The sequence below is a fragment of the Polynucleobacter cosmopolitanus genome (genome assembly GCF_002224225.1).
GTDB classification, from domain to species: domain Bacteria; phylum Pseudomonadota; class Gammaproteobacteria; order Burkholderiales; family Burkholderiaceae; genus Polynucleobacter; species Polynucleobacter cosmopolitanus.
This window is the reverse complement of record NZ_NJGG01000003.1, coordinates 1-57,671: the sequence shown is the minus strand read 5'-3', so window position 1 is coordinate 57,671 and position 57,671 is coordinate 1. Positions and strand designations below refer to the sequence as shown.

The following is a 57,671-nucleotide window of genomic DNA, read 5'->3' as shown; positions in this document are numbered from 1 at the left end:
TTAATCAATGATTTAGCAGTACTGTCAGCTTGCTGCAACATCGCTAAAAGGACATGTTCAGACTCAATGTATTGGTTATCAGCGCTCAAGGCCAAGCTTTGGGCTTCGCCCAGGGCTTCTTGAAATTTACTGGTTAATTTATCTAGTCTCATGGATATCTCCCATTATTTATGTTCAGTATGTGGGTACATAAGCCTAAATTTCAAGTGATTTAGATCAAATAAATTGCTGGCTTTATCATAGGGGGATGTCATGGTGTTTATATCTCTTGGAATGTTCTGATGGAAGCTACTACGCTGGCATCACCAATGACCTGGAGAACCGTATCAACGCTCATAACAATGGCACAGGCGCCAAGTACACCCGCGGTAGAAGTCCCGTCAAATTGATCGCCCAGCAGGCATTTGAAAACCGCTCTGAGGCTTCTAAGGCTGAAAGCCAGATCAAAAAACTCCCTAAAAACCTCAAACCAGGATTTTTTGCGTGAGTAACGAGCACCTAAAAGACATCCAGGAAAAAATCCAAGAGTTTTACCAAGCTGTTCAAGCAAATTGGCCAGGCTTTAAGACTCGCGTGGGCCAAGAACAAATGTTTGCGCATATTGCTCAAACCTTGAGCCAAGCAAAAAGTCTTAAAGACGTCCGAGATGGCGACAATATATTGGTGGTTGAAGGTAAAACAGGTGTGGGTAAAACGCTTGGGTACCTCATTCCAGCTATTGTGTTCAGCAAGTTACTCAACAAGCGCGTGATCATCAGCACCGGCACTGTTGCACTCCAAGAGCAGTTGATGCAAAAAGATTTGCCTAATTTGGCAGATTTATCACCGATCTCGTTTGAATATGCCCTGGCCAAAGGTCGCAGTCGTTATGTGTGCAATATCCGTTTGGAACAAGTCAGCGGTAAAACCAAACAAACAGCGCTTTTTGAAGATGCCAACTGGGACGCCCCCCCTAAAGAACAAGATAAAGATAGTTTTGCAGATGCGCTACTTAGCTTGAATGATGGTTCATGGAATGGTGACAAAGATACTGCACCTCCAGAAATCACCGATAGCATGTGGCCCAGAATTGCTGCAGAAAGAAGCTCATGCTTGGGCAGGCACTGCCAACGCTTCAACGTCTGCCCCTATTTCAATGCCAGACGCGACCTTGTCAAAGCAGACGTGATCATCGCCAATCATGATTTGGTGATTTCAACGATTGCCTCGGGCTCAAAGATTCTTCCTGATCCATCAGAAACCCTTTATATCTTTGATGAAGCCCACAATCTTCCTCAAGTTGGTATCAAGCATTTTGCTTCATCCGTCGGCTTGATTGCCAGCACCAGGTGGCTAGAAAAGATCATGGCAGCAGTTTTGCGTGCCGATGCGCTGCTGCCAGACTCTTCAGGAAAAACAGTGGATGAGGTTCACGCTCATGTTGAAGATTTGATCATGCATACCAAGCAAATGATCAATTCATTGAGATTGGCTAACTTTGTGACTCATGAGCAAGTCATCCACCGCTTTAAAAATGGCGAACTAAGTCCTGAGTTCTCCAGTTATGCTGAAACCATTGGGCCACTGGCAATCGCTCTGAACAATCGAATCAGTAAAATTTTGCAACAACTCAACGATCAAAGAAATAACAGTATCGATAAAGATTCATTCAGCCCTGCGATTTTAGAAATTGGTAGCTATCAATCAAAAACTGAAAACCTATCAAACACCTGGCATCTCATGCAAGCTGATGCCAACCCGCCAATTGCCAAATGGGTGGAATGGCAGGACTTAGGATCTACCTTTGACTTCAAGCTTCACGCCTCCCCTATCAGCGCTGCTCAAAATTTAGCTCAGACACTGTGGTCTACCAGTTCTGCAGCAGTCTTGACCTCTGCAACGCTCAGAACCATGGGTGATTTTCAATACTTCTTAGGACAAACTGGTTTGAACTGGTTCCCAAAGACAAATACGCTTGAAGCCGAATCACCCTTTAATTACGAGGAGCAAGGCACTTTCATTGTTCCAGAAATGATTAACTGCCCCAGTGCGAACGCCCAAGGACATACAGATGAACTTTCTGATGAAATCCCAAAGCAGCTAAAGGATTTGAAGCATGGCGCCTTGGTTTTGTTCACATCAAAAAAGCAAATGAAACAGGTTCACGAGGACTTGCCTGATGATTTTTTACAAGATGTCTTGATGCAAGGAGATATGCCTCGCAATAAATTAATCAGCCAGCATGAATCACGCATCCAGGATGGTCATCGCAGTATTTTGTTTGGCATGCAAAGTTTTGGTGAAGGCTTAGATCTTCCTGGGAAATTATGTGAAACTGTCTTGATCACCAAATTACCGTTTGCACCACCTGATTCACCGGTTGAAGAAGCCAAATCAGAATGGCTTGAAAAGAATCAAGGCAATCCTTTTTATGAAATCAGCGTGCCTGCCGTGGCTTTGAAGTTACAACAATGGGTGGGCCGTGGCATCAGAACAGAAACAGATCATGCCACCATCATCGTTTTAGATAAAAGACTAAAAACAAAACCGTATGGCAAAAAGATTCTGGCAGGCTTGCCGCCATTCAAACGTTTGATTTAGTTTGTTTGAGTTTTTAGAAGAATTGCTATTACTGCCACTTCTTCAGAGCTTCATCATCGCTCAGGCGTGCATCCACCCAGCGAGCTCCTTCAGGGGTATCTTCTTTTTTCCAGAATGGCGCCAAGGTTTTAAGGTAGTCCATGACATATTCACAAGCGGCAAAAGCTTCACCACGATGAGCACTGGTCACAGCCGTTAAAACGATTTGATCTTCAATGTTCAAAGGACCCACTCTGTGAATGATCAAAACGTCAAAAATATCCCAACGAGCTTTGGCTTTTTCAATGATTTCTTCAAGAGACTTTTCAGTCATGCCTGGGTAGTGCTCTAAAGTCATCGCAGCTACTTCGGAACCATCATTGCGATCTCGGACCGTACCTACAAATGAAGCTACCGCACCAACGCGAGCATCACCAGCTCTTAATTGCTTGATCTCTTGTGAGAGATCAAAATCTTCAGTTTGAATACGAACTGGCATGTTTATCCGCCCGTCACTGGAGGGAAGAAAGCCACTTCAGCCTGATCAACCAAAGCTGTATCACCTTCCACCATTTGGTGATTCAAAGCCATGCGCACAGCCTTACCCTCTGCCAATGCTTCAGACCATGATGCGCCTCTGCTCATCAAATGATGGCGCAACTCCGTCAAGGTTTTCACTGAGGCGGGAACATCGAACTGCTCTTGTGATGTTTTCAGGGTCTCACGCAAAGAGGCGAAGAATTTAATCGTTATTTTCATGTTGATAGCTTAAATCATTCCTGAAAAAGACATGTACTTCACCATATCGCCAGGTTTGATGGCTTGAAGTGGCGGGTTGTCGACCAAACCATCCGCCCATGAAGCGCTGGTTAAAACACCTGAGCTTTGATTGGGGAATAAATCTAAGCCACCCTGGGCATTGATGCGGACACGCAAAAATTCATTGCGGCGATCAGGCTTTGACCAATCAAAATCTGCACGCATCATGATCACAGGAGCATTTGCATGAGCTCTTCCCTGCAGCTTACTAATGAAGGGACGAACAAATAATAAAAATGTGACAAAACTAGACACCGGATTACCGGGCAATCCCATGAACCAAGTTTCTAAATGATCAGCACCCTGCTTTTTAACAGCTCCAAATGCCAATGGTTTGCCTGGCTTGATGGCAATTTGCCACATATCTAGACGACCTTCAGCAGTCACAGCTGGCTTGATGTGATCTTCTTCACCCACTGACACACCACCAGAGGTGATGATCAAATCATGGTCTTTACTGGCGCGACGCAAAGCATCTCTGGTAGCTTCCAAAGTATCAGGCACGATGCCCAAGTCAGTAGCTTCACAACCGAGTGAACGTATGCATGCCAAGAGAGTGTCTCTGTTGGAGTTGTAAATAGCGCCAGGTTTTAGTGGCTGACCTGGCAAAGTTAATTCATCGCCAGTGAAAAAAGCAGCCACTTTGATCTTTTTGATGACTGGCAACTGATCATATCCAGCAGAGGCCGCAACGCCTAACTCTTGAGCTCTGAGATAAGTTCCCTTGCTCAAAGCCACGCCACCCGCTTTTAAATCTTCACCTTGCAAGCGGATCCATTGACCTTGCTTAGGTACTTCTTGAATAGTGACTTGATCACCGTTGACCACACAATCTTCCTGCATCACCACGGCATCTGCGCCAGGAGGAATCGTAGCCCCCGTGAAAATTCTGGCAATCGTGCCAGACTTGAGCTCTGTACCAACATGCCCAGCAGGAATGCGTTGAGAAACCACAAAACTTTGTCCGGTTGTTTGAATATCAGCCACACGAACGGCATAACCATCCATCTGGGTATTGTTCATCGGGGGAACATCCACTTGGCTTAGGATATCCCTGGCCAAGATTCTGCCCAAAGCATCTTGAGTATTGACCACTTCAACTTCTGCACTCGACTTTGCTTGAGCCAAGAGGTGCTCAAGGGCCTCGGCAGCAGTTTTCATGGGGGGTTTGTTCATGGCTTGCGACATGGGCTTAGTCTAATGGTTTTAGGCTTATTTTGCTAAAACACCAGCGATTGAAAGGACTTGCTGTGCCACTTCCTCAATATTATTCAAATCAAGCACAGGGATGTCTCTGGTTAAATCTGGCTTGTTAACAGCATCGATACCACCCGGGTATGCAATCGCTTGAATAAAGTTATCTTGATTGGCTTTCACTGAATTAACTGCGCACTCATCGTGCTCATGACGCCATAATTCAATTTTAGGAATTCTTGCATCCTTGAAGCCTTCAACGATGACCAAGTCACAAGGAGACAACTTACACAACTGCTCTTCCATGGTTGGCTCGGCAGATTGTCTTAGCTCATGCATCAATACCCAACGTTGATCAGACACCATCAGAACTTCGGATGCGCCGGATTCGCGATGACGATAAGAGTCCTTACCTGGTTTATCAATATCAAAGTGATGATGCGTGTGCTTGATGACTGAAACCTTGTAGGCTCGCTCTGTCAAAAATGCGATCAACTGCTCGATCAAGGTTGTTTTGCCAGTCCCAGAGTAAGCAACAAATCCAACCACCGGCCAAGGGCTCTTGACCATCTGTTCAGAATTTTGTTGAATCTGATTTTGGCTCATTAATCACAAACCCGTGTGGGCGGCAACAAAATCTTTCACTTGATGAACATCTGCTGGCATATCAACAACACGCTGTGGCTTATCTTCTATACCAATGAATGATGCTGGGCGATCAGGCGTACGACCAATCGCTTCTTCGATTGTTTCAGCAAACTTGATCGGCAATGCCGTTTCTAAAACCAACATAGGAACATTGCTTTGTAGATTTTCACGAGCAACTTTGACGCCATCAGCCGTGTGCGTATCAATTAAGACCTTGTACTTGGCATGAACATCTCTGATCGTATCTAGACGATTGAGGTGTGTGCTCTTGCCGGAAACAAAGCCATATTGAGCAATATTTTTATACGCAGGGTCTTGCGACAAATCAAAACCACCTTTGGTCTCAACATCCTTGAACATCTGGGCAGTTTTTCCGGCATCGCGCCCCATCAAGTCATAGATGAAGCGCTCAAAATTACTTGCCTTAGAAATATCCATTGATGGGCTGGTGGTATGGAAAGTCTCAGCTGATTTACGAGCTCTGTAAACACCTGTTTTAAAGAATTCATCTAAAACATCATTCTCATTAGTAGCCACAACCAACTTTTCAATTGGCAATCCCATCATGCGGGCAATATGGCCTGCACAAACGTTACCGAAGTTACCTGAAGGAACGCAGAATGAAACCTTCTCAGCACTGTTTTTGGTGGCCAATAAATAGCCTTGGAAGTAATAAACAACCTGAGCCACCACTCGAGCCCAGTTAATTGAATTAACAGTGCCGATTTTTTGACGAGCTTTGAATTCGTGATCATTGCTGACCGCTTTGACAATGTCTTGAGCATCATCAAAAACACCATCAATCGCAATGTTGTAAATATTTTCGTCCTGCAAGGAATACATCTGAGCCACCTGAAATGAGCTCATCTTGCCTTTTGGTGAGAGCATGAAAACTCGCACACCCTTTTTACCGCGCATCGCATACTCAGCTGCACTGCCGGTGTCGCCTGAAGTGGCACCTAAGATGTTGAGTTCTTGACCTTGTTTATTCAAGGTGTACTCAAACAAGTTACCTAAAAGCTGCATAGCCATGTCTTTGAATGCCAATGTTGGACCATTCGACAAACTCAATAAACCCAAGCGAGTACCATGCTCATCACCTAACCAATGGATTGGTGTGATGTCCTTTGCCAAATCATCAGTACGACCATTGCAATAAACCTCAGCCGTGTAAGTCTTTCTAACCAATGCCCTGAGGTCCTCTTTAGGAATGTCATCGCAATATAGGCTTAAAACTTCAAAAGCTAAATCAGCGTATGACAATCCTCGCCAAGCATCTAGTTGAGCTGGCGTGACCTGAGGATATTTAACAGGCAAATACAAACCTCCATCAGCAGCCAAGCCACCTAGAAGGATTTCTGAAAACGTTTGATGGGCGTTATGACCACGGGTTGAAATGTAGTGCATTGCGTAATTAAATTAACTTAAGTTTTCTAAACGAATTTTTGTGACTGAACCTTCAACAGTTTTCAAGGCCTCAACCTTGGCAATGGCTGCCAAAATATTTTTCTCTTTGGTTTCATGCGTCAACATGATGAGATCGGTTTGGTTTTCACCATCGCCTGCTTCACGTTGCAACATGGCATCAATTGAAATACTGTTGTCCGCCAAAATACGAGTGATGTCAGCCAAGACTCCTGTTACGTCTGCAACACGCAAGCGCAAGTAGTAGCTCGTTGTAATTTCACCCATCGGCATGATGGTCGTATTGACCATCGAACCAGGTTGGAATGCCAAATGCGGTACGCGATGCTCAGGGTCCGCTGTTTGCAAACGGGCCACATCAACTAAATCTGCAATCACAGCAGAAGCCGTTGGCTCTGCGCCCGCACCCTTACCGTAGTAGAGCGTTGTTCCTACAGCATCACCCATCACCTGAACGGCGTTCATGGCGCCTTCAACGTTTGCAATCAAACGTTTTGTTGGAATCAAGGTTGGATGAACACGCAACTCAATGCCATCTTTGGTTTTTTTGGTGATACCCAATAGCTTGATGCGATAACCTAATTGCTCAGCATATTTAATATCTATTGCTGAGAGTTTGGTAATACCTTCTACGTGAGCCTTATCAAATTGCACCGGAATACCAAACGCAATCGCACTCATGATGGTGGCTTTATGGGCAGCATCAACGCCCTCAATATCAAATGTTGGATCAGCTTCTGCATAACCTAAACGTTGAGCTTCTTTTAGAACAACATCAAAGTCCAAGCCTTTATCGCGCATCTCAGACAAAATAAAATTGGTGGTGCCATTGATGATGCCGGCAATCCATTCAATACGGTTGGCAGTTAAACCTTCACGCAAAGCTTTGATGATTGGAATGCCACCGGCAACAGCAGCTTCAAAGTTAACCGTCACACCCTTGGCTTGAGCAGCAGCAAAAATCTCATTGCCATGCACAGCTAATAGTGCTTTATTGGCTGTCACCACGTGCTTGCCATTATTGATTGCAGCCAACACCAATTCTTTAGCAATACCATAGCCGCCGATCAATTCAACGACCACGTCAATTTCCGGGTCATTCACTACCTGCTTAGCATCGCTCACAACCTTGGCGCGGCCTTTGACTAACTCTTCAGCGCGCTTAGTATCAAGGTCAGCAACCGTGTGGATCTTGATGCCACGACCAGCACGGCGGGTGATTTCTTCTTGATTGCGATCAAGCACACTGAACACACCGCCACCAACAGTACCGATGCCTAGAAGGCCAACTTGAATAGGTTTCATAACTAAAAACTCTTACTTAATTAAAGGTGAAAATAAAATTTACTGCTGCTCATTTGTTACTGCAGATACCTGCAAGAAACTGGCTTACTTTTTGCCGTACTTTTGGCGATAACGCTCCAAGAACTTAGCAAGCCTTGCAATTGCCTCACGCAAGACATCCTCATGCGGCAAGAAAACGATTCTGAAATGATCTGGCTTTGGCCAATTAAAGCCACTACCCTGCACCAATAAAACCTTCTCTTCACGCAATAAAGTTGCGATGAAGTCTTGATCATTCTCGATTGGATACATCTCAGGATCTAACTTAGGAAACAGATACAAAGCTGCTTTAGGCTTCACGCAAGTCACACCTGGTATTTTTGTGACCAACTCCCAAGCAAGATCTCGTTGGCGGCGCAAACGTCCACCCTCTGCCACCAAGTCATCAATACTTTGATATCCACCTAAAGCAGTTTGAATGGCATTTTGACCAGGTACGTTAGCGCACAAGCGCATGGATGAAAGCATGTTCAAGCCTTCAATGTAATCTTTGGCGCCGCTTTTATCGCCTGATACCACCATCCAGCCAGAGCGATAGCCGCAGGCACGGTAATTTTTGGACAAGCCATTGAATGTCACAGTCACAACATCGGTTGATAAAGCACCAATCGATGTGTGCTTTTCGCCATCGAATAAAGTTTTGTCGTAAATCTCATCAGCAAAAATGATCAAGCCATGTTCACGAGCCAAAGCAATGATCTCTTTAAGAACGTCATCACCATACAAAGCACCGGTTGGATTATTAGGGTTGATCACCACAATCGCTTTGGTCTTAGAAGTGATTTTTGCTTTGATGTCAGCAATGTCTGGAGACCAATCTTGAGCCTCATCACACAAGTAGTGCTTGGGTGTTCCACCTGAAAGACTGACTGCTGCTGTCCAAAGAGGATAGTCAGGCGCTGGCACCAAAACTTCATCGCCAACATTTAACAAAGCATTCATGGCCAAGACGATTAATTCTGAAACGCCATTGCCTGTATAAATATCATCCAGGGTCACGCCTTGAATGCCTTTTTCTTGGCAGTAATGCATGATGGCTTTACGGGCCGAAAAAATTCCCTTGGAATCTGAGTAAGCAGCCGAATTGGGTAGATTACGAATCATGTCCAACTGAATCTCTTCAGGAGGGTCAAAGCCAAAAACACCCACATTACCAATATTCAACTTGATAATTTTCTGGCCTTCTTCCTCCATCTGTTGAGCGAGCTCAAGAACGGGTCCACGTATGTCGTAGCAAACGTTATTTAATTTGGAGGATTTTTTAATTTCTTTCACAATAATCACTTAGAGACTAATAGGAATACTATAAAGTCTTAATTTATCTATAATTTTGTAATTATGACAGAGCCTGAGGCGATTTAACGTGAAACTACAACCGGATAAGCAGCCCTCTCTGAACACAGTTTCAGCCTACGGCTCCGATTACATCGAAATCAACGCTCAGCGCTATACAAATTCTTTGCTTTTATCGCCCGAAAGCCCCGTGATTGAATGGTCTTGCACCCGTTTTGAAGACATCAAAATCGAGGATTTTGAACAAATTGCCAAACTTGACCCTGCAGTGGTCATTTTCGGCAGCGGCCAGCGGATCAGATTCCCTCAACCAGCCCTCATTGCCCCCTTGATTGCACGCAATATTGGCCTAGAGACCATGGATTTACAGGCTGCCTGTCGAACTTATAACGTCCTCATGGCAGAGGGCCGGAAAGTTGTAGCAGCCTTATTGATTGAAAAGTGAGTAAAAAAATCGACTTTTCAAATAAGTCTGATATAAATATGTTTAAAAGCAGCATTGATAATAAAACTGGAGACGTAATGAGCGTAGCACTTGGCAAACCAATCCCCTACTTTGAGATTCCAGCAACCAGTGGTCTGGTTTTCACTCCGACAGCATGTCAGGGTCGCAAAGTAGTCATGTATTTCTACCCAAAAGATTCAACCCCTGGTTGTACTGTTGAATCAATGGAGTTCAGAGATGCGATTGATGATTTCACAAAAGCCAATACCTTGATTGTGGGCATATCAAGAGATAACCTCAAATCACACGAGAACTTCAAGAGAAAGATTGAACTACCTTTTGAGTTGCTTGCCGACACCGAAGAAACCCTTTGCCAAATGTTCGGCGTTATGAAAATGAAGAACATGTACGGCAAGCAAGTTCGCGGCATTGAACGCAGCACATTCTTGATCGATGAAGAAGGCGTTTTGCGTCACGAATGGCGAGGATTGAAGATTCCTGGGCACGTTCAAGATGTTTTAAAAGCTGCCATCGATTTATGATTGCAATGTCACACAAACTAGGATAAGTTATCACCTAGATGCACAAAATTACATTTACCTTATCGACCGCCCAACCACCAGGTAGGCGGTTTTTTCTTTTTTAGGAGACCTCCGGAATGCCTCTGCCACCAATCCCCACACAAGCAGCAGATAAAGTAAACATCAGCCGTCAACCAAAAGCAGAGTTAAAGAAACGTCCAAAAAGAATTGAAATTGAAGAAGTAGATGAAGTAACCGAGTTAGTCGAGAGCTCAGTCAACCTAGATTTGGATACAGATGACTCTCAATCATTGGCAGACATTGCCATTGAAAAAATGCGTGCCCCGAGTAAATCCAGCAAGAAATCTTCACCTCCAGCGGTCAAGAATTCAACACGAGTCAGAAAAATACCTGATGACGGCATCATTCGCCTGTTTGTTCTTGATACAAACGTGTTGATGCATGATCCTTCAGCCCTGTTCCGCTTCGAAGAGCACGACGTTTATCTGCCAATGATGACGCTTGAAGAGTTGGATAATCACAAAAAAGGCATGAGTGAAGTTGCTCGCAATGCCCGAACTGTGAGCCGCTCGCTTGATCAGCTGGTTGCCAATACCAGCGGTGTTTTAGAGGAAGGTATTCCTCTGAATAAGTTAGGTAATAAAGATGCCACCGGCAGTTTGTACTTTCAAATCGAACTCAACAGTATCACCCTGCCCGATGGTCTGCCAACAGGCAAAGCTGACAACATGATTCTGGGCGTTGTTAGAGAGCTTCAACAAAGCCGCAAAGACCGACAAGTGGTGTTGGTATCAAAAGATATCAACATGCGCATCAAGGCCCGCGCTTTAGGTTTGCCTGCAGAAGATTACTTCAACGACCAAGTTCTTGAAGACCGTGACTTGATGTACGCAGGAATACTTCAGTTGCCAGTGGATTTTTGGCCAAAGCATGGCAAAGACATGGAAAGCTGGAGCGATGCAAAGTCAGGCACGATGTTTTATCGAGTCACTGGTCCAACGGTTGCTCACATGATGGTCAATCAGTTTGTTTACCAAGAAAACTCTGATGGTGGCACTCCCTTTTATGCGCAAGTCAGAGAAGTACAAGGACGAACTGCATTACTGCAAACCTTGCGAGATTTTTCTCATCAAAAGAACAATGTGTGGAGCATCACAGCACGCAATCGCGAACAGAACTTTGCGATGAACTTGCTCATGAACCCTGATATTGATTTTGTTACTTTGTTGGGCCAGGCTGGCACAGGTAAAACATTATTGGCCTTGGCAGCAGCTCTTGAGCAGGTTTTGGATAGCAAGCGCTACAACGAAATCATCATCACCCGTGCCACGGTCCCGGTTGGCGAAGACATTGGATTCTTGCCAGGCACTGAAGAAGAAAAAATGCAGCCATGGATGGGTGCTTTTGATGACAACTTAGAAGTGCTTCATCGCAATGAAGATGGTGCTGGCGAATGGGGCCGTGCTGCAACGCAAGAATTGATCCGCTCCAGAATCAAAGTGAAGAGCATGAACTTCATGCGTGGCCGCACCTTTGTGAGCAAGTTTTTGATCATTGATGAAGCGCAAAATTTAACCCCAAAACAAATGAAGACCTTGGTGACTCGTGCAGGCCCAGGAACAAAAATCGTTTGCTTGGGTAACATCGCTCAGATTGATACCCCTTACCTTACAGAAGGCTCATCAGGCCTGACTTATGTGGTTGATCGTTTCAAAGGTTGGCGTCACAGCGGTCACGTGACCTTGGCCCGCGGAGAGCGTTCACGTCTTGCGGATCATGCAGCAGACGCTCTTTAATCAAGCATGGCTCAAGAAGGCGAGGAAGTTCTCGCCTTCTTTTTCATTGCGCTTTGAACAAAGTAAAAGAAGTTTATTGATATTTGCTAGCTGCAGTATTTTGACTGCGTGCGCCAGCTTGCCGAGATTTTCATCACTGCCTGATTTTGACAAGGAAGTCAGTGCTGGCCTTGAAGATATTTCAATTGCTGCAATTGGCTTGGTTGGCGTCCCTTATCGCTATGGTGGCAACACCCCTAAAAGTGGTTTTGATTGCAGTGGCTTGATTGGCTATGTTTATAAGAATGCTGCCAACAAACAAATGCCGCGCACCACGGATGAAATCGGCAAAATTGGTCAGTCCCTGGGTAATCAAACCCCTGCTCCAGGCGACTTGGTATTTTTTAATACCCAAGGTGGTCCACATTCACATGTTGGTATTTATGTGGGTAAAGGACGTTTTGTGCATGCCCCTTCAAAAGGTGGCACGGTGCGCTTAGAAAAAATCACATCGTCTTATTGGTCCAGCAGATACACTGAGGCAAGACGAGTTGTACAAAGATAATTAGAAGGGTTCGTATCCGCCAGAGGACTGGCCTTGACCCAATGCCAAGTTATCAAACTTGGTAAATTGACCCTGCCAGCTGAGCTTCACGGTGCCAATCGGACCATTACGCTGCTTGGCGCAAATGATCTCGGCAATACCCTTGTCCGTTGTTGTATCAGCGTGATAGACCTCATCACGATAAATGAACAAAATCACATCAGCATCTTGCTCAATAGCTCCAGATTCACGCAAATCAGACATGATTGGGCGTTTGTTTGGACGTTGCTCTAAGCCACGATTTAACTGAGATAAAGCAATCACTGGGCATTGCAACTCTTTGGCCAATGATTTTAAAGATCTGGATATTTCTGAAATTTCCGTGGCCCGGTTTTCAGAGCTACTACCACCACTGTTACCACTCATCAGCTGAAGGTAATCAACCACAATCAAACCTAAAGTACCGCACTTGCGTGCAATACGTCTGGCTCGGGCACGAAGCTCAAGACTGCTCAATGCGCCAGTCTCATCAATCATGATGCTGGCTTCATTCAAACGAGAAATAGCCTCAGTGATCTTAGGCCACTCATCTTCAGATAACTTACCAGTTCTCATGCGCGATTGGTCGATGCGCCCTACAGAGCCCAGAATACGGGAGGCTAATTGTGAGGCGCCCATCTCCATAGAGAAAATCAATACAGGAAGACCTTCTTTGAGGGCAACGTTCTCAGCAATGTTGACCGCAAAACTGGTTTTACCCATCGATGGACGACCCGCCACAATGATCAAATCACCCTTTTGCAGGCCGCTGGTTTGGCGATCTAAATCCACGAAGCTGGTTGCCACACCTGTGACATCCGTTGAACCTTGACGGTGATAAAGCTCATCAATGCGGCTCACCACTTCAGTCAACAATGGGGCAATTTCAAAATAATCTGTTTTGCCGCGATTACCCTCTTCGCCAATCGCCAAGATTCTAGATTCTGCTTCATCTAAGATGGTTCTGACTGAACGACCTTCAGGAGTGAATGCAGTACCAGCGATTTGGTCTGAAGTTTGAATCAAGCGACGCAGAACGCTGCGGTCACGCACGATTTCAGCATAGCCACGAATATTTGATGCGCTGGGCGTAGATTGAGCCAATGCATTGAGGTAATCAATGCCAATGGACTCACCACCACCTTGAGTTTTCATGGCCTCAGCAACCGTGATCACATCTGCTGGCATACCTTCACTGGCCAACTTGCCAATGACGCGATAAATCAAACCATGATCAGGACGATAGAAATCTTTTTCTGTGAGGATGTCCCCCACCCGATCCCAGGCGGAGTTGTCCAAAAGCAAACCGCCGAGTACCGATTGCTCGGCCTCGACGGAATGCGGAGGTACTTTTAAAGCTTGTACAGCTAAATCAACCATGAACTGATGATATCAGAGAGATATCAAACAATTAAAGATGAATTAAGCTTGCTCGCCAATCACTTGGACAGTAATTTCAACAACTACGTCTGTGTGAACAGCAACTGATAACGGATGGTCACCAACAATCTTCAATGGGCCTGTAGGCATACGAACTGAAGCTTTCTCAATCGTGAAACCTTTGGCTTTCAAAGCGTCAGCAACGTCATGATTTGTTACTGAACCAAACAAACGGCCATCAACACCAGCTTTTTGTCTGATTTCAAGAACAAGACCACCCAACTTAGCGCCAACAGCTTGAGCAGCAGCCAATTTCTCAGCAGCTAGCTTCTCTAATTCAGCGCGCTTCGTTTCAAACTCAGCAATCGCTGCAGCTGTAGCACGGCGAGCCATGCGTTGTGGGATTAAAAAGTTACGTGCGAAACCATCTTTAACGCGAACAACGTCGCCCAAGTTACCGAGGTTAGCTACTTTTTCTAGGAGAATAATTTGCATAGTGACTCCTGATTATTTCTTATGTTGGTCAGTGAAAGGCATCAAGGCTAAAAAACGAGCGCGCTTGATGGCTGTCTCTAATTGGCGCTGATACAAAGCTTTTGTACCAGTCAAACGAGCAGGAGTGATCTTGCCGTTTTCACCGATGAAGTCACGTAGTGTGTCTACATCTTTGTAATCAATTTGGTCAACGTTTGCAGCTGTGAAGCGGCAAAAACGCTTACGTTTAAATAATGGGTTTTGTGCTGGACGCTTGTTCTTGCGGTCATCACCTTTTTTTACAAATGCCATGATGTTTCCTTTTTACAATTCAATATGCGTGATATGAAAGACGAGTCGCTGACTGCGCAGGCTTTTATGAGCTAAAAATCCCTCAAATCTAGCCAACCTCCCCAACTCCATCTGATCCAGTTTTTGTTGCACTGTTCCGATGGCCATCGCTTCAAGACTCATTTTGATTAACCTTGCATGTCCTGCTTCTTGAACTTCGCCACTATGTTCTAGTAGGCATTCAATCACAGGGACTCCAGCAGGGGTATATCGAAGAGCTTCCCGAGCGACAAGGGCGGCTGTTAGGATGAAATGATTCAACCCAAACCCGCTCAGTGCCTATTAGGCAGCAGGCGCCTCCGTTGCTTGAAGAGCTTTACGAGCTTCTTCACGTTCAACTTGCTTCATCATGATAGAAGGCTCTGTTTCAGCTTTCTTTGTCTTGATAACCAAGTGACGCAATACAGCATCGTTGAACTTAAAGCCGTGCTCTAGTTCATCAAGAGTCGTTTGACCGCACTCGATGTTCATGCAAACGTAGTGAGCTTTAGCAAGTTTGTCGATCATGTAAGCCATCTGACGACGACCCCAATCTTCAACGCGGTGAACTTTGCCACCTTGAGTTGTAATAGTACTTGTGTACTTTTCAACCATGGCAGGTACTTGCTCGCTTTGGTCCGGATGGACGATAAAAACGATTTCGTAATGACGCATTAATTACTCCTTATGGATAAAAGTCACCTGGGCGTCTCAACTACCTCTGTTTAGATAATTGACCAGTGTGACAAGGTAAAAAAACTACAGCCTTAGATTGTAGCAAAAATACTCTGCCAATCGTCAGTTTTACGGGAATTTGCCTCTAAAAGTGCCAACTGGAGGGCAATTCTGGACTTGGCAGGATTCAAATCCCTGGCAGATAGCCAATTCCAGGCCGTATCAGGCTCTGGAATCTCAGAAAATACGGCGCCAGCTCCCACCCTTGAGGACCTGATGACTGCTACATCGTTCAAAGCTGCCTGGATCAATTGATCGGCCAGGACTTTGTTCACGCTGCCCTGCCCAGTTCCTGCAACCACAATGCCTTGCACCCCTTGAGCAACCAGCATATCGACCAACCTACCTGATGCACCCGCATGACTGGTCACAATCTCCACCCAAGGCCATGATGCTTGGGCAGGTAACTGAAGGTCTGCTTGCCTTTTATGAATAGGGCCATCTAATTCACGGGCATTGACCACCAAGGCATCCAGGGCATGGGTGTGCTGCTTGGATAGATCTCTTGCCAAGCAAGGTTTTCCTGCCATCACAGCCAAAATTCCGAATTGTTGAAGTAGACGTGCCTCTTTGGCCAAGTACAAGGCTGACTTTAAGTTGGTTTGACCATCGGAATGATCCGCATTAGCCGGCAACATGGCGCCAGTTAGTACCACCGCTTTTTTATAGTGACTGGCCAATTTACCCAAGGTGGCATGCAAGAAAACACCCGTTTCTTCCATGGTATCGGTGCCATGAGTGATCACAATCCCAGACACCTCATCATTCTCTAGACCAGCCTTGACGGCCCAACCAAGCTTGACTAATAGGTCCTCGGTCATATTTCGACTGTCGATGTTGGCTACCTGAACTGTGCGTACCTCACCAAATTCAAGGCTTTCTTGAACTTTCTCCAAAAGCCCTTCGACTGGTAGCTGGCCAGCCACATAATTGAGAGGTTTTTGAGCATCCATGGCCAAACCTGCAATGGTTCCACCCGTGCCCAAAAGTAATAAATATTGCGTACTCATAAAAAACATTATCAATGGGTATTGCAAGTTATGAAATCACTGTATAGAATCACAGCATGGATGCAATTACAGCAAAACCCAAGTTAACAGCCCGCCAAGAGGAAATCCTTGGCTTGATCACTGATGCCATATCTAAAAGTGGTCTTCCACCCACACGCGCTGAAATTGCGACCCGATTGGGCTTTGCCTCAGCAAATGCGGCTGAAGAGCATTTACGTGCCCTTGCTCGCAAGGGATACGTTGAGTTAACACCAGGCACATCGCGCGGTATCAAACTACCCAAGCAAATGAATTTGCCACTGGCAGCTTTACAACAACTTACTTTGCCTTTGATTGGTCGAGTGGCTGCTGGCTCCCCTATTTTGGCAGTTGAACATATTCAAAAACAAATTCCTTGCGATCCATCATTGTTTGATAAAGGTGCGGATTATCTTTTACAAGTTCGTGGCATGAGTATGCGCGACGCAGGTATTTTAGATGGCGACTATTTGGCTGTTAAGAAAACCACTGAAGCCAGAAATGGTGAAGTGGTTGTAGCTCGTCTTGATGATGAAGTGACCGTGAAGCGTTGGTCACAAACCAAAGGTCCTCATGGAATCAAAATTGAATTGATTGCTGAGAATCCTGACTTTGAAAACATCATCGTTGACCCACGTCGTCACGAAATCACGATTGAAGGTCTTGCGGTTGGTTTGATCAGACCCGGTGGTCTTTGATCAAATCTTGAAACTATTTATTAAGAACTAATTAAATAATTTTCAATAAATAGACGGCTCACCCTCAGGTCTATTCTTAAAGCGCTTGTGTATCCAGTAGTACTCTGGGATTCTTGGCTTTATCACTTCTTCAAAATATTGGCTCATGCGAATCGTATCCGCGACAGGATCGTCTGTCGGAAAATTTGGCCAAGGCTTGCCGACATGACAGTCATAACCTGATTGATCTGAGCGCAAAGTCGTGAAGATTGGACAGACTTCAGCGCCTGCTAACTTGGCCATTTTGGAGACTGACAAAACTGTGTTGGTTGGTACACCAAAGAATGGCACAAACTCAGAATCTCTTCTACCTAAATCCATGTCTGGAGACAAACACACAAAGGTGCCTTTGCGTGCCTCACGGATCAACTCACGACCATGACTCTCTCTGAGTAACATCTTGGCACCAAAACGTTCACGCCATTTCTTTATGCGTGGCTCAAAGTAATCATTTTTCATAAAGACGTACAAAGTGATACCGGGTGCCGCTTTGATTTTTTTTAGGTGCATCGTGATGGCAATCAAACCAGCTTCAATGCCTGCCATGTGCATACTGACATACAAACGTGGCTTGCCATCGTTCATATCCACTTCGGGATAAACAGTCACAAATTCATTAATTGATTCAGCGCTGCCCAACCAAAGACGGCCACGTTCAGCAAAACTTCTTCCTAATAAACGCCAATGCTGCTTCGCCAAGACATCTCTTTCTTCTTGAGACAACTTTGGAAAGCAAGCTTTAAGATTAGCATTCACAATCTTGACGCGTGACTTTGAGAACAATGGCGCAATAGAACCTAAGGCATGACCAATCGCTACGGTCCAACGATATGGGATGATCGTTAAGAACCATAAAAAGCCGTGGGCTAAGATGTTAAAAAATGTTTTCACAAAGAGATTTTCTCACGAACACAAAGCTATTCCGCGTTTAATACCCTCACAATTTAGTCACCATCATTTTTGTTGATTTGTCATTTACTTATAAATAACATAAATTATTACCTTAGCAACAAAGGAGACCCTATGATCGACACCCTAAAACTCAAAGAGACTTTTGAAGCCAATGGCTTTAACAACGCTCAGGCCTGTAGTCTCAGCCATGCAATGAATGATTTAACAAAAGACAAACGAGACTTAGCTACTAAAGATGAGTTACATCAGGTTCGTAATGAATTAAAGATGGACATTAAAGAAGTGCGCGATGAAATCAAAGATGTTCGCGAAGAAATCAAAGACTTACGTCATCACATTACAAATTTATGGACAGGCTTAAGTGATTTACGAAAAGAGTTGACTCAAGATATGGCAACACTTGAGAGTCGAATAATTCATAAATTAAGCTACAGATCAATTGTGAGCCAAATATCAATTGCAACAGTTGTTATTACCTTAATGGTTTACTTCCATCAGAATCCATAAGAACAAAGGCCTCTTCAGTATTGAAGAGGCCTTTTTGATTTTGGGGTGGCTGATGGGGCTCGAACCCACGACAACAGGAATCACAATCCTGGACTCTACCAACTGAGCTACAGCCACCGTAGAGAAATAAGATTATAACCTGTCCTGATCGTCATGTTCAACATACATTCTGAGCTCTCTATTAGCATCCTCAAAAAAGGCGCGAATATCTTGCTCCGTCTTGACTGCCCCCAATAAACGATAGTCCGACAACTTCCTGCGCCATTGCTTTGAACCACCCTTACCGTGAGCCAAGCCCAGAATATGTCTGGTAATGGCCGCCATATGGAAGACTTGCTGGGTGGCTTCACAATGCTTGAGCCAGCGAGTACATTGGACGATTAATTCTTCAGTGATCCGATTCCATTGATCCACTCCAAAGAAGTGACCAAAAGCCTGCCCCTCGGTGGATAACATTTCATCCCAGTCCAACATGATCCCAGGGGTGTGATATGCCGCCCGACCAATCATGAATCCATCAAAATCATTCCAATAGCGCGCAATATCTCCATTATTTTCTAAGCCGCCATTCAGCAAAACATTTAAATCAGGAAAGTGCTTTTGCGCATCTAGACGCAATTGTTTGGCGATCTCGTAACGCAAAGGTGGAACGGTCCGATTCTCCTTTGGAGAAAGGCCTTTCAAAATAGCATTGCGGGCATGGATGGTCACTTGACTAGCCCCTGCCTGGGCTACTTTACAAATGAAATCCAAAGTGAATTGATAGTCCGCTTGATTATCTTGAACGTTCATCTCATTCAAGCCAATGCGGTGCTTCACCGTGATGGGCATATCAACAGCATCGACCATGGCCTTCACACAATCTGCCACCAAGTCTGGCTCAGCCATCAAGCAAGCGCCAAATGATCCTCGTTGAACTCTTTCAGAAGGACAGCCACAGTTCAAATCAACTTCATCGTAGCCCCACTGCTGAGCTAACTTTGCTGAAGTTGCCAAGTCTTGTGGCTCACTGCCCCCCAGCTGCAAAACAACTGGGTGTTGCACTTCATCAAAATCAAGGTGTCTTGGAACATCGCCATGGATTAAAGCACCGGTTGTCACCATTTCGCTATAAAGAACAGCTTGTTTGGTGAGACTGCGATGAAATGTTCGGCACTGACGATCAGTCCAATCCATCATTGGGGCAACGGCCAAGCGTTTGGTGTTATTCAACATGATGAGATTTTATAGAGAAAGTACAAACGAGCTCTGAAACTCATGTTCCAACTGAGTCACAGGATCCTTAAAACTCAGTTGTTTAGCTAAAAGCTGCAAAGGCTCTGAGAAGTCTTTACCCATTATTGCTTGTGTCATGATGTTCGGATAAATTTTATCGTATTTGATCGGCATCCCTAAAGCATTCATATGAACCCTTAATTGATGTTTCTTACCAGTACCAAGCTCGAGCTGATATCTGGCCCATGGCTTGCTCACTTCCAATAATTGAATCACCGTGTCTGAATTAGGTTCTCCAGAAACTTCTTGCATCTGAATAAAAATATCAGACTCTTCAATTCTGCTCACACGCTCGATTGGAAACTGATCCTTTAGATGTTCTTGATAAGGTGCAATCGCTTCATATGTCTTTTTAATTTGACGCTCTCTGAATAAAACTTGATAGAGATTACGATCCTGCGCCTTTTTTGAGAATGCTACCAAACCAGCAGTCTCACGATCGATTCTATGTATCGGAGTTAAGTCTTTAATACCTGTTTTATTTTTTAGGCGAACGAGCAGTGTTTCTTGTAAGTAATGCCCTGCTGGAGTAACGGGCAAGAAATGAGGTTTATCAGCAATGAGTAAATGTTCATCTTCATAAACAATTAACTCCTGAAACGGAATCGATTCCTCTACCTCAATACTTCGGTAGTAGTAGATGAATGTATTGGTTCGACACTGATCGCTCGCAGATTGAGGGATGCCCTCCTCGTCTAGAACGAGGCCTTGATCCATTCTCTTAAGCCATTCCTCTTTTGGTATTTGAGGGAATTTTTCAACTAAAAAATCAATTAAATAGGCATAGGCTTTTTCAGTATTTTTAATAAATACTTTACTAGGGCCAACGCCGTTTTTAATGTCCATGATAGATGGTATTTTTTGCTATTTCAGAAACCATAAAGCCGCAACTTGATGGTTGCGGCTTTATCGATTTTATTAACTATTGTTAATTAAACGCCAGAAGGACGACTTGCCTTCTTGCGCTCATTCTCTTTCAAATAACGTTTACGAATACGGATGCTCTTTGGTGTGACCTCAACCAATTCATCTTCAGCGATGAATTCAACCGCATATTCCAAAGACATCTGAATAGAAGGCACGAGGCGAACAGCTTCATCAGTGCCTGAGGCACGTACGTTGGTTAATTGCTTACCTTTGATCGGGTTAACAACCAAGTCATTGTCACGACTGTGGATGCCAATAACCATGCCTTCATAAAGCGCATCACCAGGAACCACGAACATGCGTCCGCGATCTTGAAGCTTCCATAGAGCGTAAGCAACAGCTTCACCATCGTCTTGAGAAATCAACACGCCATTGTGACGCTCGCCAACCATGCCTTCTTTCATTGGGCCGTATGTATCAAATGTGTGACTCATCAAACCAGTACCGCGAGTCATCGTCAAGAAGTCGCCTTGGAAACCAATCAAGCCACGCGCAGGAATTCTGTACTCAAGACGTGTTCGACCTTTACCGTCTGAAACCATATCCTGGAGTTCACCTTTACGCTTACCTAACTCTTCCATCACGCCACCTTGGGTGGTGTCTTCAACGTCCACTGTTAAGTTTTCAAACGGCTCCATCTTGACGCCATTTTCTTCATGGAAAACCACACGAGGACGAGAAACTGCAAGCTCGTAACCTTCACGACGCATGTTTTCAATCAAAATAGTTAAATGCAATTCACCACGGCCTGAAACTTCAAACACGGTGTCATCATCTGTATCACTCACACGCAAAGCCATGTTTGACTTTAGCTCGCGCTGCAAACGATCACGAATCTGACGGCTGGTAATGAATTTACCTTCACGTCCAGCCAATGGGCTGGTGTTAACCATGAAGTTCATGGTCAAAGTTGGCTCATCCACCTTCAACATCGGCAATGGGTCAACTTTGTCTGGTGCGCACACTGTTGTACCAATCGCTAAATCTTCGATACCGTTGATCAAAACGATATCGCCTGAAGCAGCCTGATCAACCTGAACACGCTCAAGACCTTGGAATTTAAGCACTTGGTTAACGCGACCATTGAATGGCGTACCATCTGGACCGTTTTGGCAAACAACTGCTTGACCGGCTTTTACTGTACCGCGGCTGATACGACCTACACCAATTTTGCCAACATAGCTGTTGTAATCAATTGATGAAATCTGGAATTGCAAAGGACCATCTGGATCTTCGTCACGAATCGGTACATATTTCAAGACTGTTTCAAACAAAGGCGCCATGGTTCCTTCGCGCACTTCAGGTGTCAAACCTGCGTAACCAGCCAAACCTGATGCGTAAACAACTGGGAAATCTAACTGCTCTTCAGTCGCACCCAATTTATCAAATAGTTCAAACGTTGCATTCACAACATAGTCAATACGCGCACCTGGACGGTCTACTTTATTAACCACCACGATTGGCTTCAAGCCAAGTGCCAAAGCTTTCTTTGTCACGAAACGTGTTTGCGGCATTGGGCCTTCAACAGCATCAACCAATAGCAACACACCATCAACCATCGATAGAACGCGCTCAACTTCACCACCGAAGTCCGCGTGTCCTGGAGTGTCAACGATGTTGATATGAGTACCTTCATATTCAACCGCACAGTTTTTAGACAAGATCGTGATACCACGTTCTTTTTCAATGTCGTTAGAGTCCATGACGCGCTCTGTAAGCGCTTGGTTCTCACGGAATGTGCCTGATTGACGAAGTAGTTGATCCACCAAGGTTGTTTTACCGTGGTCAACGTGGGCAATGATGGCGATGTTTCTTAAGGCGCGAATATTACTCATGGTTCTGCTTTCACTTTTTTCAATTGGTTAAATTCGTTACTGCTGCTGCTTGGGCAATCAAACGACGTGGATGCAATACACCCTTGCGCCAGTCTGCGGTACCCATAAAATTACAAGATTCAATCGTGCCGCGATAAATCCTCATTAACTCTTCATTACTACCCGCTTTACTGACTGGGACTCTTTGCCCAAGACGCAAGCGATCTGCCTCTTCATTTGTAAGCCCCAATGAGTTGAGGTCTTGTACGAGAGCATCTACTGGCAGTAAATACTCAGGCTTGATATTTTTTTCTTGATGATTATTTTTGACAGTCTCTAAACTAACGCCATGACCCAAACTCAAATGACCCACCTTCTCGCGGCGCAAGCCAATCAAATGAGCACCAGCACCTAAAAAATCACCAATGTCTTCAGCCAAGGTTCGGACATACGTTCCTTTGCTGCATGAAACTTCTAATTGAGCCACTGGCCATGACACATCGATCCATTTCAATAAATGAATCGTGATCATTCTTGCTTCTCGCTCCAATGTCTCACCAGCGCGGGCATATTCATACAAAGGCTTACCATCACGCTTCAAAGCAGAGTACATCGGCGGAATCTGTGCAATCTCACCTGTGAACTTCAACACTACTTCAGCTAATTTTTCTTGTAAAAGATATGCATCGGTCACATCAAAATTAGCTTCTTTAACTTCAATCACTTCACCCTCTGCATCACCTGTAGAGGTTTTTTCACCAAATTTGATAGTTGCTAAATAAGTTTTATCTGCATCCAATAAATCTTGTGAATATTTTGTTGCCTCGCCCAAACACACGGGCAATAAACCAGTGGCCATAGGATCCAAAGTACCTGTGTGCCCAGCCTTATCCGCATCAAATGCGCGCTTGACAATCGTGACAGCAGTTTGTGAGCTGATTCCTTCTGGCTTATCCAGAAGAACCACCCCATGAATACCTTGGGGCATGATTAAGCCTTATCGTCGCGCAGCGCTTGATCTATTAAACGTGACATTTCAACCCCACGAGCCACAGATTCATCATGATGAAAATGCAAAGTCGGGACTGTGTGAATGTGCAAACGTTTAAACAGCAATGAATGTAAATATCCGGCTTTTTCACGCAAAGCAGCCAAAGCATTCTCCGGCTCAGCTCCAAGAACTGTGAAGAAGATTTTTGCGTGTGCCATGTCAGTTGTTAGTTCAACTGCCTGCAAGGTGATCAAGCCAACTTTCGGATCACGAATCTCGCGCGGAATGAGCTCGGCCAAATCCCTTTGGATTTGGTCGGCCACTCTTTGATTGCGATGATTTTTTACTGGCATGTTATTTATTTAAAGCTATTAAAGTGTTCTTGCCACTTCTGTAACTTCAAATATCTCCAGTTGATCGCCCTCATGGATGTCGTTGTGATTTTTGAGAGATAGACCGCACTCAAAACCACCCTTCACCTCTTTGACGTCATCTTTGAAGCGTTTCAATGAATCTAATTCGCCAGTCCAAACTACCACGTTGTTTCGCAACAAACGTGCGCGTGATGATCGCTTGACAATACCTTCAAGAACCATACAACCTGCAACAGAACCAACTTTAGATACTTGGATCACTTGACGGATTTCAACCAAGCCAGTGATTTCTTCTTTCTTCTCTGGCGTTAACATACCGCTCATAGCAGCTTTCACTTCATCAACAGCATCGTAGATGATGTTGTAGTAACGAATATCTACGCCATTGGCTTCAGCCAACTTGCGTGCCAATGCATCTGCACGAGAATTAAATCCAATCACAACCGCTTTAGAAGCCACGGCTAAGTTGATATCAGTTTCAGTAATGCCACCAACCGCAGCGTGAACAATCACCACTTTGACTTCGGCAGTTGAAAGCTTTTGCAATGACTGTGACAAAGCTTCTTGAGAACCTTGAACGTCTGCTTTGATGATGATTGGCAAGTTCTTAGCCTCAACACTGCCTTCACCCATGTTTTCAAACATGCTTTCAAGTTTCACAGCTTGCTGTTTTGCTAACTTCACATCACGGAACTTACCTTGACGGAACAAAGCAATTTCACGAGCTTTGCGCTCATCAGCAACAGCGATCACTTCTTCGCCAGCTGCAGGAACTTCTGATAGACCTTGAATTTCCACTGGGATTGATGGGCCTGCTTCATTACAAGGCTTACCGTTTTCATCCAACATGGCGCGAACGCGCCCAAAAGATGAGCCCGCCAAAATCATATCGCCACGACGCAAAGTACCTGATTGAACCAAGATGGTTGCAACTGGTCCCTTACCTTTATCAAGGCGAGCTTCAATCACCAGACCTTTAGCTGCAGCCTCTTTCGGAGCCTTAAGTTCAAGCACCTCAGCTTGCAATAAAACGTTTTCTAAAAGCTCATCAATGCCTGCGCCAGTTTTAGCTGACACATGAATGAATGGTGAATCACCACCATACTCTTCAGGCACGACGCTTTCAGCAACCAATTCTTGTTTCACACGATCAGGATTGGCATCTGGCTTATCAATTTTGTTGATTGCAACAACCAATGGAACACCCGCAGCCTTGGCATGGGCAATCGCTTCTTTGGTTTGCGGCATCACGCCGTCATCTGCAGCCACCACCAAAATAACAATATCTGTCGCTTGAGCACCACGGGCACGCATCGCCGTAAAGGCTTCGTGACCCGGCGTGTCCAAGAATGTGATCATGCCACGTGGAGTTTCTACGTGATAAGCACCAATGTGCTGGGTGATACCGCCCGCTTCGCCTGATGCAACTTTGGCACGGCGAATAGAATCCAATAAAGATGTTTTGCCGTGGTCGACGTGACCCATCACAGTGACCACTGGTGGTCTTGTGATCAACTCAGCATCATGCGCTTCGGTTGATAGATCTGTGTCTGGCTCATCTAACTTAGCAGCAAAAGCTTTATGGCCCATTTCTTCAACGATGATCATCGCTGTGTCTTGGTCTAAAACTTGGTTGATTGTGACCATCTGACCCATGCCCATCAGCAACTTGATCACTTCTGCAGCTTTTACTGACATCTTGTGAGCCAATTCTGAAACAGTGATTGTTTCTGGAATATGAACATCCCTCACAACTGGTTCAGTTGGTGCCACGAAGTTAGTTGGAACATCAGAGGCTTGCTGTTGATTTTTTCTTCTGCCACCACCCGTGCGCCAGTTACCTGATCCACCGGTTGTATCGCCACGAGTTTTTAGTCCGCCAGCGCGCTTCTTACCATCCTCATTCCAAGTCGATGATGACTCGGTTGATTTAATGGTCTTTGCACCCGGCTTAACTTTATCTTTCTTTTTATCATCAGCACCTTCAGCCTTGACTGGCTTATGAAGCGTGCCCTTCTTTTCTTCTTCAGGCGGCTTAGCTGCTTTGAGAACCCTGGCAGGTGCATTCATCATGTCACGGATCGCTAAAGCTTCAGCTTCAGCTTTGGCACGACGCACACGAATGCTTTCCAATTCGTCATCACGAACTTTGGCAGCTGCAGTGGCCGCTACCTTTTCTTTTTCTTCGCTTTCAGCCTTGGCTTTATCTTCTTCAGCGCTTGCTTTTTCTTTTTTATCACCTTTTGCTGCTTTTGTTTTTGCGGCAGCTTTTTCTGATTCTTCGCGAGCTTTGCGATCCATCTCCGCTTGCATGTCAGCTTCTTGGCGAGCTAATAACTCAGCTTGGCGTTTGGCTTCTGCTTCACGTTTTGCTAACTCAGCATCATCCAAAATACCGGCAGGTGCAACTTCCGCTGACACTGTTACTGGCTTCTCAACCACTGGAGCTGGCTCATCTTTAGCAGACTCATCACGCTTGACTAATACACGCTTCTTACGAACCTCAACTTGCACTGTGCGAGTTTTACCAGCAGAGTCTGCCTGGCGAATCTCAGTGGTTTCACGCTTGGTTAAAGTGATTTTTTTGCGTGCAGCAGTATCCGAACCATGAGCCACTTGTAAATGCTCAAGTAATTTCGTTTTATCTTTTTCAGTCAGCTTATCTTCTGCTGCTGTTTTATTAATTCCGGCAGCCTGAAGCTGCTCCAGCAATGCTGCTGGAGTGCGCTTCAGTTCTTTTGCCAAATCTTCTACGGTCGTGGTCGCCATGCGAACCCCTTATGAATCAGTTAAACCAGTGTGCACGAGCTTTCATAATGAGAGCTTTTGCGTCTTCTTCGTTGATGCCAGTCATTTCAACTAACTCATCAACAGCCAATTCCGCTAGGTCATCACGGGTATGGACATTACCTTCTGCCAATTTGGCAACAAGATTCGTAGTCATACCTTCTAAGCTACGTAGATCTTGCGATACCTCTTCAACACGCTCTTCTTTTGCCAACTCCATCGTTAACAACGAGTCACGTGCGCGAGTACGCAATTCATTCACCGTATCTTCATCAAATGCATCAATTTCTAGCATTTCTGACAAAGGCACGTATGCAACTTCTTCCAAACTATTGAAGCCTTCTTCAATCAAAATGTCCGCAACCTCTTGGTCCACATCCAACTTCTCCATGAACAAGGCGCGTACTTTTTCTGATTCTTCTTCAGTCTTTTGAGCAGACTCCTCAGGAGTCATGATGTTGATGTGCCATCCAGTTAACTCACTGGCCAAACGCACGTTTTGACCACTGCGGCCAATGGCGATCGCCAAGTTTTCTTCATCAACCACCACATCCATCGCATGCTTCTCTTCGTCCACCATGATTGATTGAACTTGAGCAGGTGCTAAGGCACCGATCACAAATTGCGCTGGATCTTCAGACCACAAAACAATATCAACTGCTTCGCCAGCAACTTCATTACGAACCGCTGTCACACGTGTGCCACGCACACCAACGCAAGTACCAATTGGGTCAATGCGCTTATCGTGTGCAACCACAGCAATCTTTGCACGGATACCAGGATCACGAGCGGCGCCCTTGATCTCCAATAAACCTTGTTCCATTTCAGGAACTTCATTCTCAAACAATTTGATCAAGAAATCTGGGGCTGTTCTTGAGAGTTCAATCTGTGGGCCACGGGCTTCACGATCAACTTTCAAAATGAAACCACGCACGCGATCGCCGCTGCGTAAATTTTCTTTTGGAATCATTTGGTCACGACGCAATAAAGCTTCAACGCGACCAGATTCAATGATCAAACCATTTTTATCAGCACGTTTCACAGTGCCAGTCATGACGTTTTCGCCACGTTCTAAATAGTCATTCAAAATTTGCTCACGCTCAGCATCACGAATACGCTGCAAGATCACTTGCTTAGCTGTTTGTGCGCCAATACGTCCAAAAGCAACAGACTCAACTTGCTCTTCAATGAAATCACCGATTTCAATGTCAGCAATTTGTTCTTTTGCTTCAAATGAAAGAATCTCTTTGTCTGGCTCTTGCAGACCTGCTTCATCAGGCACAACCAACCAACGACGATATGTTTCATATTCGCCAGTGTTGCGATCAATGGCAACGCGAATATCCACATCTTCATCGTAACGTTTTTTACTTGCAGAGGCCAAGGCCATCTCAAGTGCTTCGAATACGATATCTCGTTCAACGTTTTTCTCGCGTGCTAAAGCGTCAGCTAGCATGAGGACTTCACGACTCATGATTTTCTTCCTTTGAAATCAACTACGGGAACCAACCGAGTTTTTTCAACCTCGGCCAGAGTAAATTCAAACATTGCCTCGCTGCCATCTGTGTTTTTGATTAACAGACCCAACTTGGCATCAATAGAATCAGCGTCACCACTGATCAAGCCCTGCAAAACACCTACATAATTCTTTCGGCCAGCATGGGCAACGCGTAATTTAACGTTTGCTTCCAAACCCATGAATCGGATATGGTCAGCAACTGTTTTTACAGGTCGATCCAAGCCTGGCGAAGAAACTTCCAATCGATCGTAGTTAACGTTATCTACAGGCAAGCTGTAATTCAGATGACGACTCACTTTTTCACAATCAGTAATATCGATTGGGCGTTCATAATCAATATTTTCAATCGTGACGCGCAACAAGCCACGACCCTCTCGCTCAATATCAACGAGTAGGTAACCTAGGCTCTTCAGAGCATCAGCAATCAAAACTTGTTCGTTCGCCATCGACTATTACGTTTTCTTTCACCAAAAAAAAATGGGCATATAGCCCATATTCCTAAACAAAAAGAACATGCCCGACCTACGTTGAACGCAACTTTAGCCGGAACTACTAAACAGTTGAATTATATAAGAACTTGCCAGCCCTGCCAAGGGATATCCCCTAGCTTTACTGACAATTTAGCTCGGTTTTGAGAACTTTTTACCAAATTTACCCCCAGGTTTGCCACCTGGAGAACGATTTTGACCCTGTCCTGAGCGAGAACCACCCTGACTCGGGCCTTTTTTACCGAATTTTTGACCTGAACGGGGTTTATCAGCACCACTGCCAAATGCACTGCCATGGTGCACACCAGCTTGACTATCCTCGTCACGACGCTGCCCAAAACCTCCTGAGCGACCACCTTGACCGGGCTTGCCTTGGCCAGGTTTACCACCTTGACCCGGTTTACCTCTTCCACCACCATTGCTGCTGCCCTTATATTTGCCGCCACGATCATCTGCATGACCTTGAGCAAAACGATTGGTGTTGGACGCTTGTCTTAAGGCATCCTTAGAACCCCAGTAAGAAACTGAGGTCTGCATTGGATCAGGTTGACCACCACTGTGTTCACGCGGAGCGCGGTTACCACCTTCGCGTGGATCACGGCGTGATTTCTCACCCATACCCTGAGGAACTTTCAAGCCAGCCATCTTCATGAGCTGCACAATTTGATCTGATGGGACTTCTTCCCAGCGACCGCGACGCAATCTTGGTGGCAAAACAAATAAGCCATAACGTGTTCGAATCAAACGAGACACAATGTGGCCAACTGCCTCAAACATGCGGCGGACTTCACGGTTGCGACCTTCTGTCAAAGCAACGTGGTACCAACGGTTAGCACCCTCTCCGCCACCACTGACCAAGCGCAAGAATTTAGCAACACCATCATCTAAATTAATACCTGTTTTTAAGAGCTTTTCTTGCTCAGGCTCTAAGTCACCCAAAATACGTGCCGCGTATTCACGCTCAACGCCATAGCGCGGGTGCATCAAGCGATTCGCTAATTCACCAGATGTGGTGAATAACAACAAACCTTCAGTATTGAAGTCCAAACGACCGACTGCAATCCAGCGACCTTGTTTGGCTTTTGGCAAGCGATCAAACACAGTTGGACGACCTTCAGGATCTGACTGACTGACAATCTCACCGGCCGGCTTGTGATAAAGAATCACGCGCGGTGGTTTTGTTTGAATCTTGCGATGAACCATCTTGCCATTGATTTTGACTTGATCAGTTGGTCCAACACGTTGGCCAATGTGCGCCGGCATACTGTTCACAGAAACTCGACCCTGAATGATCAGGTCTTCCATGTCACGGCGAGAGCCCATGCCAGCATCAGCTAATACTTTGTGTAACTTAACGGTGTCTTCGTCGAAACCTTCTTCATCGACATCATCAAGATCGGACCAAACTTCATCACGCAAGCTCAATGGCAGTTCGTCAACGCTAGAAAACTGCAAACCTGGCATTGCATCTTCTTCAGCTTGAGCTTCTTTTGTTTCTGATTCAGATGAATGAGACTCAGTTTCCAACTCAGCCAATGTCTGAGCAACCATGTCATGAGTTACTTCAGTTTCAACTTCCGGGGTGTCCAATGTTGCATCAAATTCTCCAGAAACCACCGATGCGAACAAAGCTTGGCTTTCTTCACTGACTGGACTGGCTTTGGCTTCTTGATGACGTGATGGGTGATTTGTTCTATCACCTCGCTCACCGTTATTACCTTTGTTTCTAGGGCCTCTGGCAAATTTATCACCACGATCACCTCTTGGAGGGCGCGGCCCGCGAGGAGGCCTTGCTGCTGACTCACCCTCACTTACAGGCTCTTCACCCGAACTTGCTTGAGTCACTTGATTTTCTCCTGCAGGCTGATCACCAGCAGATGCATTTTCATCACGTGGACGTCTGCCACGACCCTTGTTGTAGGGGCTGCGACTGGTTCTTTTTGGTCGAGTCTCGCTATTTTCACCAGCCTCTTGCCCATCCATCTTGGCGGGCTGTTCAGATTCAAATTCAGGACTAGTCATTAGTTTTTTCGTTATTAGTTTGCTCATCAGTAGCATCTGTTTCAGCATCAACTGACGGAGCAGATGTATCAGCCACGTCGGTCACGTCTGAGAAATCTTCAGGAGCAGCTATAGGTTCACCTTCAAACTCCATGACTCGCTGAGCCACAGATTCAGCTTGAGCTGAAGCATCATCGAGCATTGGTAATTCTTGCAAAGTGGTCAAACTTAAATCATTTAAAAATTGGCGCGTTGTGGCGTAAAGACCAGGACGTCCAACCGTGTCTTTATGGCCTACTACTTCAATCCAACCGCGATCCTCTAACTGTTTCACCACATTAGAGCTCACAGTCACACCACGAATCTCTTCAATCTCACCCCTCGTCACTGGTTGACGATAAGCGATGATGGCCAAAGTTTCCATCACAGCTCTTGAGTACTTTGGTGGCTTCTCAGGTGTCAAGCGATCCAAATACTCGCGCATCGATAAACGACTTTGAAAACGCCAGCCGGTTGCAAGCTCTAAAAGCTCCATGCCCTTGTCTGACCAATCTGCCTGAATCTGAGATAAAGCCTCACTCAACTCTTCTACAGAAAGTTCTTCTAGAAACAAACGACGCAAATCGTTCATTGTCATGGGTTCATCTGCACATAAGAGTGCAGTTTCAAGCACCAGCTTGAGCTGTTCAGGAGTCATAAATTTAAAAAGGGAATCTGTTTATATTTGGGTTAAGGATGTCTGGCTAAGAGATACCAGAAATCACATCATTATTATTTAACCAACTAGAATAGTATTGTAATTCAAACTTCAGCCAATGCAAAAACCGCCTTTGAGAAGTGCATCAGGCAAGGTGAAGGCCCTATAAAGACCAAACAGTCCTGTAAATATCATTAAGCCTGCAGCTATATAACGCATCCAAGCCTGATGACCCCAAGCTGCCAAGCGCGCTGAAAACCCAGTGATCAGCAAAAGGTTGGGCAATGTCCCTAATCCAAAGGCCAGCATTAATAAGCCTCCTGAGATACCATCCCCGGATAAAAAAGCCAAAGGCAAGATGCTATAAATCAACCCACAGGGGATCAAACCCCATACCAGACCCACCAAAAAGTGTGGTTTTTGACCTGATTGTTGAAGTGATTTGGATAGTTTTGACCATAAGGCAGCGGTTTTTGTGTTGAGCCAAACCTCCCACGAAGAGGTTTTAGACTTATTTTTAGTCAAGATAAGATAGCCCTGGAATAAAAAAATCAGTGCTGCAACCGCAAATAATGACCTTTGAACTGGCATCCAACCTTGCTGCCAAAGTGGAAAACCCAAAGTTCCCGCCAAAATACCCAATAAAACATAACTTGTTATTCTGCCTATATGAGTCAAAAACTGCTCATAGATGAGTTGTTTTCTGGAAATAAAACGCAAAGTGGAAATATTTGCCCCTGCTGTAGGATTTTGCTTGGCACGCTCTAAGCCAGCAGCAATGCCTCCACACATCAGAGCGCAATGCCAACCACTGACCAAGGCACCAATAAATATTGTCAAAAATAATGTTGATGTGACCATACTTACTGATAATTCCTAAGTGGTATTGTTGGGTGTGAAGTTATAGAATAGTACCAATGTGTTCTCTGCAACTGCATTGATATAAAGCAAACAACCATGAATCGTATCCCTACTTCCGAATCAGCTAACAAATGCTCAACTTGCGTTTTAGGACAGTTTTGCCTGCCCGTCGGTCTGAATCAAGAAGAAATTGGCAAAATTGATTCTCTGGTCACTGAACGCGTCCGCTTAAAAAAAGGTGATGCCTTGTACCGTCAAGGCGACACTTTGACGGCCGTGTACGGTATCAAGTTTGGCACCCTTAAAACTGAATACACCCTTCCAGATGGTCGTGAACAAATCACAGGCTTTCATCTTCCAGGAGAAATGCTGGGCTTAGATGGCATTGGTAATAATCAATACCAATCAAATGCCATTGCCTTAGAGGATAGTGAAGCATGCATTGTTAAATTTAATGAATTCGAAATCTTAGCAAGACAAATTCCATCCTTACAACATCAATTTCACCGCATCTTGAGTAAAGAATTAACTCAAGATCAACGCCACCTACTTTCTTTGGGAAGCCTGCGAGCTGAAGAACGTCTAGCCAGCTTCTTATTGAATTTTTCAGACCGTCTTGCAGCCAGAGGTTACTCACCTAGCGAGTATCACTTGCGCATGAGTCGCGAAGAGATAGGCAGCTATTTGGGTATTCAGTTAGAAACAGTGAGCAGATTATTCTCACGCTTCACTGAATCAGGCCTGATTCAAATCAAGCAACGTCACATCAAGTTAATTGACATGGATGGTTTACTGGAATTGGCTGGCAAATCAAGTGCCATTCATTGCGCAACTCACACTTAATAAAACAGCAGCTTTAAGCTGCTTTTTTATTTGGTCCAATTGAATTATCTGGTTGTTTAAAGCAAACCATCATCTGCTTTTTCATTGAGGTCACACACCGATCCAGGCAAGATGTAAAGGGTGAGTGCACTTGAAAGAGCACACAATAACCAAAAAGCAAAGAAGCCAACGGTGTAGATTGCTTCTTTAGATGCATGAATTGGTTGATCTAAAAATACCAAATCCTCTGGATGCACTAAGGTAAAAAATATTCCCTCAGCAATGCCGGCCACCAAGAAAGATGGCCATAAAATCCACATCCATAAACGACACTTCATTTGGTCACCTGCTCTATTTTTAAACCTTGTTTAACAACACCTTCGCGGATCGTTTGATCAACGTCTTGCGTGAAAGCAAACCAAATAGTGATGGCCGCACCAATCGCACCAATTGCTGGACCACTGATGATCAACCATGGCCATAACTGCTTCCACCAAGGTTTAGTATCTAAATCTTTTGACATAAAGTCTCCTTTACCTGCTCCAGCATTTAGCTTTAAATCTTACTCTTGTCTCTCACTCTTATCTCTTACTCTTATCTAGGCACAATAAAACTAGATTTCTCGTCACGCACTCTTAGAGTTTTAGAGGCGTTGGGTCCACTCTCAGTTGCTTCAATATCAAAATTAATTGGGTGAGTACCTGCTTTAACGTCTTCGATAGCTACTCTGAGCTTCACCGGTATTAACAGATTGCTTGATGGATTAACAATAAGCTCACTGATTTCCTTGCCCTGAGAACTTAAAATTTGCATGCCCGGCAAACCAGTGGCAACAATGCTGACATTCATTGGGTTTTCAGAAGAATTCATGATTTGCAAGCGGTAAACGTTTTCTATCTTGGTACCTTCAACTTCACGAGCCAAAGCACCTCGATCGCGCATCACATCGACTCGCAGAGGATTGCGCAAAAATACCGAGCTAGCAAACGCTATTAACAAAACAGACATGATCCCGATATAAATCAAGACGCGTGGCCTGAAAATATAATGCCGAGCTTTCTTGTTATCCATGTGCTCAAGCATGGCGCGTTCAGATGTGTATCGGATCAAACCTTTGTCGTAACCAACCTTGTCCATCACTTGATCGCAGGCATCAATACAAGCACCACAACCAATGCACATGTATTGCAAGCCATCACGAATATCGATGCCTGTTGGACATACCTGAACACAGATACTGCAATCCACGCAATCACCCAAACCAAGCTCTTTGTGATTGGCCGCTTTTGCACGACCACCCCGTGGGTCACCACGAGTTTTGTCATAAGTAACAACAAATGTATCTTTATCAACCATCACGCTTTGAAAGCGTGCATACGGGCACATGTACTTACATACTTGCTCTCGCATGAAACCAGCATTACCCCAAGTAGCAAAGCTATAGAAAAGCAGCCAAAATGCTTGCCAAGGTCCCAAAGTGAAAGCAATCAGCTCGGCACTCAATACCTTGATAGGCGTGAAATAACCAACAAAAGTAAATCCAGTCCACAGTGCAATCAAAATCCATACAGCATGCTTGGTAATTTTTATGCGCCATTTATGGAAACTCCATGGCCAATCTTCGCCATCCAAACGAATCCGCGCAAAGCGATCACCTTCAACCTTGCGCTCTATCCACATGAATATTTCTGTGTAGACAGTTTGGGGACAGGCGTATCCACAGAACAAACGACCAGCCACAGCTGTAAATAAGAAAAGTGCTAAAGCTGAAAGGATCAGTAAAAGAGTTAGATAAATAATGTCTTGCGGCCAAAGAACCAAACCGAAGATATAAAACTTACGGGACACCAAGTCAAATAAAACCGCCTGACGGTCATTCCACTGTACCCAAGGTAAGCCATAAAACAATATTTGTGTCACAAGAACTAATATCAAGCGCCACTTGGCAAAAACCCCACTCACTGAGCGGGGGTAAATTTTGCGTCTTACTTCGTAGAGAGAAAGCTCAACCGTGTTCTGTGAGCCACCCTCGTCTGCTAAAAAGTCATTGGCCATTATTTGCTGTTTTTATCTTTTACGTTGGATAAACCCCAAACATAGGCCGTTAATAAATGAATTTTTTCTGGCGTCAAAATAGTTTCGTGTGCTGGCATCATGCCGTTACGTCCTTTTAAAACTGTTTCAACAATGGTTGCCTCTGATCCACCATACAACCAAACTTTATCGGTCAAGTTAGGTGCGCCCATGGCTGCCATGCCCTTACCTTCAGCACCATGACAAGCTGCGCAATTGGCTTTATAAACTTCAGCGCCACGACCTACCTTGATTTGATCGGCTGCCAAACCAGATAAGCTGCGCACATAGTTAGCCACATCTGAAACCTGAGCACTTTCTAGATGAGCAAAAGCAGGCATCACACCTGCACGACCACCAATCAATGTTTGCTTGATATCTTGCGTATCACCACCATACAACCAATCAGTGTCTGCCAAATTAGGAAAGCCTTTAGAGCCACCAGCATCAGATCCATGACATTGAGCACAATGGTTCAAGAAAAGACGTTGCCCCATCTCACGGGCAGCAGGATCAGCTGCTACTTGTTTTACATCCATGCTCATGTATTTAGCGTACACCGGCTTTAATTGCTGATTTGCTTGAACCACAGATGCTTCATGTGCGTTACGCGTGGTGTAACCCAAGGAGCCTTCATAGGTACCCATACCAGGGTACAAAACCAAATAAACGATGGCAAAAACACATGAAAGCACAAACATCCACATCCACCAACGTGGTAGAGGGTTATTCAGTTCACGTAAATCACCATCCCAAACATGACCAGTATCTGCTACTGAACCGTCAGCTTCATAGGTCACATTGGTTTTGCGTTGCGAGAACAAGAGATACAGGCACCAAATGATGCCTACGCCCGTTACAAGCGCAATATAAATGCCCCACCCACTACTGAAAAAATCACTCATGATTGATCCTTCTTTTCCTTCTTGTATTCATCTGGGAGATTGAATGGCAATTGTGCTGACTCATCATTAGCAGCACGTCGATTAGCAGACCATGCCCACCAAACGATGCCCACAAAAAACACCAAACCCAAAATGGTCGATGTGGCTGATAGATACGGCACGATATTTTCCATTGCTATCTCTTATTTGAAATTACTGAGTTGCTGTTGTTTTCACAGGATCAACCGCACGGCGATTGGTTCCCAAACCTTGCAAGTAAGCAATTAAGGCATCTTCCTCAGTCTTGCCTTCTAGCTCTTTCGGTCCATTAGAAATTTCTTCTTCCGTGTAAGGAACGCCCAAACGGCTCATGGCTCTCATGTGCGCAGAAATATCACCGACATTACTGGCTGGCGCTTTCGCCAACCATGGATAAGCAGGCATATTGGATTCGGGCACAACATCACGAGGATTGCGCAAATGAATGCGATGCCAATCATCAGAATAACGTCCGCCAACTCGCGCTAAATCAGGACCCGTTCTCTTTGAACCCCATAAGAATGGGCGATCAAACACAGATTCGCCGGCCACAGAATATGGGCCATAACGCTCGGTTTCTGAACGCAAAGTGCGAATATGTTGTGAATGACAACCAACACAACCTTCTCTCTGATACACATCGCGACCAGCTAGGCGAAGTGCTGAGTATGGTGTCACGCCTCCAGCAGGCTTGGTGGTTGAGTGCTGGAAAAACAATGGCACGATCTGCACCAAACCAGCAATGGCCACAACAAATACTGTCATCACAATCAGCCAACCCACATTGGTTTCTAGCGTGTTGTGAGAGAAGAATTTTTTATTATCAGACATAGTAATCTCTCCTTTTGCTTAGTGGGCAGCTGCCAAGTTACTTGTTGGAATTGGCGCATCAACAAATTTCTTGTTTTGAATAGTTTTCAAAACGTTGTAGGCCATCACAAACATGCCAGACAAGAAACACACGCCGCCCAATAAACGAATCATGTAGAACGGATAAGTTGCTTTTACAGATTCAACAAAGCTGTAAGTCAAAGTACCATCTACCTGGAAAGCTCTCCACATCAAACCTTGCATCACACCAGCAATCCACATAGCGGCGATATAAAGAACCACACCAATCGTAGAAATCCAGAAGTGCAATTCAATTAACTTGGTGCTGTGCATTTCTTTTTGACCCACCAAACGTGGAATCAAGTAATACATAGAACCAATCGTGATCATCGCCACCCAACCCAAGGCACCAGAGTGCACGTGACCAATGGTCCAGTCTGTGTAGTGTGACAAGCTGTTCACGGTCTTGATGGACATCATCGAGCCTTCAAAGGTTGACATACCGTAGAAAGACAAAGCGGTGATCAAAAACTTCAAGATTGGATCGCTGCGCAATTTATGCCATGCGCCAGATAAAGTCATGATGCCGTTGATCATACCGCCCCAAGATGGTGCCAACAAAATCAAAGAGAACACCATGCCCAAAGACTGAGTCCAGTCAGGCAAAGCTGTGTGTTGTAAGTGGTGAGGACCTGCCCACATATAAGTGAAGTTCAATGCCCAGAAGTGAACGATTGATAAACGATATGAATAGATGGGACGCTCTGCTTGCTTAGGAATGAAGTAATACATCATGCCCAAGAAGCTGGTTGTTAAGAAGAAACCAACCGCATTGTGACCATACCACCACTGAATCATCGCATCTTGTGCACCTGAATAGGCAGAGTAAGACTTGAATAGACTTGCTGGCATTTCCAAGTTATTGAAAATGTGCAACATCGCAATCGTCAAAATATATGCGCCAAAGAACCAGTTAGATACATAAATGTGCTTTGTTTTGCGCTTGATCACTGTGCCAAAGAAAACCACAGCGTAAGCAACCCAAACCAAAGTGATCAAAATATCAATCGGCCACTCAAGTTCAGCATATTCTTTTGACGTTGACATACCCAACGGCAATGAAATTGCCGCAGCAACTATCACTGCCTGCCAACCCCAAAATGTAAAAGCCGCTAACTTATCTGAGAACAAACGAACCTGACAGGTGCGTTGCACGATGTAATAAGAAGTTGCGAATAAGGCACTACCACCGAAGGCAAAAATCACAGCATTGGTGTGCAATGGGCGCAAACGACCATAGCTCAACCAAGGAATGTTCATTGTGATGTCGGGCCAGATCAGCTGTGCAGCCAAAATCACCCCAACCAACATACCAACAATGCCCCAAAGCACTGTTACCAAGGCAAATTGGCGAACAACTTTGTAGTTAAAGTTGTCTTGCGTATTACCCACGGTTAACCCCATGGTTTCTCCCTTACTAGCCTAAAGGCCGATTTATCCTGTTGCAATTATAAAAATTGAAGGAGGGAGAAGACCTTGATGTAGGTCAAGTTTTGGAACTAAAGATTATTCTTTTTACTTAACTGATGTACTTGATGATGGTTTGTCTATGACACGATTGGGCGAAACATCGTCATCCATCAAAATAGAATGACCTGGACCTTCCAAGTCTTCAAATTGGCCACTTTTTACCGCCCAATACAAAATCAATACAATCACTCCGACAACAACGAGTGACATTGGGATGAGTAAATAAAGGCTTTCCATTCAACTAGTCTAGCTCATTCATCACTAAAAAAGCTTATTCACTTATTTTTCTTAAACGCCACGCATTCAGTGTGACTGCTAAAGAGGATAGGCTCATCCCTATTCCTGCGACCCATGGATTGACCAATCCCATCATCGCAACAGGTATGGCAATCACGTTATAAACAAAAGCCCATACCAAGTTTTGACGCATGATGATTTTGGATTTATCTGCAAGTTCTAAAGCTTGCGATAAAGGTTTTAATGATTCGGTGGTTAAAACTGCATCTGCACCAGCTTGAGCCAATGGAGCTCCACTGCCGACAGCAATAGAGACATTCGCCTTCGCTAGAAATGGTGCATCGTTAACACCATCGCCAACAGCCCAAACCACTTTGCCCTCTTTTTGGAGAGCATCACTAAATGAAAATTTATCTTCAGGCAACGCGCCGCCCTGAAGATGATCAATGCCAAAGTAACGAGCCCACCAAGCAACCGTTTGTTGATCATCACCGGATAAAAGATGCACCTGAATACCTCGTGCCTGAACTTGTTTGATAAATTCCATGGCGCCTGGTCTTGGGGTATCTAGTAGAGAAAATACTGCCAACAATCCTTGATCATCTTTTAAATAAACCAAGCTGGCCTGCTCGTTTTCTTGGTTAACTGGAACAGGCTCAAGGTTTAACCATTGGCGAGATCCTAATTGATACACACCTGAACGCAAGCCCTTACCTAATTCACTCACTGGCGCTTCACTCAAGATGATTGGTTGAATTTCTCGTTTTTGTGCCGCCTCTAAAATTGCCAAACCCAAAGGATGCTTTTGCCCAGACTCCATGGCTGCAGCAATTGCTAGCACCTGTTGTTCCGTATAACCAGTGCGCAAAGACAAAATAGCTTTTAACTCAGGATGCCCCGTGGTGAGAGTGCCTGTTTTATCAATCACCAAATCTGTTACCTTGGCCAAAGTCTCCATGACATGACCTCTGACCACCAGTAAACCTAGTTTCGTAATAGCCCCTTGAGCTGCAGCCATCGCTGCAGGAGTAGCCAAAGATAAAGCACATGGGCAGCTTGCCACCAATACTGCAACAGCAGTTTCCCAAGCTTTGAGAGGATCTAAGAAATACCAAGCAATCGCAGTAAGCCCTGCTGCTGCCATCAAGAACACCACAAAATAACCCGCCCATTTTTCCGCCAAGCCAACCACTTGAGGTTTGGCTAATAGAGCTTTATCAAGTAATGAGGCAATGCCTGCAATTCTTGTGCCCTGCCCCAAAGCGGTGATGCGCATCACAATGGGACTGACAATATTGTGACTTCCTGCGTATAAAACATCGCCCATGCTTTTAGAAACAGGTCGAGATTCTCCAGAAAGAATTGCTTCATTCAAACTTGCCTCACCTGAAAGTAAAACACCATCCACCGGAATCACATCGCCCGGAGAAATACGTAATACATCACCCACCACGCATCTGACAACCGGCACTGATTTAGTCACTTCAGTATTTGAATAATCTTCAAATCGATCACAAGTAGCAGGTAGTTGTTTTGCCAAAGCCTCTGCACCACCCTGTGCATCTTGTCTGGCTAACAATTCTAAATATCTTGCGGCCAGTAAAAATGCAATGAACATGGTGATGGAATCAAAATAACTTTCACCCACGCCCAAGACCAAGCTGATACTTCCCGCTATGAAAGCCAAGGCAACCGCCAGAGACACAGGAACATCCATGCCCAGCATGCCCGTTCTAGGAAAGTTTCGAATACTGTGCCAAGCAACCACAAACATCGGTCCTGCAGAGTAAAGCACAACAGGCACTGTTAAGGCCCAACTGGTCCAACCCAATAACAATTCTTGCTCGACAAGTAGATCATCTGCCCCGGCGTATGTCGGCCAGGCATACATCATCACTTGCATCATCCCCAGAACTGCCACTCCCAAGCGCATCAATAAATGACGGCGTTCTTTTTTAGCTAGATCGGCACTCATAGATGGTTCAAAGGGCCATGCTTCATAACCAATCTGCTCAACTGAATGAAGCAATTTTGATAAATGAACTTCATTGGGGTTAAATCTGACCGTGGCTCGCTGAGTCACATAATTGATTTGCACATCTTTAACGCCAAACAGTCTTTTTAAGTGTTGCTCATTTAGCCAGACGCAAGCAGCGCAGCGAATCTTTTCTAAACGCAAGGTGGTTTCAACTTCGCCTGGGTATTCTGATGAAGCTCGCGTGAATCGATCCATCAAAACTGGATCATCGTATGCCAATAGAGCATCTGGTACTTGATCAGTCAGTTGACCAACATCATCTGGTTTTTGACCCAGTGGTAAGCGTCGCGCATAAAAAGCTTCTAAACCCTGACCATGGATTGTTTGCGCAATCGCTAAACAACCAGCACAACAAAAGTAACGAGGCGATCCACCAAGCGTTGCCTCATAAAGATTGTCGCTGGTTAGATCGCCGCCACAGTGATAGCAGTCTTCAATTGAAAGTGGGGTCTCAGGCTTGGTATTCATCTCAGCCTGAGATTCTAGGCTTTCTTTTTACTTATAGGACACTCTATCCAATATTTTTTGTGCATAAATTTGATTTTTACCAATAGATGCAATTGAAATATTCTCTTGTTTGAAGTTTCCTAACTTATTTAATGCTTCATTCGTGGTTTTTACAGATTTCACAACGGGCCACTCATTATTACCATTAGCGAAGTATTGTTGAGCTGAATCACTGGCCAAGTATTCAAGAAATTTAATAGCGGCAGCTTTATTTGGGGCATAACTAGCCACAGCGCCACCCGCAATATTCATATGAACACCAGAAGTCGCTTGATTGGGCCAAATCAAACCAATTTTTTCCACAACCTGCATATCCGCTGGTTTAGTAGAGCGCATCAAGCGCGCCAAATAATAGGAATTGGTCAACGCCACCCCGCACTCACCTGAAGCAACTCCTTTGATTTGATCTGTGTCGCCACCCTTGGGCGCACGAGCCATATTCGCCACCATGCCTTTGGCCCAAGCCTCCGTTTTTGCTTCACCTTGACGCTCATACATGGCACCTATCAATGACAACATATAAGGATGAGAACCTGAACGAGTGCAAACCTTGCCTTTATTAACTGGGTCAGCTAGTTTTTCATAGGTATCAACATCTTTTGGGTTCATGCTTGCTTTGTTGTAAACGATCACGCGAGCCCTGCTTGAAAAACCAAACCACTGACTGCCCTGACCAATATCATTCGAGCGAAAGTTTTTAGGGATTCTTGTATCCAATACTTTTGATTGAATAGGCTGAAAAAATCCTTCAATTTCAGCGCGCCAGAGTCTTGCTGCATCAACCAACAAAATCACATCGGCTAAACTATTTTTACCCTCACTGCGCAAACGCTCTAAAAGAGCATTGTCATCAGCCTCAATGCGATTGATCTTGATGCCTGTTTGTTTGGTGAATTCAGCATACAAAGCCTCATCCGTTTGATAATGACGTGCAGAATATAAGTTCAATACCTGAGAAGACTGAGATAATGCCGGTGATGCAGCAGTTAACCCAATAGTTAGGCCAAAAGCAGAGACAATCGCCAATAGGTATTTTTTAGTTAACAACATATGAATAAGAACTCCGATCAAGACAGTGATTTAAATACAATTGAGAATAATTATCATCTAGATTACCACAATTCTCGACGAGACTTTTTGACCCTGATCAGTTTAGGTGCTCTTGGGATTGGTGGTTTGACGTCTTGCTCCAGCATTCCAAGTAAAAAACCTGTGATTGGTTTAGCTTTGGGTGGAGGTGCTGCGCGAGGCTTTGCTCATATTGGTGTCATCAAAGCCCTGGAGTCTCAAGGCATATTTCCAAACCTGGTGGTTGGCACCAGCGCCGGCAGCGTGATTGCTGCCTTATACGCAGCAGGCTACAAAGGCACCGAATTACAAAAAATTGCTTTGTCATTAGACGAAGCAGCTATCACTGATTGGGCTCTGCCCTTCTCTGGTCGATTTGGTGGAATGATCAAAGGCGACGCTCTTCAAGCCATGGTGAATCGCTTGGTAAAAAACCAAACCATTGAAAATTTAGCAATGCCGCTGGGGATTGTTGGCACGGATTTACAAACAGGTAACGGGGTTTTATTTCAGCGAGGCGATACAGGCCAAGCCGTTCGGGCATCTTGCAGCATCCCTGGAGTTTTTCAACCCACCACCATTCAAGGTAGAGAGTATGTGGATGGCGGTTTGGTATCTCCTGTTCCGGTCAGATACGCCAAACAAATGGGCGCTGATATTGTGATTGCGGTCAACATATCAACCGAACCAAGCTCCCAAGACAGCTCTGGGAGCCTGGGCATTCTTTTACACACAACGTCGATCATGAGTAAAAGCATCAATACTTTTGAATTGGATCTTGCTCATGTGGTCATTCAGCCTGAATTAAAAGGCATGAGAGGCACTGACTTTAAGTCAAGAAATGCAGCAATTTTGGCGGGTGAGGAATCTGCGATGAAACAGATATTGCAAATAAAGAGCTTATTGAAAATCTAAAAGGATCAAAGACGACCAGTTTTTTCCAAACGCTCTTGGAAATCAAGTAACAGTTGTTGACGCTGCTCTTCTGACATCACATCAAAACCCGTAGAGTTTTCAACTCGACGCGCACCGTTGTAACGCTTTTCCCAATAAACCTTGGTCATGTCATCCACACGGATAGATTTACCTCTGGATGGTGCGTGAATGAATTTATTGTCGCCAACGTAGATACCCACATGAGAAAACGCATGGCGCATGGTGTTGAAAAACACCAAATCGCCAGGACGCAACTCTTCTTTACCAATCTCCAAACCAACTTTGCTCATTTGAGCTGATTTGCGAGGCAATAAAAAACCGAAGGTATCGTTAAAAACATAACGCACGAAACCACTGCAATCCAAGCCACTTTGAGGCGTGTTACCACCCCAGCGATAACGAACACCAATTAACTGCATGGCGTTATTGATCAATGTCTCTGTTTTATCAACAACAGCTGATGAAACTGTGGAAGCAAATGACTTTGGCAATGGCTCAGACTCAGTCGATGACTGAGCAAATACCGGCCCCACTTGAAGGGAAGCCAGCAAAACCACGGCGGCAAGAAGGTTGCGGTGTATTTTTGACATGAAGTTCAATTATAACCTGAACAATTGCTTACAAACAAATGCCTGCTTACAGCTCTTGATGCTTGATTTGTTTACCTTTTTTCAAGGTAATGACACGGTGAGACATGGCCTCAACCACCTCTAGATCATGACTGATCAAGAGGTAAGCCATGTTGTATTTGTGCTGTAAATCTGAAAGTAAGGCCAATATTTGCTTTTGAATCGTGACATCCAAAGCGGATGTTGGCTCATCCAAGACAAGAATTTGAGGTTTTAAGATCAGTGCCCTGGCAATTGCAATGCGCTGCCTTTGGCCGCCAGAAAATTCATGGGGATACCTGCTGTAAGCAGTCCGATCCAAGCCAACTTCCTTTAAAACATCAATCACTTTTGCTTTTCTGGCATCTGGCGATAAATCAGCCTGATGCAAAGACAAGCCTTCACCAACGATTTGTCCCACTGTCATGCGAGGTGACAAGGAGCCAAAAGGATCCTGAAAAATCACCTGAAAAGAAGCTCTTAGACGACTGCGTTCTGATACGTTCAACTTCAACCAATCATGACCCAATACTTCAACCTGACCAGATACTTTGGCACCTGTTTGACCCAGTAAATCCAATAAGGCCATGGCCAAGGTTGATTTGCCCGAACCAGATTCGCCAATCAAACCCAAGGTTTCACCTTGGCGCAATTCAAGACTCACATCTTTAACAACTTGTTGGTATTCACGTTTCCATAAATCAGAAAAATGAAAGCCTCTGATGAATTGTTGAATACCTCGACCGAAGCTTCCACCCAACGTACCCTTGCCTGCCTGAGGATAAGCAACACTGACCTGCTCTGCCTTAAGTAATACTGGCGCGATTGGCACCAAAGGTAAGACGTTGCGCACTGGCTTACTATTGACCAAACTGTTGGTGTAAGGATGATCAGGCTGACTAAAAACTTCCTCAGTGGATTTGCACTCCAGTAACTTACCTTGATACATCACTGCCACACGCTGGGCAAAATGACGGACCATATTCAAATCATGAGTGATCAAAATCACAGCCATACCGCCATGCGACTTGGCATCTTCTTGCAAATCTTTTAATAAATCCAAGATTTGAATTCGCAAGCTAGGATCTAATGCCGTGGTTGGCTCATCCGCAATCAACAATCTTGGTTTACAAGCCAAGGCCATCGCAATCATCGCGCGCTGACGTTGTCCACCTGAGAGCTGGTGTGGGTAATATGAAAAACGTTCTGCGGCCTGAGGTATCCCTGTTCTTTCAAGAAGTTCAATGGCACGCTGTTGGCAAACGTAATTACTCAAAGTTGGCTCGTGACATTGGACCGCTTCCATGATTTGATTGCCCACTGTGTAAAGTGGATTCAAAGCAGTCATGGGCTCTTGAAAAATCATGGCAATGTCTTTGCCACGAATACTGCGCATTTCAGCTTCACTCAATGCTAATAAGTTTTGTGACTTCTGATTAATTTGGCAATTGATTTCACCAGTGATGTTCGCGCCTTCAGGCAAAAGACCCATGATCGACAAACCGGTCAAGGTTTTACCGGAACCAGACTCTCCAACAATCGCAATTCTTTCACCGGCCTTGATTTTTAAACTGAAGTCGCTGATGACAGTTTTTCTACCAAAACTCAAATTCAGGTGATTGATATCAATCAAGTTGAAATCCTCTTGATTCATGCTGCCACCTTCACTGCTTTCGCACGACGCGTGTCAAAGGCATCACGCATGGCATCACCCATGAATGTCAATAACATCAAAGTTCCTGCCAATACCAAAAAGGTCGATAAAGAAATCCACCAAGCATCGAGATTGGCTTTGCCTTGCGCCAACAACTCACCCAAGCTGGCCTGATCTGCAGGAACACCCAAACCTAAAAAGTCTAAACTCGTCAAAGCCAAAATAGCGCCGCTCATGCGGAATGGCAAAAACGTGATCACGGGCGTTAAGCTGTTTGGCAGAATGTGACGCCACATGATTTGTTGACTTGATAAACCGAGTGCTTGAGCTGCTCTGACATATTCCAAAGATCTGTTTTTCAAGAACTCTGCACGCACATAGTCCGATAAACCCATCCAGCCAAAAAGAGACAACAAGATGATCAATAAACCAACGCTGGGGGCAAAGATCGATGCAAAAATGATCAGCAAATACAGCTCAGGCATGGAACTCCAAACCTCAATGATGCGCTGAGAAATCAAATCCACTTTACCGCCAAAGTAACCCATCACTGCGCCAGTCAGCACACCAATGGCAACGCCGATGATGGTGAGACACAAACCAAACAAGACTGATAAACGAAAGCCGTAAATTAGCCTCGCCACCACATCTCTGCCTCGATCATCAGTGCCCAGCAAATTATCTAGCGATGGAGAGGCTGGGTTTGGTTCCTTGGCGAAGTAATTGAGTGTGTCGTAACGATAGGTGATCAATGGATAGATCGCCCAATTCCCTTTTTGACTGAACGTTTTTTTAATGTCGGGATCTAGATAATCCGTCGGCGTTGGGAAGTCTCCACCAAAAGTAGTTTCAGGATAATCCTTCACAATCGGCGCATACAAACTACCTTGATAGCTGACCAAGATGGGTCGATCATTGGCAATCAGTTCTGCAAACAAACTCAACACAAACAAACTGGTGAAAATCCACAAACTCCAGTAGCCCAAACGATTAGCCTTAAATCTAGCCCATTGATCACTTTCTCTCAATTGGTGAAGCCATCCCTTTTTCATGATCGACCTCCAGATTGGCTGTCAAACTGAATACGAGGATCTACCAAGACGTAAGCAATGTCAGAAATTAATTTGGTGAATAAACCAATCAAAGTAAATAAATACAAAGTACCCAAAACCACTGGATAGTCTCTTTTCATGACCGCTTCGTAGGACAAGAGCCCTAAGCCATCAAGCGAGAATAAAGTTTCAATCAATAGAGAACCTGTGAAGAAGGCCCCAATAAATGCAGATGGGAAACCTGTGACCAAAGGAATCATCGCATTACGGAACACATGCTTCCAAAGCACTTTGTCTTCACTCAAACCTTTGGCTCTGGCAGTGATCACATATTGTTTGCGAATCTCTTCTATAAAAGAATTCTTGGTGAGCATGGTGATGACGGCAAAGTTACCTAACACCGATGCAGTGATGGGCAACACCAAATGCCAAAAGTAATCCATGACCTTACCAATCAAACTGAGCTCTGCCCAGTTATCTGAGGTCAAGCCTCTCAAGGGGAATAACTGGAAGAAGCTACCACCACCAAACAGCACAAGCAATAGAACACCCAATACAAATCCTGGGATGGCGTAGCCAATCAAAATCACTACACTTGTTGCTGTATCAAAACGAGTACCAGCACGCACCGCTTTTTTAATCCCGAGTGGGATTGATATCAAATAAGTGATCAAAAATGTCCAAAGCCCCAAACTGATCGAGACAGGCATTTTTGATAGAACAAGATCTCCAACACTTTTGTGTTGGTAATAACTTTGGCCTAAATCAAACATGGCAAAGCGACCCAACATATTGATGTAACGTTCCCAAAGAGGCTGATCAAATCCATACAAGGCTTTAATTTCTTTCAGACGCTCTTCATCAATGCCTTGGCGACCGCGATAAAAGTTACCACCACCTGATGATTCAACGGCGGCAACGCTGGCATCACCCCGACCTTTGAGCTCAAGCATCATTTGCTCAACAGGGCCGCCTGGTACAAATTGAATCACCGCAAATGTCAAAGTAATGACGCCCAACAGTGTTGGAATCATTAATAAGATTCTTCGAGCAATGTATCTCCACAAAGCACTGTTCATCGCCCAGCTCCTGCTTGAGAATTTGATGGAGGATTGCGCCACCAAGTGGAAAGAATCCATGATTCAGCTGCGAAATAATTGGGCGGTATTGAAAACCCCATATCTGATTTGTATGCTACTCGATGCGTGGCACTGTACCAATGAGGCACGATGTAATAGCTGTGAGTCAATACTCTGTCCAAAGCTCTTGTTGCCGTGATGAGATCTTTTCTGGTCTGAGCCTTAACAATGGATGAGATCAAAGCATCAACCACGGGAGATTGCACCCCAAGAATATTGTCTGAGCCCTTGGTGGTGGCAGATTGACTGCCATAACGATCCCACAATTCATTGCCAGGACTTTGCGAGTCAGGGAACTTCATGCTGGTCATTTGAAAATCAAATTCTTCTAAACGTTTTTGATACAAAGCGTAATCAGTGGTTCTGATATCTACTTTCATGCCCAGCTTTTCAAGATTGCGCGCATACGCAGATACCAGGCGCGACATGGCGCCACCATCGTCCATGAACTCAAAATGGAATGCTTGTCCTTGGGCATTTCTCAAAGCACCATCTTTGTAGACCCAGCCAGCTTGTGCCAGCAACTCTCTGGCTTTTCTAAGGTTTTGGCGCAAGCTTGAGGGTTCCTCAGTGGTCACAGGCAAAAGCATTGGGCCCAATGCATTCTTTGGGAAGTGCTGAGGATAGGCTTTTTGCAAAGGCTCCAATAATTTTCGTTCTTGTGCGCTTGGCAAACTACCAGCCTCAAAAGATGCACCCAACTCACTGTTCGAGAAGTAACTATCAATGCGATGGTATTGGCCATAAAACAGTTGACGGTTCATCCACTCAAAATCTAATGCCAAGGTCAAAGCTTGGCGAACACGCTGATCTTTGAAAATCGGATGACGCGTGTTCATCACAAAGCCTTGCATCCCTGCTCCGTTGCGATGCTGGAAATGTTGTTTTTTTAAAGTGCCATCTCTGAACTTAGGTCCAACATAACTCTTGGCCCAGTTCTTTGCGCGGTATTCAACCAATGTGTCGAACTCACCTGCTTTGAAAGCTTCTATTCTTGCTGTGTCATCTTTGTATAAACGGTAAGAAACTTTTTCGAAATTAAAAAAGCCAACACGGACATTCAGTTCAGCACCCCAGTATTCTGGGTTTTTCTTGAACACGATGTTTTTACCAATGTCATAGCTCTCAATAAGGTATGGGCCACTGGCAATTGGTTTTTCAAAAGTGAATTGATTGAATGGCTTTCCCGCGCCCTGCGCATCCTTGCCCCATTTTTCAGAGAAGATGGGCATTGATCCAACCAAAAGTGGCAATTCGGTATTTTTACGATGAAAGTCAAAACGAATCACTCGCTCAGAAATGATCACCGCTTGTTTGACATCTGCATAAACCGTTCTGAATTGCGGACTGGCCAATTTACTCATCAAAGTGTCAAAAGAGTATTTGATGTCTTTGGCCAATACCGGAGAATTATCATTAAAGCGGGCCAATGGGTTTAAGCGAAAGGTCACACTTAATTCGTCTTTGGCCAAACTCACATCATCGGCCAAAAGCCCATAAGACGACGCCACTTCATCAGCGCTGCCAATCAACAAACTTTCAAACATCAATTGAGCAACGCCTGGTGCAGCAACACCCTTCATTGAAAAAGGGTTAAATTTGTCAAAACTGGTCCTGCGATCAGGATTAGGCAAAAAGATAGTTCCGCCTTTGGGTGCATTTGGATTGACGTAAGAGAAGTGTTTAAATCCCGGGGGATATTGCAGGTCGCCATACTGGGCAAAGCCGTGGGCGGCCAATGCGCCTGTTGAGACACTCCACCCCGTCAAAACTGACAAGCTTAAAATGAGGGGTAAAAGTAAGGGTCTAATCATCTGCATGTGTGACAATTGTAATTAGACATTCACAAATTCAGCAAAAAGAAAAAAGGAAGCAAAAATGGGTTTCTTAACCGGTAAAAAAATCGTCCTAACAGGTCTACTTTCTAACCGTTCAATCGCTTATGGCATTGCCAAGGCTTGCCACCGTGAAGGCGCAGAATTAGCCTTCACCTACGTGGGCGATCGTTTTAAAGACCGAATCACCGAATTTGCCGCTGAATTCAATAGCACCCTGATTTTTGACTGCGATGTGGGCAGTGATGAGCAAATTGACAAGCTTTTTGCTGATTTATCGGCCACCTGGCCTAAATTCGACGGTTTGATCCACTCCATTGGCTTTGCTCCACGTGAAGCCATCGCTGGTGACTTCTTAGATGGTCTTTCAAGAGAGTCTTTCAAGATTGCTCATGACATCTCAGCCTACAGCTTCCCTGCAATGGCCAAAGCTGCGCTCCCGATGTTGAACGACAAGTCAGCTTTATTGACTTTGACTTACCTTGGCTCACAAATGGTGGTGCCTAACTACAACACCATGGGCTTGGCAAAAGCATCCCTTGAAGCCAGCGTGCGTTACTTGGCTAATTCAGTAGGTCCTAAGGGTGTTCGTTGTAACGGCATCTCTGCAGGACCTATCAAAACTTTGGCTGCTTCAGGCATCAAAGGTTTTGGCAAGATTTTGGATTTCGTTGAAGCGAATGCTCCTTTGCGTCGCAACGTAACCATTGACGACGTTGGTAATGCTGCTGCATTTTTGATGTCTGACCTAGCAGGCGGCATCACTGGCGAAATCACCTACGTGGACGGAGGCTTTAGTCACGTTGTAGGCGGTATGGCAGAGGCTGAGTAAGCCATCCATTAAAAACACAGGGGCGTATAATGATGCTCTTGCACGGAGAGATGGATGAGTGGTTTAAGTCACACGCCTGGAAAGCGTGCGTAGGTTCATAGCCTACCGCGGGTTCGAATCCCGCTTTCTCCGCCAGTTATTTGGTGAACAAAGGGGCTGAGCCCATTCAGCCCCTGTTAAGCAAACTACTTTCCAAACCAAGTTTTAATCGCAAAAGCAAGCTCAGGATGAGTGGTCTTAGAGGGTGTGGTTTTTACCGCTGAAAGCAGGCTCGTTAATGAGTTTTTATTAGGCTCTACTGGGCCAAAGAAAAGTACATCCATCTTGTTAACAATGATCACCGTTGGAAAAGTTTCAATTTCTATTTCCTCGGTTAAGGATTCAAAATCATTGATATCTATCCATTTAATATCAAACTCTGGAAGATCACTCAAAGTAGCTCTGTAATCCCTGCATACGCTGCACCAATCAGCACAAACAACAAGTATCTTAATCGCTCCAGATTCCTCTATCTTGCCTGAGAATGTCATACAGTTAGTTTTTTTAATTTACAATAATTCATGGTTAAAAAAGCAATTATTCTGTTCAGTCATGGTGCCCGCGACCCAAGGTGGAAAGAGCCCATCATCAATGTTCAGAAATTAATTCAAGCTCAAAATCCTGAGATGATTGTTGAGCTCGCTTTTCTAGAGCTAATGTCTCCAACACTGAGCGAATGTATTGAAGACATCATCTCAAAGGAAATTTATCAAATGACTCTTGTGCCGATATTTTTTGGACAAGGCGGTCACATCAGAGAAGATTTACCGAAACTTCTTGCAGCTTGCAGCCAGAAATACCCCCAAATGGATTTAACCGTAAAGCCTGCCGTTGGCGAGGATCTCGGAGTTTTGCAAGCGATTGCCAAATACTGCACCGACCAGTAACAAAGCTGGAGACTCTTGGTTAAACCAACTGATCGCTTGCCCTTGAGACATTTCTTCTAAAGTCAAAGATAAAGTTCGCTCTAGTGAAGTACTGATCGACTCAATGATTTGAACGGGAGTGTTCTTGGGCCTGCCTTGTGAGAGTAATTGCTCAGCAAGTTGGACTGAATTAGAACGCCCCATGTAAATCACCAAAGTATCAGCGTTTGGCAATGACGCTTCTTGTTCATTTTCTGCTTTAACTTGCGTATAAAAAGCAACGCTCCTTGAGATACCCCGTAAAGTCAAAGATTGTTTTAGTGATGCGGATGCCGCCAAAGCAGCTGTAATGCCCGGGACCACTTCAACATTAATTCCACAGCTTTCCAAAGCAGTGATCTCTTCATCAGCGCGCCCGAAAATCATCGGATCTCCGCCTTTGAGTCGAACAATGTGCTTGTACTTTCTACTGGCATCAATCAAGCGCTTATTGATAAAGGATTGAGCAGCGGAATGTCTGCCACAACGTTTACCAACAGGAATCAAGATAGCTTGGCTGCAATAATCAAGCATTGCAGGATCAACCAAAGCATCATGAAAAACAATCTCAGCGGCCTGTAATAACTTCATTCCGCGAACAGTGATCAAATCAGCGGCGCCAGGGCCCGCACCGACCAAATAAACCTTCCTTAATGATTGGCTCATTTACAGGGCCTCCCGAATCATTCCAGCAGCCACAGTATGGTTGGTTGCCTCATCGATCAAAACGAATGATCCTGTAGCCAAGGACTCATCAAATAAATCAGCAGCGATCGGTTTTTGCAAGGCAAGCTCTACTCGGCCAATCATATTGACACCCAATGAATCTGCCTCAACAGCTTGTGACAAAGTTTCAATATCCAAAATCTGAATAATATTTTTAACTTTTGTAAATACTGTATTAGTCGTGTGTCTTAATATGTACTTTCTTGATGTAGATAAGGCATCGTGATCTAGCCAACAAATATCAGCAATTAGTTGCTTAGTCAAAAGATCTGAAGAGTTGTCTTGCGCAATAATCATGTCGCCGCGCGACACATCCACATCTTCAGAAAAAGTCAGCGCTATGACGTCTCCTGCTTTAGCCATTTCAACACTTGTATTTTGACCAAAACTATTCAAACCATTTGAAATATAAATTTCAGCTACTGTAGCGACTGAACCTGCCGGCAAAATTGTGACTTGTTGACCCTGATGAATTTCACCTGACTCAACTCGACCCAGATAACCTCTGAAATCCTCTGCAGCACTTCCATCTTGTCTGGCCACGTATTGCACTGGGAATCTCAAATTTACCCCAGATTTCTCAGATGAAATATCAAGGCCCTCTAACCAAGCAAGTAATGTTGGCCCCTGATACCAATTGAAATTCTTTGAAGGATTGACAATATTGTCACCAAGCAAAGCTGATACTGGAAAAACTTGAGGGGTTGGCAACTTCAAGGTATTTGCCAAATTTAGAATTTCTTCTTTAATTTTTTTGAATACTTCTTCATCAAAATTCAACAAGTCAATTTTGTTAACAGCCACCGCTATGTGCTTCAACCCCAACATTTTGACAATGGCAGCATGACGCTTGGTTTGCGCCAACAAACTGATATTAGATTTACTTGTATCCAGGCGCGTGGCGTCCACCAATAAAATGGCGACATCTGCTTGAGATGCGCCCGTGACCATGTTTCGTGTGTATTGCTCATGACCAGGGGCATCAGCAACGATGAATTTTCTTTTAACTGTTGAAAAATAACGGTATGCAACATCAATGGTGATGCCCTGTTCACGCTCAGCCTCAAGACCATCAGTTAATAGAGCTAAATCGATGGCGGCATCAGACGCTGTAACCCTGGCATGCTTTGTTTTAGTTAAAGCCTGAATCTGATCAGTCAAAACCGCTTTGGTATCGTAGAGAAGACGACCAATCAAAGTACTCTTGCCATCATCCACACTGCCACAAGTGATGAATCGAACCACGCCATGCGTATTTTTGTTGTGCAGTTGTTCCATTAGAAGTACCCCTCTTTTTTACGTCGCTCCATGGAAGCCTCACTGGTTTGATCATCCATGCGTGTAGCACCACGTTCAGTGATTTCTGAAAGCACTGTTTCAGCAATGATTTTTTCAGGCGTATTGGCCTCACTTAATACTGGGCATGTGCAACTGATATCCCCCACTGTTCGGAAACGAACGCTCAGAATTTCGCTGGCTTCATCAGATGCCTTTGGTGTTATTGGCGTAACTGGTACCAGTAATCCATTTTTCTTAACAACTTCACGCTGATGTGCATAGTAAATGCTTGGAAGCGCTAAATTTTCGCGTGCGATGTACTGCCAAACATCCAGCTCTGTCCAATTTGAAATTGGAAAAACTCGCATGTTTTCGCCCTTGGCGATTCGCGCATTGTATAAATTCCAAAGCTCTGGTCTTTGTGCCTTTGGATCCCATTGACCGAATTCATCGCGGAATGAAAAGATTCTCTCTTTGGCCCTGGCCTTCTCTTCGTCACGTCTTGCACCACCCATCAATGCATCAAACTCGTGCTTTTCGATTGCCTCTAAAAGAGTTGTTGCCTGCGCCGCATTCCGAGAATCAGTACTTTTTCTTAATTTAACACTGCCTTTTTTAATGGACTCTTCAACATACTCAACGATCAGATCAGCGCCTGTTTGTTGAACAATCTGATCCCTAAATTCAATGACCTCAGAATAGTTATGACCTGTGTCAATGTGCAATAAAGGAAAAGGCAAACGAATGGGGCGAGCGCCAAACCGGAATGCTTTTCGAGCTAGGTGAAACATGACGATTGAATCTTTGCCACCTGAAAATAGCATGGCGGGACGACTTGCCTGCGCAATGAGTTCGCGAATAATATAGATTGATTCAGCCTCAAGCCAATCTAAATGTTCATTGTGTAATTGTGTTTGATCTTGTGTCATGATTTTTATTTAAGATGCAATCCGCACTCTTTACTTTCTTTGTTTAACCACCACCAACGTCCTGCCCTCAAATCATCATCGGCACGAATAGCTCTTGTACAAGGCTCACAACCTATGCTGGGATAGCCCTTTTGATGCAATGGATGCAATGGGACTTTTTGCCAAGCCAAATAAGCCCACAATTCATCATCAGTCCAATCAAAAATTGGATTGAATTTTGGAATACCTCTAACCTCATCCAACTCCTGAAACGCCAATTCATTTCTGGTCACTGATTGCGAGCGCCTTAAACCTGTGATCCAAGCATCGGCGCCATTTAAGCTCAACTCAAGTGGTTTTACTTTTCTGACATAACAACAGTTCTTCTTGGCTTCTTCACTGTCATAAAAGCCATTCAAACCATGCTGAGCTATGAATGCTTGAATATCTTGAGCTTGAGGCTCTACAGCATCAATTGAGAGACCATAGTGGCTTTCAACGGTCTTTTTCATCTCAACGGTCTCAGCGTGAAGACGACCCGTAAAGAGAGTGAAAATATGAATCGACTTAGCACTTTTTGCAATTCCATCAGTCACAGCCATGTCTTCAGCTGCCAAACTGGTTGCAAAACGAACATCACTGAATTGACTACTGATAATTGTTAGACGCTCTTCCAAATTGTTTTGTAACTTGGAAAGATGACTTTCAGGTAACTCTACTTTTGGAATCTGCCATAAATGACTATTGCTAGACATGGTGACCTCTACCTAATTGGTCACGGCTTGCGCGCCAGTCGTTTTGTAGTCGATGATGAATGATTTCAAATTGCTCTAGGGCCACTGCTTCATTTTGGTCTGCTCTTAATAAGAAGCCATCAAAACCAACTTTTGCCATTTGCAACAGTTGATCGATTAACACATCACCAATGGCTCGTAATTCACCCTGCCAACCCAGTCTTTCTCTAAATATGGCCGCATGACTGAACCCTCGGCCATCTCTAAATATCGGGAAATCAACCGCGATGATGGCCCAAAATTTCATTCCAGCCAGAATCACATCTCGATGAGCCGTCAGATCAGCATCACTGGCAAACCAGACACCTAATTCACCTACCAAATACTTGGCCTGAATCTCTGCAGACCCTGAGTGATCAAGCCAATACTGAAATGGCACCAAATAGGGACCCGTACCCAAAGGTTCTTGAGTATCCACAGGAAGAATTTGCCATTGGTTTTCTGCAAGCTGGGCAACCCCACCCTTCTGATAATGTATGAGCTTAGCCATGCGCATCTTCTCCCACCGTATTTTTTTTATCTTTTTTCTCTTTATTGGCGTAGACCCTGGTTTTGAATGGCTCTACTCCCACACGACGATAGGTCTGAATAAAGCTTTCCTCTGGCTCACGCAATTCAATGTAGATCTGAATCAAGTCACTGATGACATCAGGCATATCACTGGCAAAAAATGAGGGGCCAATCACTTTACCGATGGCCGCTTGCAGTCCCTGCTCGCCACCCAAAGTGACTTGATACCACTCTTGACCATCCTTATCGACACCCAAAATGCCAATATTGCCGACGTGGTGATGACCGCAAGAATTAATGCATCCTGAGATATTGAGTGTGATATCACCAATATCAAATAGATAATCTAAGTCATCAAATCTTTTTTGAATGTCATTGGCAATTGGAATAGATTTGGCATTTGCTAATGAACAGAAATCTCCACCAGGGCAAGCAATGATGTCGGTTAACAAGCCAATATTAGGTAAAGCCAAGCCCAACGATTTGGCTTCTTTCCATAACTCATATAAACGCGTTTGCTCAACATCTGCCAAGACCAAGTTCTGCTCATGAGTTGAGCGTATCAAGCCAAAACTGTATTGATCTGCCAAATTAGAAATTTTGATCATCTGAGATGAATCAATATCTCCAGGCGCAACAGTTCCATGTGGCTTTAAAGACAATAAAACACTGGCATAGCCTGGGATTTGATGCTTTTTAACGTTTCTTTCAAGCCATCGAGAGAATGATGTTCTCTCTGATTCAGGCGCTTGTAAAACAATAGGCTCTTCATTTAAAGATGGGAGAGTTTTGTAAGCCGGCTTGACAAAATACTGAGCGACTTGATTCCACTCTTCTTGGGTGAAAGCCTGATGACCACCTCTCCAGTATTGATACTCTTCGTTGACTTGACGAGTGAATTCTTCAACCCCTAGAGCTTTTAAAAGGATCTTGATTCTGGCTTTGTATAAATTATCACGACGTCCGTGCAGGTTATAAACACGCAAGACTGCAGAGATATAGTTTGGTAACTCTTGCCAAGGTAAACCATATTGAATAATGGTTCCAATGATGGGTGTACGACCCATGCCGCCGCCGACCAAAACATCAGCAACCAACTCACCCTGTTCATTATTTCTCAAGAAAAGGCCTAAATCATGAGCCGCAACAATCGCACGATCTTCTTTAGAAGAACTGACTGCGATCTTGAATTTTCTTGGAAGAAAAGCAAACTCTGGATGAAGTGTTGACCATTGACGCAATAACTCACAAATCGGGCGAGGATCAACAATTTCATCGGCTGCAACACCAGCAAATGGATCGCTGGTGATATTGCGAACACAGTTACCCGAGGTTTGAATCGCATGCATTTGCACGCTGGCCAAATCTGCAAGTATTTCAGGAGTTTCTTCTAACTTAAGCCAGTTAAATTGGATGTTTTGACGGGTTGTGAAATGACCATAGCCACGATCATATTTGTCAGCAATCTTGGCAAACATGCGCATTTGTTGACTATTGAATAGGCCATACGGGATCGCAATCCGCAACATGTAGGCATGACGCTGAAGATAAAGTCCATTTTGCAGACGCAAAGGACGAAATTCTTCTTCTGGAAGAGTGCCTTGCAGGCGTCTTTCAACTTGTCCTCTGAACTGCTTGACGCGATCATCAACAATACTTTGATCAATGGGGTTGTATTGGTACATGGTTATTTTTCCATTCAATCAAGATTCAACGAATGCTCGTTCATACACATAGTCACCCAAGCGTCCCAGACTTGGTGACACCTTGAAGCCTTTGGCATCCAGCATTTCTGAGATTTCTTTGAGCATCGATGGACTGCCACAAATCATGCCGCGGTCATTGGCTGGGTCCAGTGGTGGCAAACCGATGTCTTTGAACAACTGACCATTGTCAATCGCGGTGGTGAGACGTCCTGTGTGCTTGAATGCTTCTCTTGTGACGGTTGGGTAGTAGATCAAC

The 57,671-nt window shown here is 44.6% G+C and carries 60 protein-coding genes, 2 tRNA genes and 1 pseudogene (1 of these 63 running past the window's edge); 13 read left to right on the top strand and 50 right to left on the bottom strand.

The window, feature by feature from the left end; genetic code table 11:
* Positions 1–152 carry the 5' portion of an ATP-dependent chaperone ClpB gene (gene clpB / locus AOC33_RS08135; RefSeq protein ID WP_089516521.1) on the bottom strand. The gene continues 2,443 nt to the left of window position 1, outside the view, so only the first 152 of its 2,595 coding nucleotides appear in the window; its start codon is at positions 150–152; its stop codon lies off the left edge, out of view.
* A gap of 95 nt (positions 153–247) precedes the next feature.
* Between clpB and AOC33_RS08130 the strand changes: the two genes are divergently transcribed.
* Positions 248–487 (top strand): GIY-YIG nuclease family protein, encoded by a 240-nt coding sequence (locus AOC33_RS08130; protein WP_089516520.1) that lies wholly within the window; start codon positions 248–250, stop codon positions 485–487.
* The gene (gene dinG, locus AOC33_RS08125) at positions 484–2,580 is read left to right on the top strand and encodes an ATP-dependent DNA helicase DinG (RefSeq protein WP_180738129.1); all 2,097 of its coding nucleotides are present in this window, start codon (positions 484–486) and stop codon (positions 2,578–2,580) included. The genes AOC33_RS08130 and dinG overlap by 4 nt, the downstream gene beginning before the upstream one ends.
* 28 nt (positions 2,581–2,608) lie before the next feature.
* Here dinG and moaE read toward each other — a convergent pair whose 3' ends face one another.
* The 7 genes from moaE to AOC33_RS08090 form a co-directional block, all read right to left on the bottom strand.
* Positions 2,609–3,058: a molybdopterin synthase catalytic subunit MoaE gene (moaE, locus tag AOC33_RS08120; protein WP_089516518.1), complete on the bottom strand. Its 450-nt coding sequence runs from the start codon at positions 3,056–3,058 to the stop codon at positions 2,609–2,611.
* Positions 3,059–3,060: 2 nt separating this feature from the next.
* Positions 3,061–3,318 carry a molybdopterin converting factor subunit 1 gene (gene moaD, locus AOC33_RS08115; RefSeq protein ID WP_089516517.1) on the bottom strand — a complete coding sequence of 86 codons (258 nt, stop codon included), beginning with the start codon at positions 3,316–3,318 and terminating at the stop codon, positions 3,061–3,063.
* A gap of 9 nt (positions 3,319–3,327) precedes the next feature.
* Positions 3,328–4,539: a molybdopterin molybdotransferase MoeA gene (locus AOC33_RS08110; protein WP_180738128.1), complete on the bottom strand. Its 1,212-nt coding sequence runs from the start codon at positions 4,537–4,539 to the stop codon at positions 3,328–3,330.
* A gap of 51 nt (positions 4,540–4,590) precedes the next feature.
* Entirely contained in the window at positions 4,591–5,178 is a 588-nt protein-coding gene (mobB, locus tag AOC33_RS08105; RefSeq protein ID WP_245835645.1) for a molybdopterin-guanine dinucleotide biosynthesis protein B, read from the bottom strand.
* Positions 5,179–5,181: 3 nt separating this feature from the next.
* Positions 5,182–6,627 carry a threonine synthase gene (gene thrC, locus AOC33_RS08100; protein WP_089516515.1) on the bottom strand — a complete coding sequence of 482 codons (1,446 nt, stop codon included), beginning with the start codon at positions 6,625–6,627 and terminating at the stop codon, positions 5,182–5,184.
* Between the two features lie 12 nt (positions 6,628–6,639).
* Complete coding sequence (locus AOC33_RS08095) at positions 6,640–7,950, bottom strand: homoserine dehydrogenase (protein WP_089516514.1); 1,311 nt, start codon at positions 7,948–7,950, stop codon at positions 6,640–6,642.
* A gap of 84 nt (positions 7,951–8,034) precedes the next feature.
* On the bottom strand, positions 8,035–9,264 hold the full coding sequence (locus AOC33_RS08090; protein ID WP_089516683.1) for a pyridoxal phosphate-dependent aminotransferase: 1,230 nt from the start codon (positions 9,262–9,264) through the stop codon (positions 8,035–8,037).
* Between the two features lie 88 nt (positions 9,265–9,352).
* Between AOC33_RS08090 and AOC33_RS08085 the strand changes: the two genes are divergently transcribed.
* The 4 genes from AOC33_RS08085 (at position 9,353) to AOC33_RS08070 (ending at position 12,609) form a co-directional block, all read left to right on the top strand.
* On the top strand, positions 9,353–9,727 hold the full coding sequence (locus AOC33_RS08085) for an Mth938-like domain-containing protein (RefSeq protein ID WP_089516513.1): 375 nt from the start codon (positions 9,353–9,355) through the stop codon (positions 9,725–9,727).
* Between the two features lie 77 nt (positions 9,728–9,804).
* Positions 9,805–10,269 carry a peroxiredoxin gene (locus AOC33_RS08080; protein WP_089516682.1) on the top strand — a complete coding sequence of 155 codons (465 nt, stop codon included), beginning with the start codon at positions 9,805–9,807 and terminating at the stop codon, positions 10,267–10,269.
* A 116-nt stretch (positions 10,270–10,385) separates the two neighbouring features.
* Entirely contained in the window at positions 10,386–12,065 is a 1,680-nt protein-coding gene (locus AOC33_RS08075) for a PhoH family protein (protein WP_089516512.1), read from the top strand.
* Complete coding sequence (locus tag AOC33_RS08070; protein WP_089516511.1) at positions 12,046–12,609, top strand: C40 family peptidase; 564 nt, start codon at positions 12,046–12,048, stop codon at positions 12,607–12,609. The genes AOC33_RS08075 and AOC33_RS08070 overlap by 20 nt, the downstream gene beginning before the upstream one ends.
* On the opposite strand, the gene dnaB is transcribed toward AOC33_RS08070, so the two are convergent.
* The 6 genes from dnaB to AOC33_RS08040 form a co-directional block, all read right to left on the bottom strand.
* Entirely contained in the window at positions 12,610–14,007 is a 1,398-nt protein-coding gene (dnaB, locus tag AOC33_RS08065; protein ID WP_089516510.1) for a replicative DNA helicase, read from the bottom strand. It abuts the gene before it with no gap.
* Between the two features lie 42 nt (positions 14,008–14,049).
* A complete protein-coding gene (rplI, locus tag AOC33_RS08060; RefSeq protein ID WP_089516509.1) occupies positions 14,050–14,502 on the bottom strand; it encodes a 50S ribosomal protein L9 in 453 nt (150 codons plus the stop codon).
* A gap of 12 nt (positions 14,503–14,514) precedes the next feature.
* Positions 14,515–14,793: a 30S ribosomal protein S18 gene (rpsR, locus tag AOC33_RS08055; protein WP_088812045.1), complete on the bottom strand. Its 279-nt coding sequence runs from the start codon at positions 14,791–14,793 to the stop codon at positions 14,515–14,517.
* Positions 14,794–14,805: 12 nt separating this feature from the next.
* On the bottom strand, positions 14,806–15,093 hold the full coding sequence (gene priB / locus AOC33_RS08050; protein ID WP_089516508.1) for a primosomal replication protein N: 288 nt from the start codon (positions 15,091–15,093) through the stop codon (positions 14,806–14,808).
* A 21-nt stretch (positions 15,094–15,114) separates the two neighbouring features.
* The gene (rpsF, locus tag AOC33_RS08045; protein ID WP_089516507.1) at positions 15,115–15,486 is read right to left on the bottom strand and encodes a 30S ribosomal protein S6; all 372 of its coding nucleotides are present in this window, start codon (positions 15,484–15,486) and stop codon (positions 15,115–15,117) included.
* A gap of 92 nt (positions 15,487–15,578) precedes the next feature.
* The gene (locus AOC33_RS08040; RefSeq protein ID WP_180738127.1) at positions 15,579–16,556 is read right to left on the bottom strand and encodes an asparaginase; all 978 of its coding nucleotides are present in this window, start codon (positions 16,554–16,556) and stop codon (positions 15,579–15,581) included.
* A gap of 56 nt (positions 16,557–16,612) precedes the next feature.
* On the opposite strand from AOC33_RS08040, the gene lexA reads away from it, so the two are divergent.
* Positions 16,613–17,272 (top strand): transcriptional repressor LexA, encoded by a 660-nt coding sequence (lexA, locus tag AOC33_RS08035; protein WP_089516505.1) that lies wholly within the window; start codon positions 16,613–16,615, stop codon positions 17,270–17,272.
* A gap of 42 nt (positions 17,273–17,314) precedes the next feature.
* On the opposite strand, the gene AOC33_RS08030 is transcribed toward lexA, so the two are convergent.
* The gene (locus AOC33_RS08030) at positions 17,315–18,202 is read right to left on the bottom strand and encodes an LpxL/LpxP family acyltransferase (protein WP_089516504.1); all 888 of its coding nucleotides are present in this window, start codon (positions 18,200–18,202) and stop codon (positions 17,315–17,317) included.
* 132 nt (positions 18,203–18,334) lie between these two features.
* Here AOC33_RS08030 and AOC33_RS08025 point away from each other — a divergent pair, with 132 nt between their 5' ends.
* Positions 18,335–18,730, top strand: coding sequence for a coiled-coil domain-containing protein (locus tag AOC33_RS08025; protein WP_089516503.1), 396 nt, complete (start codon positions 18,335–18,337; stop codon positions 18,728–18,730).
* Between the two features lie 41 nt (positions 18,731–18,771).
* On the opposite strand, the gene AOC33_RS08020 is transcribed toward AOC33_RS08025, so the two are convergent.
* From AOC33_RS08020 to AOC33_RS07965, 12 genes are all read right to left on the bottom strand, one after another.
* Positions 18,772–18,847: transfer RNA gene (locus AOC33_RS08020), tRNA-His, on the bottom strand.
* Positions 18,848–18,862: 15 nt separating this feature from the next.
* Positions 18,863–19,945 carry a tRNA dihydrouridine(20/20a) synthase DusA gene (gene dusA / locus AOC33_RS08015; RefSeq protein WP_089516502.1) on the bottom strand — a complete coding sequence of 361 codons (1,083 nt, stop codon included), beginning with the start codon at positions 19,943–19,945 and terminating at the stop codon, positions 18,863–18,865.
* Positions 19,946–19,954: 9 nt separating this feature from the next.
* Positions 19,955–20,851: a pseudouridine synthase gene (locus AOC33_RS08010; RefSeq protein ID WP_089516501.1), complete on the bottom strand. Its 897-nt coding sequence runs from the start codon at positions 20,849–20,851 to the stop codon at positions 19,955–19,957.
* Positions 20,852–20,937: 86 nt separating this feature from the next.
* Complete coding sequence (typA, locus tag AOC33_RS08005; RefSeq protein WP_425439827.1) at positions 20,938–22,767, bottom strand: translational GTPase TypA; 1,830 nt, start codon at positions 22,765–22,767, stop codon at positions 20,938–20,940.
* A 19-nt stretch (positions 22,768–22,786) separates the two neighbouring features.
* Entirely contained in the window at positions 22,787–23,734 is a 948-nt protein-coding gene (gene truB, locus AOC33_RS08000; RefSeq protein WP_089516500.1) for a tRNA pseudouridine(55) synthase TruB, read from the bottom strand.
* Positions 23,735–23,736: 2 nt separating this feature from the next.
* Positions 23,737–24,090 (bottom strand): 30S ribosome-binding factor RbfA, encoded by a 354-nt coding sequence (gene rbfA, locus AOC33_RS07995; RefSeq protein WP_089516499.1) that lies wholly within the window; start codon positions 24,088–24,090, stop codon positions 23,737–23,739.
* An 18-nt stretch (positions 24,091–24,108) separates the two neighbouring features.
* Entirely contained in the window at positions 24,109–26,880 is a 2,772-nt protein-coding gene (gene infB / locus AOC33_RS07990) for a translation initiation factor IF-2 (RefSeq protein ID WP_089516498.1), read from the bottom strand.
* A 16-nt stretch (positions 26,881–26,896) separates the two neighbouring features.
* Positions 26,897–28,372, bottom strand: coding sequence for a transcription termination factor NusA (gene nusA, locus AOC33_RS07985; protein WP_089516497.1), 1,476 nt, complete (start codon positions 28,370–28,372; stop codon positions 26,897–26,899).
* Entirely contained in the window at positions 28,369–28,863 is a 495-nt protein-coding gene (gene rimP / locus AOC33_RS07980) for a ribosome maturation factor RimP (RefSeq protein WP_089516496.1), read from the bottom strand. The genes nusA and rimP overlap by 4 nt, the downstream gene beginning before the upstream one ends.
* A 174-nt stretch (positions 28,864–29,037) precedes the next feature.
* The gene (locus tag AOC33_RS07975) at positions 29,038–30,927 is read right to left on the bottom strand and encodes a pseudouridine synthase (RefSeq protein ID WP_245835644.1); all 1,890 of its coding nucleotides are present in this window, start codon (positions 30,925–30,927) and stop codon (positions 29,038–29,040) included.
* Positions 30,920–31,603 (bottom strand): SMC-Scp complex subunit ScpB, encoded by a 684-nt coding sequence (gene scpB, locus AOC33_RS07970; protein ID WP_089516495.1) that lies wholly within the window; start codon positions 31,601–31,603, stop codon positions 30,920–30,922. Before scpB ends, AOC33_RS07975 begins: the two co-directional genes overlap by 8 nt.
* Before the next feature lie 111 nt (positions 31,604–31,714).
* Positions 31,715–32,464, bottom strand: a complete 750-nt coding sequence (locus AOC33_RS07965) for a sulfite exporter TauE/SafE family protein (RefSeq protein WP_089516494.1) — start codon at positions 32,462–32,464, stop codon at positions 31,715–31,717.
* 96 nt (positions 32,465–32,560) lie between these two features.
* Here AOC33_RS07965 and fnr point away from each other — a divergent pair, with 96 nt between their 5' ends.
* Positions 32,561–33,307 (top strand): fumarate/nitrate reduction transcriptional regulator Fnr, encoded by a 747-nt coding sequence (fnr, locus tag AOC33_RS07960; protein ID WP_089516493.1) that lies wholly within the window; start codon positions 32,561–32,563, stop codon positions 33,305–33,307.
* 56 nt (positions 33,308–33,363) lie between these two features.
* Here fnr and AOC33_RS07955 read toward each other — a convergent pair whose 3' ends face one another.
* The 10 genes from AOC33_RS07955 to AOC33_RS07910 all read right to left on the bottom strand — a co-directional run bounded on the left by AOC33_RS07955 (position 33,364) and on the right by AOC33_RS07910 (position 42,475).
* A complete protein-coding gene (locus tag AOC33_RS07955) occupies positions 33,364–33,624 on the bottom strand; it encodes a hypothetical protein (RefSeq protein WP_089516492.1) in 261 nt (86 codons plus the stop codon).
* The gene (locus AOC33_RS07950; RefSeq protein WP_089516491.1) at positions 33,621–33,809 is read right to left on the bottom strand and encodes a hypothetical protein; all 189 of its coding nucleotides are present in this window, start codon (positions 33,807–33,809) and stop codon (positions 33,621–33,623) included. The genes AOC33_RS07955 and AOC33_RS07950 overlap by 4 nt, the downstream gene beginning before the upstream one ends.
* 71 nt (positions 33,810–33,880) lie before the next feature.
* Positions 33,881–35,341 carry a cytochrome c oxidase accessory protein CcoG gene (ccoG, locus tag AOC33_RS07945; RefSeq protein WP_089516490.1) on the bottom strand — a complete coding sequence of 487 codons (1,461 nt, stop codon included), beginning with the start codon at positions 35,339–35,341 and terminating at the stop codon, positions 33,881–33,883.
* A complete protein-coding gene (ccoP, locus tag AOC33_RS07940; protein WP_089516489.1) occupies positions 35,341–36,264 on the bottom strand; it encodes a cytochrome-c oxidase, cbb3-type subunit III in 924 nt (307 codons plus the stop codon). Before ccoP ends, ccoG begins: the two co-directional genes overlap by 1 nt.
* The gene (locus AOC33_RS07935; protein WP_089516488.1) at positions 36,261–36,437 is read right to left on the bottom strand and encodes a cbb3-type cytochrome oxidase subunit 3; all 177 of its coding nucleotides are present in this window, start codon (positions 36,435–36,437) and stop codon (positions 36,261–36,263) included. Before AOC33_RS07935 ends, ccoP begins: the two co-directional genes overlap by 4 nt.
* Before the next feature lie 19 nt (positions 36,438–36,456).
* Entirely contained in the window at positions 36,457–37,113 is a 657-nt protein-coding gene (ccoO, locus tag AOC33_RS07930) for a cytochrome-c oxidase, cbb3-type subunit II (protein WP_089516487.1), read from the bottom strand.
* Between the two features lie 18 nt (positions 37,114–37,131).
* Positions 37,132–38,577: a cytochrome-c oxidase, cbb3-type subunit I gene (gene ccoN, locus AOC33_RS07925; RefSeq protein WP_089516486.1), complete on the bottom strand. Its 1,446-nt coding sequence runs from the start codon at positions 38,575–38,577 to the stop codon at positions 37,132–37,134.
* Between the two features lie 111 nt (positions 38,578–38,688).
* Entirely contained in the window at positions 38,689–38,880 is a 192-nt protein-coding gene (gene ccoS, locus AOC33_RS07920; protein WP_089516485.1) for a cbb3-type cytochrome oxidase assembly protein CcoS, read from the bottom strand.
* A gap of 34 nt (positions 38,881–38,914) precedes the next feature.
* Positions 38,915–41,386 carry a heavy metal translocating P-type ATPase gene (locus AOC33_RS07915; RefSeq protein WP_089516484.1) on the bottom strand — a complete coding sequence of 824 codons (2,472 nt, stop codon included), beginning with the start codon at positions 41,384–41,386 and terminating at the stop codon, positions 38,915–38,917.
* 27 nt (positions 41,387–41,413) lie between these two features.
* A complete protein-coding gene (locus AOC33_RS07910; protein ID WP_089516483.1) occupies positions 41,414–42,475 on the bottom strand; it encodes an extracellular solute-binding protein in 1,062 nt (353 codons plus the stop codon).
* Between AOC33_RS07910 and AOC33_RS07905 the strand changes: the two genes are divergently transcribed.
* Positions 42,476–43,408 carry a patatin-like phospholipase family protein gene (locus tag AOC33_RS07905; RefSeq protein ID WP_089516482.1) on the top strand — a complete coding sequence of 311 codons (933 nt, stop codon included), beginning with the start codon at positions 42,476–42,478 and terminating at the stop codon, positions 43,406–43,408.
* Between the two features lie 5 nt (positions 43,409–43,413).
* Here AOC33_RS07905 and AOC33_RS07900 read toward each other — a convergent pair whose 3' ends face one another.
* From AOC33_RS07900 to AOC33_RS07880, 5 genes are read right to left on the bottom strand one after another with little or no spacing between them, the layout of a single operon-like run.
* On the bottom strand, positions 43,414–44,019 hold the full coding sequence (locus tag AOC33_RS07900) for a C40 family peptidase (protein ID WP_089516481.1): 606 nt from the start codon (positions 44,017–44,019) through the stop codon (positions 43,414–43,416).
* Positions 44,020–44,065: 46 nt separating this feature from the next.
* Positions 44,066–45,691, bottom strand: a complete 1,626-nt coding sequence (locus tag AOC33_RS07895) for an ABC transporter ATP-binding protein (protein ID WP_089516480.1) — start codon at positions 45,689–45,691, stop codon at positions 44,066–44,068.
* Positions 45,688–46,743: an ABC transporter permease gene (locus tag AOC33_RS07890; RefSeq protein WP_089516479.1), complete on the bottom strand. Its 1,056-nt coding sequence runs from the start codon at positions 46,741–46,743 to the stop codon at positions 45,688–45,690. The genes AOC33_RS07895 and AOC33_RS07890 overlap by 4 nt, the downstream gene beginning before the upstream one ends.
* Positions 46,740–47,822 (bottom strand): microcin C ABC transporter permease YejB, encoded by a 1,083-nt coding sequence (locus AOC33_RS07885; protein ID WP_089516478.1) that lies wholly within the window; start codon positions 47,820–47,822, stop codon positions 46,740–46,742. The genes AOC33_RS07890 and AOC33_RS07885 overlap by 4 nt, the downstream gene beginning before the upstream one ends.
* Positions 47,819–49,702: an extracellular solute-binding protein gene (locus tag AOC33_RS07880; RefSeq protein WP_245835643.1), complete on the bottom strand. Its 1,884-nt coding sequence runs from the start codon at positions 49,700–49,702 to the stop codon at positions 47,819–47,821. The genes AOC33_RS07885 and AOC33_RS07880 overlap by 4 nt, the downstream gene beginning before the upstream one ends.
* Positions 49,703–49,760: 58 nt before the next feature.
* On the opposite strand from AOC33_RS07880, the gene fabI reads away from it, so the two are divergent.
* Positions 49,761–50,549: an enoyl-ACP reductase FabI gene (fabI, locus tag AOC33_RS07875; RefSeq protein WP_089516477.1), complete on the top strand. Its 789-nt coding sequence runs from the start codon at positions 49,761–49,763 to the stop codon at positions 50,547–50,549.
* Positions 50,550–50,593: 44 nt separating this feature from the next.
* Positions 50,594–50,684 (top strand) — tRNA-Ser (locus AOC33_RS07870).
* 50 nt (positions 50,685–50,734) lie between these two features.
* Here AOC33_RS07870 and AOC33_RS07865 read toward each other — a convergent pair.
* Positions 50,735–51,079, bottom strand: coding sequence for a thioredoxin domain-containing protein (locus AOC33_RS07865; RefSeq protein WP_089516476.1), 345 nt, complete (start codon positions 51,077–51,079; stop codon positions 50,735–50,737).
* A 30-nt stretch (positions 51,080–51,109) separates the two neighbouring features.
* Here AOC33_RS07865 and AOC33_RS07860 point away from each other — a divergent pair, with 30 nt between their 5' ends.
* On the top strand, positions 51,110–51,475 hold the full coding sequence (locus AOC33_RS07860; RefSeq protein WP_089516475.1) for a sirohydrochlorin chelatase: 366 nt from the start codon (positions 51,110–51,112) through the stop codon (positions 51,473–51,475).
* Here AOC33_RS07860 and cobA read toward each other — a convergent pair.
* The 7 genes and pseudogenes from cobA to AOC33_RS07825 form a co-directional block, all read right to left on the bottom strand.
* Complete coding sequence (gene cobA / locus AOC33_RS07855; RefSeq protein ID WP_089516474.1) at positions 51,401–52,159, bottom strand: uroporphyrinogen-III C-methyltransferase; 759 nt, start codon at positions 52,157–52,159, stop codon at positions 51,401–51,403. The genes AOC33_RS07860 and cobA overlap by 75 nt on opposite strands.
* On the bottom strand, positions 52,160–53,497 hold the full coding sequence (locus AOC33_RS07850) for a sulfate adenylyltransferase subunit 1 (protein ID WP_089516473.1): 1,338 nt from the start codon (positions 53,495–53,497) through the stop codon (positions 52,160–52,162).
* The gene (gene cysD, locus AOC33_RS07845; RefSeq protein WP_089516472.1) at positions 53,497–54,426 is read right to left on the bottom strand and encodes a sulfate adenylyltransferase subunit CysD; all 930 of its coding nucleotides are present in this window, start codon (positions 54,424–54,426) and stop codon (positions 53,497–53,499) included. The genes AOC33_RS07850 and cysD overlap by 1 nt, the downstream gene beginning before the upstream one ends.
* Positions 54,427–54,431: 5 nt before the next feature.
* Positions 54,432–55,160, bottom strand: a complete 729-nt coding sequence (locus AOC33_RS07840) for a phosphoadenylyl-sulfate reductase (protein ID WP_089516471.1) — start codon at positions 55,158–55,160, stop codon at positions 54,432–54,434.
* Positions 55,153–55,689: a DUF934 domain-containing protein gene (locus AOC33_RS07835; protein WP_089516678.1), complete on the bottom strand. Its 537-nt coding sequence runs from the start codon at positions 55,687–55,689 to the stop codon at positions 55,153–55,155. Before AOC33_RS07835 ends, AOC33_RS07840 begins: the two co-directional genes overlap by 8 nt.
* On the bottom strand, positions 55,682–57,394 hold the full coding sequence (locus tag AOC33_RS07830; RefSeq protein WP_089516470.1) for a nitrite/sulfite reductase: 1,713 nt from the start codon (positions 57,392–57,394) through the stop codon (positions 55,682–55,684). Before AOC33_RS07830 ends, AOC33_RS07835 begins: the two co-directional genes overlap by 8 nt.
* Positions 57,395–57,412: 18 nt before the next feature.
* Positions 57,413–57,671, bottom strand: a pseudogene (locus tag AOC33_RS07825) (ferredoxin--NADP reductase); the annotation flags it as partial.

Coding starts and splice junctions, on each gene's coding strand:
- cobA (WP_089516474.1), bottom strand. CDS start 52,159: ATGAGCCAATCATTAAGGAAGGTTTATTTGGTCGGTGCGGGCCCTGGC.
- AOC33_RS08025 (WP_089516503.1), top strand. CDS start 18,335: ATGATCGACACCCTAAAACTCAAAGAGACTTTTGAAGCCAATGGCTTT.
- AOC33_RS07830 (WP_089516470.1), bottom strand. CDS start 57,394: ATGTACCAATACAACCCCATTGATCAAAGTATTGTTGATGATCGCGTC.
- mobB (WP_245835645.1), bottom strand. CDS start 5,178: ATGAGCCAAAATCAGATTCAACAAAATTCTGAACAGATGGTCAAGAGC.
- AOC33_RS07860 (WP_089516475.1), top strand. CDS start 51,110: ATGGTTAAAAAAGCAATTATTCTGTTCAGTCATGGTGCCCGCGACCCA.
- AOC33_RS07850 (WP_089516473.1), bottom strand. CDS start 53,497: ATGGAACAACTGCACAACAAAAATACGCATGGCGTGGTTCGATTCATC.
- rplI (WP_089516509.1), bottom strand. CDS start 14,502: ATGCAAATTATTCTCCTAGAAAAAGTAGCTAACCTCGGTAACTTGGGC.
- moaE (WP_089516518.1), bottom strand. CDS start 3,058: ATGCCAGTTCGTATTCAAACTGAAGATTTTGATCTCTCACAAGAGATC.
- AOC33_RS07905 (WP_089516482.1), top strand. CDS start 42,476: ATGAATAAGAACTCCGATCAAGACAGTGATTTAAATACAATTGAGAAT.
- rimP (WP_089516496.1), bottom strand. CDS start 28,863: ATGGCGAACGAACAAGTTTTGATTGCTGATGCTCTGAAGAGCCTAGGT.
- AOC33_RS08080 (WP_089516682.1), top strand. CDS start 9,805: ATGAGCGTAGCACTTGGCAAACCAATCCCCTACTTTGAGATTCCAGCA.
- rpsF (WP_089516507.1), bottom strand. CDS start 15,486: ATGCGTCATTACGAAATCGTTTTTATCGTCCATCCGGACCAAAGCGAG.
- infB (WP_089516498.1), bottom strand. CDS start 26,880: ATGGCGACCACGACCGTAGAAGATTTGGCAAAAGAACTGAAGCGCACT.
- AOC33_RS07885 (WP_089516478.1), bottom strand. CDS start 47,822: ATGAACAGTGCTTTGTGGAGATACATTGCTCGAAGAATCTTATTAATG.
- AOC33_RS07910 (WP_089516483.1), bottom strand. CDS start 42,475: ATGTTGTTAACTAAAAAATACCTATTGGCGATTGTCTCTGCTTTTGGC.
- ccoS (WP_089516485.1), bottom strand. CDS start 38,880: ATGGAAAGCCTTTATTTACTCATCCCAATGTCACTCGTTGTTGTCGGA.
- AOC33_RS07835 (WP_089516678.1), bottom strand. CDS start 55,689: ATGGCTAAGCTCATACATTATCAGAAGGGTGGGGTTGCCCAGCTTGCA.
- lexA (WP_089516505.1), top strand. CDS start 16,613: ATGGATGCAATTACAGCAAAACCCAAGTTAACAGCCCGCCAAGAGGAA.
- AOC33_RS08070 (WP_089516511.1), top strand. CDS start 12,046: ATGCAGCAGACGCTCTTTAATCAAGCATGGCTCAAGAAGGCGAGGAAG.
- ccoO (WP_089516487.1), bottom strand. CDS start 37,113: ATGTCTGATAATAAAAAATTCTTCTCTCACAACACGCTAGAAACCAAT.
- AOC33_RS07915 (WP_089516484.1), bottom strand. CDS start 41,386: ATGAATACCAAGCCTGAGACCCCACTTTCAATTGAAGACTGCTATCAC.
- AOC33_RS07955 (WP_089516492.1), bottom strand. CDS start 33,624: ATGAAGTGTCGTTTATGGATGTGGATTTTATGGCCATCTTTCTTGGTG.
- AOC33_RS08095 (WP_089516514.1), bottom strand. CDS start 7,950: ATGAAACCTATTCAAGTTGGCCTTCTAGGCATCGGTACTGTTGGTGGC.
- AOC33_RS08040 (WP_180738127.1), bottom strand. CDS start 16,556: ATGAGTACGCAATATTTATTACTTTTGGGCACGGGTGGAACCATTGCA.
- rpsR (WP_088812045.1), bottom strand. CDS start 14,793: ATGGCATTTGTAAAAAAAGGTGATGACCGCAAGAACAAGCGTCCAGCA.
- AOC33_RS08075 (WP_089516512.1), top strand. CDS start 10,386: ATGCCTCTGCCACCAATCCCCACACAAGCAGCAGATAAAGTAAACATC.
- ccoN (WP_089516486.1), bottom strand. CDS start 38,577: ATGGGGTTAACCGTGGGTAATACGCAAGACAACTTTAACTACAAAGTT.
- nusA (WP_089516497.1), bottom strand. CDS start 28,372: ATGAGTCGTGAAGTCCTCATGCTAGCTGACGCTTTAGCACGCGAGAAA.
- ccoP (WP_089516489.1), bottom strand. CDS start 36,264: ATGAGTGATTTTTTCAGTAGTGGGTGGGGCATTTATATTGCGCTTGTA.
- AOC33_RS07975 (WP_245835644.1), bottom strand. CDS start 30,927: ATGACTAGTCCTGAATTTGAATCTGAACAGCCCGCCAAGATGGATGGG.
- AOC33_RS07895 (WP_089516480.1), bottom strand. CDS start 45,691: ATGAATCAAGAGGATTTCAACTTGATTGATATCAATCACCTGAATTTG.
- AOC33_RS08010 (WP_089516501.1), bottom strand. CDS start 20,851: ATGGACATTAAAAACGGCGTTGGCCCTAGTAAAGTATTTATTAAAAAT.
- AOC33_RS07950 (WP_089516491.1), bottom strand. CDS start 33,809: ATGTCAAAAGATTTAGATACTAAACCTTGGTGGAAGCAGTTATGGCCA.
- fabI (WP_089516477.1), top strand. CDS start 49,761: ATGGGTTTCTTAACCGGTAAAAAAATCGTCCTAACAGGTCTACTTTCT.
- scpB (WP_089516495.1), bottom strand. CDS start 31,603: ATGACTCCTGAACAGCTCAAGCTGGTGCTTGAAACTGCACTCTTATGT.
- AOC33_RS07965 (WP_089516494.1), bottom strand. CDS start 32,464: ATGGTCACATCAACATTATTTTTGACAATATTTATTGGTGCCTTGGTC.
- AOC33_RS07880 (WP_245835643.1), bottom strand. CDS start 49,702: ATGCAGATGATTAGACCCTTACTTTTACCCCTCATTTTAAGCTTGTCA.
- dnaB (WP_089516510.1), bottom strand. CDS start 14,007: ATGGTTGATTTAGCTGTACAAGCTTTAAAAGTACCTCCGCATTCCGTC.
- AOC33_RS07840 (WP_089516471.1), bottom strand. CDS start 55,160: ATGTCTAGCAATAGTCATTTATGGCAGATTCCAAAAGTAGAGTTACCT.
- fnr (WP_089516493.1), top strand. CDS start 32,561: ATGAATCGTATCCCTACTTCCGAATCAGCTAACAAATGCTCAACTTGC.
- AOC33_RS07865 (WP_089516476.1), bottom strand. CDS start 51,079: ATGACATTCTCAGGCAAGATAGAGGAATCTGGAGCGATTAAGATACTT.
- thrC (WP_089516515.1), bottom strand. CDS start 6,627: ATGCACTACATTTCAACCCGTGGTCATAACGCCCATCAAACGTTTTCA.
- typA (WP_425439827.1), bottom strand. CDS start 22,767: ATGAGTAATATTCGCGCCTTAAGAAACATCGCCATCATTGCCCACGTT.
- AOC33_RS07900 (WP_089516481.1), bottom strand. CDS start 44,019: ATGTCAAAAATACACCGCAACCTTCTTGCCGCCGTGGTTTTGCTGGCT.
- truB (WP_089516500.1), bottom strand. CDS start 23,734: ATGCCCCAAGGTATTCATGGGGTGGTTCTTCTGGATAAGCCAGAAGGA.
- ccoG (WP_089516490.1), bottom strand. CDS start 35,341: ATGGCCAATGACTTTTTAGCAGACGAGGGTGGCTCACAGAACACGGTT.
- AOC33_RS07890 (WP_089516479.1), bottom strand. CDS start 46,743: ATGAAAAAGGGATGGCTTCACCAATTGAGAGAAAGTGATCAATGGGCT.
- moaD (WP_089516517.1), bottom strand. CDS start 3,318: ATGAAAATAACGATTAAATTCTTCGCCTCTTTGCGTGAGACCCTGAAA.
- cysD (WP_089516472.1), bottom strand. CDS start 54,426: ATGACACAAGATCAAACACAATTACACAATGAACATTTAGATTGGCTT.
- AOC33_RS07935 (WP_089516488.1), bottom strand. CDS start 36,437: ATGGAAAATATCGTGCCGTATCTATCAGCCACATCGACCATTTTGGGT.
- rbfA (WP_089516499.1), bottom strand. CDS start 24,090: ATGCCAGTAAAAAATCATCGCAATCAAAGAGTGGCCGACCAAATCCAA.
- dusA (WP_089516502.1), bottom strand. CDS start 19,945: ATGTTGAATAACACCAAACGCTTGGCCGTTGCCCCAATGATGGATTGG.
- AOC33_RS08110 (WP_180738128.1), bottom strand. CDS start 4,539: ATGAAAACTGCTGCCGAGGCCCTTGAGCACCTCTTGGCTCAAGCAAAG.
- AOC33_RS08130 (WP_089516520.1), top strand. CDS start 248: ATGTCATGGTGTTTATATCTCTTGGAATGTTCTGATGGAAGCTACTAC.